Annotated in this window: 62 protein-coding genes, 1 tRNA gene and 1 pseudogene (1 of these 64 cut by a window edge); 27 read left to right on the top strand and 37 right to left on the bottom strand. The window is 70.9% G+C overall.

Annotation, left to right across the window (positions count from 1 at the left end):
• Nucleotides 1–75 precede the first annotated feature (75 nt).
• Together Nocox_RS04030 and serC are read left to right on the top strand one after the other, a co-directional pair.
• Entirely contained in the window at nt 76–1,182 is a 1,107-nt protein-coding gene (locus Nocox_RS04030; RefSeq protein WP_020544848.1) for a citrate synthase 2, read from the top strand.
• 235 nt (nt 1,183–1,417) lie between these two features.
• Nucleotides 1,418–2,527 (top strand): phosphoserine transaminase, encoded by a 1,110-nt coding sequence (gene serC / locus Nocox_RS04025; RefSeq protein ID WP_020544847.1) that lies wholly within the window; start codon nt 1,418–1,420, stop codon nt 2,525–2,527.
• 28 nt (nt 2,528–2,555) lie between these two features.
• On the opposite strand, the gene Nocox_RS04020 is transcribed toward serC, so the two are convergent.
• The 8 genes from Nocox_RS04020 to Nocox_RS03985 all read right to left on the bottom strand — a co-directional run bounded on the left by Nocox_RS04020 (nt 2,556) and on the right by Nocox_RS03985 (nt 9,767).
• Nucleotides 2,556–3,182 (bottom strand): rhomboid family intramembrane serine protease, encoded by a 627-nt coding sequence (locus tag Nocox_RS04020; RefSeq protein WP_020544846.1) that lies wholly within the window; start codon nt 3,180–3,182, stop codon nt 2,556–2,558.
• Between the two features lie 115 nt (nt 3,183–3,297).
• Nucleotides 3,298–4,062 carry a crotonase/enoyl-CoA hydratase family protein gene (locus Nocox_RS04015; protein WP_026214680.1) on the bottom strand — a complete coding sequence of 255 codons (765 nt, stop codon included), beginning with the start codon at nt 4,060–4,062 and terminating at the stop codon, nt 3,298–3,300.
• 16 nt (nt 4,063–4,078) lie between these two features.
• Entirely contained in the window at nt 4,079–4,852 is a 774-nt protein-coding gene (locus Nocox_RS04010) for an SDR family NAD(P)-dependent oxidoreductase (protein ID WP_020544844.1), read from the bottom strand.
• 48 nt (nt 4,853–4,900) lie between these two features.
• Nucleotides 4,901–5,239 carry an STAS domain-containing protein gene (locus tag Nocox_RS04005; RefSeq protein WP_051112646.1) on the bottom strand — a complete coding sequence of 113 codons (339 nt, stop codon included), beginning with the start codon at nt 5,237–5,239 and terminating at the stop codon, nt 4,901–4,903.
• A gap of 103 nt (nt 5,240–5,342) precedes the next feature.
• Nucleotides 5,343–6,077: an energy-coupling factor ABC transporter ATP-binding protein gene (locus Nocox_RS04000; RefSeq protein WP_020544842.1), complete on the bottom strand. Its 735-nt coding sequence runs from the start codon at nt 6,075–6,077 to the stop codon at nt 5,343–5,345.
• Nucleotides 6,074–6,841: a cobalt ECF transporter T component CbiQ gene (gene cbiQ, locus Nocox_RS03995; protein WP_020544841.1), complete on the bottom strand. Its 768-nt coding sequence runs from the start codon at nt 6,839–6,841 to the stop codon at nt 6,074–6,076. Before cbiQ ends, Nocox_RS04000 begins: the two co-directional genes overlap by 4 nt.
• A gap of 4 nt (nt 6,842–6,845) precedes the next feature.
• Complete coding sequence (locus Nocox_RS03990; RefSeq protein WP_026214678.1) at nt 6,846–7,862, bottom strand: energy-coupling factor ABC transporter permease; 1,017 nt, start codon at nt 7,860–7,862, stop codon at nt 6,846–6,848.
• 93 nt (nt 7,863–7,955) lie between these two features.
• On the bottom strand, nt 7,956–9,767 hold the full coding sequence (locus tag Nocox_RS03985; RefSeq protein ID WP_051112645.1) for a glycosyltransferase family 2 protein: 1,812 nt from the start codon (nt 9,765–9,767) through the stop codon (nt 7,956–7,958).
• A 375-nt stretch (nt 9,768–10,142) separates the two neighbouring features.
• Between Nocox_RS03985 and Nocox_RS03980 the strand changes: the two genes are divergently transcribed.
• The 3 genes from Nocox_RS03980 to Nocox_RS43625 are packed head-to-tail and all read left to right on the top strand — an operon-like array spanning nt 10,143 to nt 10,985.
• Nucleotides 10,143–10,427 (top strand): hypothetical protein, encoded by a 285-nt coding sequence (locus Nocox_RS03980; RefSeq protein ID WP_157383208.1) that lies wholly within the window; start codon nt 10,143–10,145, stop codon nt 10,425–10,427.
• Nucleotides 10,428–10,445: 18 nt separating this feature from the next.
• On the top strand, nt 10,446–10,829 hold the full coding sequence (locus Nocox_RS44095; RefSeq protein ID WP_026214677.1) for a ClpX C4-type zinc finger protein: 384 nt from the start codon (nt 10,446–10,448) through the stop codon (nt 10,827–10,829).
• Nucleotides 10,830–10,859: 30 nt separating this feature from the next.
• Nucleotides 10,860–10,985: a hypothetical protein gene (locus Nocox_RS43625; protein WP_020544836.1), complete on the top strand. Its 126-nt coding sequence runs from the start codon at nt 10,860–10,862 to the stop codon at nt 10,983–10,985.
• A gap of 62 nt (nt 10,986–11,047) precedes the next feature.
• Here Nocox_RS43625 and Nocox_RS03970 read toward each other — a convergent pair whose 3' ends face one another.
• Nucleotides 11,048–11,584: a CGNR zinc finger domain-containing protein gene (locus Nocox_RS03970; RefSeq protein ID WP_246649739.1), complete on the bottom strand. Its 537-nt coding sequence runs from the start codon at nt 11,582–11,584 to the stop codon at nt 11,048–11,050.
• A 108-nt stretch (nt 11,585–11,692) separates the two neighbouring features.
• Here Nocox_RS03970 and Nocox_RS03965 point away from each other — a divergent pair, with 108 nt between their 5' ends.
• Complete coding sequence (locus Nocox_RS03965; protein ID WP_020544834.1) at nt 11,693–12,457, top strand: class I SAM-dependent methyltransferase; 765 nt, start codon at nt 11,693–11,695, stop codon at nt 12,455–12,457.
• Between the two features lie 44 nt (nt 12,458–12,501).
• Here Nocox_RS03965 and Nocox_RS03960 read toward each other — a convergent pair whose 3' ends face one another.
• Nucleotides 12,502–13,743, bottom strand: a complete 1,242-nt coding sequence (locus tag Nocox_RS03960) for a cation:proton antiporter (RefSeq protein ID WP_033409957.1) — start codon at nt 13,741–13,743, stop codon at nt 12,502–12,504.
• A gap of 128 nt (nt 13,744–13,871) precedes the next feature.
• On the opposite strand from Nocox_RS03960, the gene Nocox_RS03955 reads away from it, so the two are divergent.
• Nucleotides 13,872–15,245 carry a sensor histidine kinase gene (locus tag Nocox_RS03955; protein WP_026214676.1) on the top strand — a complete coding sequence of 458 codons (1,374 nt, stop codon included), beginning with the start codon at nt 13,872–13,874 and terminating at the stop codon, nt 15,243–15,245.
• A 28-nt stretch (nt 15,246–15,273) separates the two neighbouring features.
• Here Nocox_RS03955 and Nocox_RS03950 read toward each other — a convergent pair whose 3' ends face one another.
• Nucleotides 15,274–16,521, bottom strand: coding sequence for a glycoside hydrolase family 16 protein (locus Nocox_RS03950; RefSeq protein ID WP_020544831.1), 1,248 nt, complete (start codon nt 16,519–16,521; stop codon nt 15,274–15,276).
• Between the two features lie 230 nt (nt 16,522–16,751).
• Here Nocox_RS03950 and Nocox_RS03945 point away from each other — a divergent pair, with 230 nt between their 5' ends.
• The gene (locus Nocox_RS03945) at nt 16,752–17,144 is read left to right on the top strand and encodes a hypothetical protein (RefSeq protein WP_020544830.1); all 393 of its coding nucleotides are present in this window, start codon (nt 16,752–16,754) and stop codon (nt 17,142–17,144) included.
• A gap of 24 nt (nt 17,145–17,168) precedes the next feature.
• Nucleotides 17,169–18,122: a WXG100-like domain-containing protein gene (locus Nocox_RS03940; RefSeq protein WP_020544829.1), complete on the top strand. Its 954-nt coding sequence runs from the start codon at nt 17,169–17,171 to the stop codon at nt 18,120–18,122.
• Nucleotides 18,123–18,159: 37 nt separating this feature from the next.
• Here Nocox_RS03940 and Nocox_RS03935 read toward each other — a convergent pair whose 3' ends face one another.
• Nucleotides 18,160–18,516 carry a YbaB/EbfC family nucleoid-associated protein gene (locus Nocox_RS03935; protein WP_020544828.1) on the bottom strand — a complete coding sequence of 119 codons (357 nt, stop codon included), beginning with the start codon at nt 18,514–18,516 and terminating at the stop codon, nt 18,160–18,162.
• A gap of 113 nt (nt 18,517–18,629) precedes the next feature.
• Nucleotides 18,630–19,592: an NADP-dependent oxidoreductase gene (locus Nocox_RS03930; RefSeq protein WP_033409951.1), complete on the bottom strand. Its 963-nt coding sequence runs from the start codon at nt 19,590–19,592 to the stop codon at nt 18,630–18,632.
• Between the two features lie 90 nt (nt 19,593–19,682).
• Between Nocox_RS03930 and Nocox_RS03925 the strand changes: the two genes are divergently transcribed.
• The gene (locus Nocox_RS03925) at nt 19,683–20,075 is read left to right on the top strand and encodes a winged helix-turn-helix transcriptional regulator (RefSeq protein WP_020544826.1); all 393 of its coding nucleotides are present in this window, start codon (nt 19,683–19,685) and stop codon (nt 20,073–20,075) included.
• 13 nt (nt 20,076–20,088) lie between these two features.
• A complete protein-coding gene (locus Nocox_RS03920; RefSeq protein WP_020544825.1) occupies nt 20,089–20,556 on the top strand; it encodes a flavodoxin family protein in 468 nt (155 codons plus the stop codon).
• A gap of 51 nt (nt 20,557–20,607) precedes the next feature.
• Here the strand turns inward: Nocox_RS03920 and Nocox_RS03915 are convergent, their stop codons facing one another.
• The 4 genes from Nocox_RS03915 to Nocox_RS03900 all read right to left on the bottom strand — a co-directional run bounded on the left by Nocox_RS03915 (nt 20,608) and on the right by Nocox_RS03900 (nt 23,762).
• Nucleotides 20,608–21,471 carry an NAD(P)/FAD-dependent oxidoreductase gene (locus Nocox_RS03915; protein ID WP_051112644.1) on the bottom strand — a complete coding sequence of 288 codons (864 nt, stop codon included), beginning with the start codon at nt 21,469–21,471 and terminating at the stop codon, nt 20,608–20,610.
• A gap of 113 nt (nt 21,472–21,584) precedes the next feature.
• Entirely contained in the window at nt 21,585–21,932 is a 348-nt protein-coding gene (locus Nocox_RS03910; protein WP_026214674.1) for a VOC family protein, read from the bottom strand.
• Nucleotides 21,933–21,949: 17 nt separating this feature from the next.
• Nucleotides 21,950–23,164, bottom strand: a complete 1,215-nt coding sequence (locus tag Nocox_RS03905; RefSeq protein WP_020544822.1) for a sensor histidine kinase — start codon at nt 23,162–23,164, stop codon at nt 21,950–21,952.
• A 16-nt stretch (nt 23,165–23,180) separates the two neighbouring features.
• Nucleotides 23,181–23,762 carry a hypothetical protein gene (locus Nocox_RS03900; protein WP_020544821.1) on the bottom strand — a complete coding sequence of 194 codons (582 nt, stop codon included), beginning with the start codon at nt 23,760–23,762 and terminating at the stop codon, nt 23,181–23,183.
• A gap of 239 nt (nt 23,763–24,001) precedes the next feature.
• On the opposite strand from Nocox_RS03900, the gene Nocox_RS03895 reads away from it, so the two are divergent.
• Both Nocox_RS03895 and Nocox_RS03890 read left to right on the top strand, forming a co-directional pair.
• Nucleotides 24,002–24,400: a hypothetical protein gene (locus Nocox_RS03895; RefSeq protein ID WP_020544820.1), complete on the top strand. Its 399-nt coding sequence runs from the start codon at nt 24,002–24,004 to the stop codon at nt 24,398–24,400.
• 145 nt (nt 24,401–24,545) lie between these two features.
• Nucleotides 24,546–25,241, top strand: a complete 696-nt coding sequence (locus Nocox_RS03890; protein WP_033409925.1) for a response regulator — start codon at nt 24,546–24,548, stop codon at nt 25,239–25,241.
• 37 nt (nt 25,242–25,278) lie between these two features.
• On the opposite strand, the gene Nocox_RS03885 is transcribed toward Nocox_RS03890, so the two are convergent.
• Nucleotides 25,279–25,680 carry a hypothetical protein gene (locus Nocox_RS03885; protein WP_020544818.1) on the bottom strand — a complete coding sequence of 134 codons (402 nt, stop codon included), beginning with the start codon at nt 25,678–25,680 and terminating at the stop codon, nt 25,279–25,281.
• A gap of 98 nt (nt 25,681–25,778) precedes the next feature.
• Between Nocox_RS03885 and Nocox_RS03880 the strand changes: the two genes are divergently transcribed.
• Nucleotides 25,779–26,507, top strand: coding sequence for an SDR family oxidoreductase (locus tag Nocox_RS03880; protein WP_020544817.1), 729 nt, complete (start codon nt 25,779–25,781; stop codon nt 26,505–26,507).
• Between the two features lie 180 nt (nt 26,508–26,687).
• On the opposite strand, the gene Nocox_RS03875 is transcribed toward Nocox_RS03880, so the two are convergent.
• From Nocox_RS03875 to Nocox_RS03865, 3 genes are all read right to left on the bottom strand, one after another.
• Entirely contained in the window at nt 26,688–27,842 is a 1,155-nt protein-coding gene (locus tag Nocox_RS03875; RefSeq protein WP_063711655.1) for a serine hydrolase domain-containing protein, read from the bottom strand.
• Nucleotides 27,843–28,139: 297 nt separating this feature from the next.
• Complete coding sequence (locus tag Nocox_RS03870; protein ID WP_020544815.1) at nt 28,140–28,730, bottom strand: hypothetical protein; 591 nt, start codon at nt 28,728–28,730, stop codon at nt 28,140–28,142.
• A 161-nt stretch (nt 28,731–28,891) separates the two neighbouring features.
• Entirely contained in the window at nt 28,892–29,248 is a 357-nt protein-coding gene (locus Nocox_RS03865) for a hypothetical protein (RefSeq protein WP_020544814.1), read from the bottom strand.
• 96 nt (nt 29,249–29,344) lie between these two features.
• On the opposite strand from Nocox_RS03865, the gene Nocox_RS03860 reads away from it, so the two are divergent.
• From Nocox_RS03860 to Nocox_RS03850, 3 genes are all read left to right on the top strand, one after another.
• Nucleotides 29,345–29,947 (top strand): hypothetical protein, encoded by a 603-nt coding sequence (locus tag Nocox_RS03860; protein WP_020544813.1) that lies wholly within the window; start codon nt 29,345–29,347, stop codon nt 29,945–29,947.
• Between the two features lie 113 nt (nt 29,948–30,060).
• Nucleotides 30,061–30,987, top strand: a complete 927-nt coding sequence (locus Nocox_RS03855; RefSeq protein ID WP_026214672.1) for an ankyrin repeat domain-containing protein — start codon at nt 30,061–30,063, stop codon at nt 30,985–30,987.
• 252 nt (nt 30,988–31,239) lie between these two features.
• Nucleotides 31,240–32,859, top strand: a complete 1,620-nt coding sequence (locus Nocox_RS03850; RefSeq protein WP_020544811.1) for a serine/threonine-protein kinase — start codon at nt 31,240–31,242, stop codon at nt 32,857–32,859.
• Between the two features lie 40 nt (nt 32,860–32,899).
• Here Nocox_RS03850 and Nocox_RS03845 read toward each other — a convergent pair whose 3' ends face one another.
• The 6 genes and pseudogenes from Nocox_RS03845 to Nocox_RS03820 form a co-directional block, all read right to left on the bottom strand.
• Nucleotides 32,900–34,561, bottom strand: a complete 1,662-nt coding sequence (locus Nocox_RS03845; RefSeq protein ID WP_219495547.1) for an IS1182 family transposase — start codon at nt 34,559–34,561, stop codon at nt 32,900–32,902.
• Between the two features lie 177 nt (nt 34,562–34,738).
• Nucleotides 34,739–34,867, bottom strand: a pseudogene (locus Nocox_RS03840) (zinc ribbon domain-containing protein); the annotation flags it as partial.
• A 53-nt stretch (nt 34,868–34,920) separates the two neighbouring features.
• A tRNA-Thr gene (locus tag Nocox_RS03835) sits at nt 34,921–34,993 on the bottom strand.
• Nucleotides 34,994–35,013: 20 nt separating this feature from the next.
• Nucleotides 35,014–35,991, bottom strand: a complete 978-nt coding sequence (rlmB, locus tag Nocox_RS03830) for a 23S rRNA (guanosine(2251)-2'-O)-methyltransferase RlmB (protein WP_026214635.1) — start codon at nt 35,989–35,991, stop codon at nt 35,014–35,016.
• Between the two features lie 72 nt (nt 35,992–36,063).
• Nucleotides 36,064–37,455 carry a cysteine--tRNA ligase gene (gene cysS, locus Nocox_RS03825; protein WP_020544652.1) on the bottom strand — a complete coding sequence of 464 codons (1,392 nt, stop codon included), beginning with the start codon at nt 37,453–37,455 and terminating at the stop codon, nt 36,064–36,066.
• A 43-nt stretch (nt 37,456–37,498) separates the two neighbouring features.
• Nucleotides 37,499–37,885, bottom strand: a complete 387-nt coding sequence (locus Nocox_RS03820) for a PPOX class F420-dependent oxidoreductase (protein WP_020544653.1) — start codon at nt 37,883–37,885, stop codon at nt 37,499–37,501.
• A gap of 53 nt (nt 37,886–37,938) precedes the next feature.
• On the opposite strand from Nocox_RS03820, the gene Nocox_RS43620 reads away from it, so the two are divergent.
• Complete coding sequence (locus tag Nocox_RS43620; RefSeq protein WP_020544654.1) at nt 37,939–39,504, top strand: DUF2637 domain-containing protein; 1,566 nt, start codon at nt 37,939–37,941, stop codon at nt 39,502–39,504.
• Nucleotides 39,505–39,675: 171 nt separating this feature from the next.
• On the opposite strand, the gene Nocox_RS03810 is transcribed toward Nocox_RS43620, so the two are convergent.
• From Nocox_RS03810 to Nocox_RS03795, 4 genes are all read right to left on the bottom strand, one after another.
• The gene (locus Nocox_RS03810) at nt 39,676–39,903 is read right to left on the bottom strand and encodes a GlsB/YeaQ/YmgE family stress response membrane protein (RefSeq protein ID WP_371251302.1); all 228 of its coding nucleotides are present in this window, start codon (nt 39,901–39,903) and stop codon (nt 39,676–39,678) included.
• Nucleotides 39,904–40,040: 137 nt separating this feature from the next.
• Nucleotides 40,041–40,337, bottom strand: a complete 297-nt coding sequence (locus tag Nocox_RS03805) for a GlsB/YeaQ/YmgE family stress response membrane protein (RefSeq protein WP_020544656.1) — start codon at nt 40,335–40,337, stop codon at nt 40,041–40,043.
• A 187-nt stretch (nt 40,338–40,524) separates the two neighbouring features.
• Nucleotides 40,525–40,998: a 2-C-methyl-D-erythritol 2,4-cyclodiphosphate synthase gene (ispF, locus tag Nocox_RS03800; protein WP_020544657.1), complete on the bottom strand. Its 474-nt coding sequence runs from the start codon at nt 40,996–40,998 to the stop codon at nt 40,525–40,527.
• Between the two features lie 17 nt (nt 40,999–41,015).
• The gene (locus Nocox_RS03795; RefSeq protein WP_020544658.1) at nt 41,016–41,498 is read right to left on the bottom strand and encodes a CarD family transcriptional regulator; all 483 of its coding nucleotides are present in this window, start codon (nt 41,496–41,498) and stop codon (nt 41,016–41,018) included.
• Between the two features lie 274 nt (nt 41,499–41,772).
• Between Nocox_RS03795 and Nocox_RS03790 the strand changes: the two genes are divergently transcribed.
• Entirely contained in the window at nt 41,773–42,354 is a 582-nt protein-coding gene (locus Nocox_RS03790) for a copper chaperone PCu(A)C domain-containing protein (protein WP_157383189.1), read from the top strand.
• A gap of 54 nt (nt 42,355–42,408) precedes the next feature.
• Here the strand turns inward: Nocox_RS03790 and Nocox_RS03785 are convergent, their stop codons facing one another.
• Both Nocox_RS03785 and Nocox_RS03780 read right to left on the bottom strand, forming a co-directional pair.
• Nucleotides 42,409–43,101 carry a response regulator transcription factor gene (locus Nocox_RS03785; RefSeq protein WP_020544660.1) on the bottom strand — a complete coding sequence of 231 codons (693 nt, stop codon included), beginning with the start codon at nt 43,099–43,101 and terminating at the stop codon, nt 42,409–42,411.
• 63 nt (nt 43,102–43,164) lie between these two features.
• The gene (locus Nocox_RS03780; protein WP_020544661.1) at nt 43,165–44,340 is read right to left on the bottom strand and encodes a sensor histidine kinase; all 1,176 of its coding nucleotides are present in this window, start codon (nt 44,338–44,340) and stop codon (nt 43,165–43,167) included.
• A gap of 133 nt (nt 44,341–44,473) precedes the next feature.
• On the opposite strand from Nocox_RS03780, the gene phoU reads away from it, so the two are divergent.
• Nucleotides 44,474–45,118 (top strand): phosphate signaling complex protein PhoU, encoded by a 645-nt coding sequence (gene phoU, locus Nocox_RS03775; RefSeq protein WP_020544662.1) that lies wholly within the window; start codon nt 44,474–44,476, stop codon nt 45,116–45,118.
• 37 nt (nt 45,119–45,155) lie between these two features.
• Here phoU and Nocox_RS03770 read toward each other — a convergent pair whose 3' ends face one another.
• Genes Nocox_RS03770 through mshA form a run of 3 tightly spaced genes read right to left on the bottom strand, consistent with a single transcriptional unit; the run spans nt 45,156 to nt 47,689 of the window.
• Entirely contained in the window at nt 45,156–45,899 is a 744-nt protein-coding gene (locus Nocox_RS03770; RefSeq protein WP_026214637.1) for a phosphoglyceromutase, read from the bottom strand.
• Between the two features lie 36 nt (nt 45,900–45,935).
• On the bottom strand, nt 45,936–46,439 hold the full coding sequence (locus Nocox_RS03765; RefSeq protein WP_020544664.1) for a type III secretion system chaperone family protein: 504 nt from the start codon (nt 46,437–46,439) through the stop codon (nt 45,936–45,938).
• Nucleotides 46,440–46,450: 11 nt separating this feature from the next.
• Nucleotides 46,451–47,689, bottom strand: coding sequence for a D-inositol-3-phosphate glycosyltransferase (gene mshA / locus Nocox_RS03760; protein ID WP_020544665.1), 1,239 nt, complete (start codon nt 47,687–47,689; stop codon nt 46,451–46,453).
• 150 nt (nt 47,690–47,839) lie between these two features.
• Between mshA and Nocox_RS03755 the strand changes: the two genes are divergently transcribed.
• The 3 genes from Nocox_RS03755 to Nocox_RS03745 all read left to right on the top strand — a co-directional run bounded on the left by Nocox_RS03755 (nt 47,840) and on the right by Nocox_RS03745 (nt 51,760).
• Entirely contained in the window at nt 47,840–48,580 is a 741-nt protein-coding gene (locus Nocox_RS03755) for an SDR family NAD(P)-dependent oxidoreductase (RefSeq protein ID WP_020544666.1), read from the top strand.
• Nucleotides 48,581–48,590: 10 nt separating this feature from the next.
• Nucleotides 48,591–49,382: a methylase gene (locus Nocox_RS03750; protein WP_020544667.1), complete on the top strand. Its 792-nt coding sequence runs from the start codon at nt 48,591–48,593 to the stop codon at nt 49,380–49,382.
• Between the two features lie 113 nt (nt 49,383–49,495).
• The gene (locus tag Nocox_RS03745) at nt 49,496–51,760 is read left to right on the top strand and encodes an AbfB domain-containing protein (RefSeq protein ID WP_157383190.1); all 2,265 of its coding nucleotides are present in this window, start codon (nt 49,496–49,498) and stop codon (nt 51,758–51,760) included.
• Here Nocox_RS03745 and Nocox_RS03740 read toward each other — a convergent pair.
• Nucleotides 51,757–52,272, bottom strand: coding sequence for an O-acetyl-ADP-ribose deacetylase (locus Nocox_RS03740; RefSeq protein WP_020544669.1), 516 nt, complete (start codon nt 52,270–52,272; stop codon nt 51,757–51,759). The genes Nocox_RS03745 and Nocox_RS03740 overlap by 4 nt on opposite strands.
• Before the next feature lie 88 nt (nt 52,273–52,360).
• On the opposite strand from Nocox_RS03740, the gene Nocox_RS03735 reads away from it, so the two are divergent.
• The 4 genes in view from Nocox_RS03735 to Nocox_RS03720 are tightly spaced (at most 60 nt apart) and all read left to right on the top strand, a layout consistent with a single transcriptional unit that may run on beyond the window.
• Nucleotides 52,361–52,717 (top strand): BlaI/MecI/CopY family transcriptional regulator, encoded by a 357-nt coding sequence (locus Nocox_RS03735; protein ID WP_020544670.1) that lies wholly within the window; start codon nt 52,361–52,363, stop codon nt 52,715–52,717.
• Nucleotides 52,714–53,619, top strand: coding sequence for a M56 family metallopeptidase (locus Nocox_RS03730; RefSeq protein ID WP_020544671.1), 906 nt, complete (start codon nt 52,714–52,716; stop codon nt 53,617–53,619). Before Nocox_RS03735 ends, Nocox_RS03730 begins: the two co-directional genes overlap by 4 nt.
• A 60-nt stretch (nt 53,620–53,679) precedes the next feature.
• Nucleotides 53,680–54,171, top strand: a complete 492-nt coding sequence (locus Nocox_RS03725; RefSeq protein ID WP_020544672.1) for a helix-turn-helix domain-containing protein — start codon at nt 53,680–53,682, stop codon at nt 54,169–54,171.
• A 3-nt stretch (nt 54,172–54,174) separates the two neighbouring features.
• A protein-coding gene (locus tag Nocox_RS03720) for a hypothetical protein (protein ID WP_020544673.1) crosses the window boundary here: on the top strand, nt 54,175–54,206 show its beginning. The gene runs 400 nt beyond the window's last position; only the first 32 of its 432 coding nucleotides appear in the window; its start codon is at nt 54,175–54,177; its stop codon lies off the right edge, out of view.

Here is a 54,206-nt window from a genome sequence, read left to right as displayed (position 1 = left end):
TTAAATTGACCCGCCGGTATCTCGACATCAAGGCTTTGCATTGCCGGAACATGGCAGAAAGGGAGGCGGCCGAGTATGTCCGACTTCAAACCCGGGCTCGAAGGCGTCGTAGCTTTCGAGACCGAGATCGCGGAACCGGACAAAGAAGGGGGCGCCCTTCGATACCGGGGCGTCGACATCGAAGAGCTGGTCGGCCGTGTCCCCTTCGGGCACGTTTGGGGCCTGCTGGTCGACAACACGTTCCAGCCGGGCCTGCCCCCGGCGGAGCCGTTCCCCATCCCTGTCCACTCCGGTGACATCCGCGTAGACGTACAGAGCGCGCTCGCCATGCTGGCTCCGGCCTATGGCTTCAAGCCGCTCCTCGACATCAGCGACGACGAGGCCCGCGACCAGCTCGCCCGCGCGTCGGTCATGGCGCTGTCGTTCGTGGCGCAGTCCGCCCGTGGTCTCGGCCTGCCGATGGTCCCCGAGAGCAAGGTCGACGAGGCGGCCAGCATCGTCGAGCGTTTCATGATCCGCTGGCGCGGTGAGCCTGATCCCAGGCACGTCAAGGCCATCGACGCCTACTGGACCTCCGCCGCCGAGCACGGCATGAACGCCTCCACGTTCACCGCCCGCGTCATCGCCTCCACCGGCGCCGACGTGGCCGCCGCGCTCTCCGGCGCCGTGGGCGCCATGTCGGGCCCCCTGCACGGCGGCGCCCCCGCCCGCGTGCTGCACATGATCGAGGGCGTCGAGCAGCTCGGCGACGCCAAGAAGTACGTGCAGAGCGAGCTCGACAAGGGCAACAGGCTCATGGGCTTCGGCCACCGCGTCTACCGCGCGGAGGACCCCCGGGCCCGCGTGCTGCGCCGCACCGCCAAGGAGCTCGACGCCCCTCGGTACGAGGTCGCCGCGGCGCTGGAGCAGGCCGCGCTGGAGGAGCTGCACGCCCGCAAGCCCGACCGGGTGCTCGCGACGAACGTCGAGTACTGGGCGGCCGTGGTGCTCGACTTCGCCGAGGTCCCCTCCCACATGTTCACCGCGATGTTCACCTGCGCCCGCACGGCCGGCTGGGCCGCGCACATCCTGGAGCAGAAGCGCACGGGCAGGCTGGTCCGCCCCAGCGCCAACTACGTCGGCCCGTCCTCGCGCCCGCTGAGCGACGTGCCGGGCGCCGGCGAGGTCGTCGGCAAGCTCTGAGACGGGCGACCCTCTGAGACGGGCGACCCTCTGAGACAGGCGACCCCCTGAGACAGGCGACCCCCTGAGACGGACGGCCGCCGCGTGGCTCGCACCCGCGCGGCGGCCGTCCCATGCCCGCCTGCCCCCGCCCACCGGCATGGCCGCTGACCTGGGCACATAGTGGCAAAACACGTCAATCTCAGATGTCGGACCCCGTGCGAGCCACCCGGCGCCGGTCGGTAGGCTCCATCATGTGGCTGACATCGTGATTCCCGCTGACATCAAGCCCGCCGACGGCCGCTTCGGCTGCGGGCCCTCGAAGGTTCGCCCCGAGCAACTGGCCGCTCTCGCCGCCTCCGGGGCGGAGTTCATGGGCACCTCGCACCGCCAGAAGCCGGTCAAGAGCCTGGTCGGCCGCGTGCGCTCCGGTCTCGCCGACCTGTTCTCGCTGCCCGAGGGCTACCAGGTGGTGCTGGGCAACGGCGGCACCACCGCGTTCTGGGACATCGCCGCCTTCGGTCTGGTGCGCGAGAAGTCGCAGCACCTGTCGTTCGGCGAGTTCTCCTCGAAGTTCGCCGCCGTCGCCAAGAAGGCGCCGTGGCTGGCCGAGCCGAGCGTCATCAAGTCCGACGTCGGCACCCACCCGAAGGCGGTGGCCGAGGACGGCGTCGACGTCTACGCGCTCACCCACAACGAGACCTCGACCGGCGTCGCCATGCCGATCGAGCGGGTCGGCGGCGACGACGCCCTGGTGCTCGTGGACGCCACCTCCGGCGCGGGCGGCCTGCCGGTCGACATCGCCGAGACCGACGTCTACTACTTCGCGCCGCAGAAGAGCTTCGCCTCCGACGGCGGCCTGTGGATCGCGCTCATGTCGCCGCGCGCCCTGGCCCGCGTCGAGGAGATCGCCGCGACCGGCCGCTACGTGCCCGAATTCTTCAGCCTGCCGATCGCGATCGACAACTCCGGCAAGGACCAGACCTACAACACCCCGGCCGTGGCCACGCTGTTCCTGCTGGCCGACCAGCTCGACTGGATGAACGGCAACGGCGGCCTGGCCTGGACCACCGCCCGCACCGCCGACTCCAGCTCGCGCCTCTACACCTGGGCCGAGAAGTCGTCCTATGCCACGCCGTTCGCCAAGCCCGAGTTCCGCTCGCAGGTGGTCGGCACGATCGACTTCAGCGACGACGTGGACGCCGCCGCCGTGGCCAAGGTGCTGCGCGCCAACGGCATCGTCGACACCGAGCCCTACCGCAAGCTGGGCCGCAACCAGCTGCGCATCGCGATGTTCCCGGCCATCGACCCGGCCGACGTCGAGGCGCTCACGACCTGCGTCGACTACGTGGTCGAGCGCCTCTAGCGCCCGGCGGAAATCCCCGCCTGCGCGTTCAGTAGGCGGGGATCTCCTTCTTGTCCCTGCGGCGCAGCAGCCAGCCGGCCAGCACGCCGGCGAGCAGCCCGCACAGGTGCCCCTGCCAGGAGATGCCCGGCTGGTTGGGCAGCAGCCCGGCCAGGATCCCCCAGTAGGCGATGCCGACGCCCACCGCGATGGCGAGGTCGAGCAGGCGCCGGTCGAACAGCCCCCGGGCGATGATGTAGCCGAAGTAGCCGAAGACCAGCCCGCTCGCGCCCACCGTGATCACCATCGGGCTCATGAGCCAGGTGCCGAACCCGCCGACCACGATGATGATCAGGCTGGCCCAGAGGAACTTGCGCACGTCGCGCAGCCCGGCCAGGAAGCCCAGCACGAGCAGCGGCAGCGAGTTGGCCATGAGATGGCCGAAGCCGCCGTGCAGGAACGGCGCGAAGAGGATGCCGACCAGCCCGTCGCTCTCCCAGCCGACGATGCCGAAGTTGCGGTCCAGCGCGCCGTTGAGGAAGACGTCGACGACCTCGACGATCCACATGACCGCGAGCATGGCGGCCACGATGAGGAACGCGCTCAGCGCGCCCGAGAGCAGCGACCCCGCGCCACGCTTGACGGAGTCGAACCTCGAACCCGAATAGTCGCCCATGCGCTCTCCCGCTAGCTCGTTCCCTCTTCTTTACCGTAAGCGGAGAGAGCGGTGCGTGCGCCAAAAGTCCCTCCCGTCCCTCAACGGGGACGGGAGGGCCGGCGCCTGGGCGGCGTTACTCGCCCTTCCACTGGGGCGCGCGCTTCTCCGCGAACGCGGCGGCGCCCTCCATGGCGTCCTTCGAGCCGAACACCGGGTTGATGATCGCCCCCTGCTTCCTGAACATCTCCTCCAGCGACCAGTCCTGCGACTCGATGACGACCTTCTTGGTCGCGGCGAGGGCCAGCGGCGCGTTGGCGGCGACCTTGCGGGCCAGCTCCAGCGCGGCCTCAAGGGCCTTGCCGGGCTCGGCGATCCGGTTGACCAGGCCCAGCTCGTACAGGCGCGAGGCCGGGTAGTGGTCGCCGGTCAGCGCCATCTCCATGGCCACGTGGTACGGGATCCGCCGCGGCAGCCGCATGATCCCGCCCGCGCCCGCCACGAGGCCGCGCTTGGGCTCCGGCAGGCCGAAGGTGGACTCCGAGGAGGCCACGATGAGGTCGCAGGACAGGGCCAGCTCGAAACCGCCGGCGAGCGCGTAGCCCTCGACGGCCGCCACCAGCGGCTTCTTCGGCGGCGCCTCGGTGAGGCCGCCGAAGCCGCGTCCCTCCACCACCGGGAGGTCGCCGGTCAGGAAGCCCTTCAGGTCCATGCCGGCGCAGAACGTGCCGCCCGCGCCGGTCAGGACGTACGCGGAGATCTCAGGGCGGGCGTCGAGGCCGTCCAGGGCCTCCGCGATCCCGCGCGCGACCGCGCCGTTGACCGCGTTGCGGGCCTTGGGGCGGTTGATCGTGAGGATCGCGACGTTGCCGGACTCCTCGACGAGCACTTCGTCAGACACGAGACAGACTCCCGGACTACTTGGGCTGGAAGCGGATGCCGCCGTCGAAGCGGATGACCTCGCCGTTCATGTAGTCGTTCTCGACCAGCGAGCGCACGAGGTGCGCGAACTCGTCGGCGCGGCCCATCCGCTTGGGGAAGACGACCGGCGCGACGAGCTTGGCCTTGAACTCCTCGGAGTTGGGCGAGAAGCCGTAGATGGGGGTGTCGATGATGCCGGGGCAGATCGTGTTCACCCGGACGCCGATGGCGGCCAGGTCGCGCGCCGCGGGCAGGGTCATGCCCACGATGCCGCCCTTGGAGGCCGAGTAGGCGAGCTGCCCGGTCTGGCCCTCCAGGGCCGCGACGGAGGCGGTGTTGACGACGACGCCGCGCTGCCCGTCGGCGTCGGCCGGCTCCGTCTTGGCGATGGCGGCCGCCGCGAGGCGCATGAGGTTGAACGTGCCGATCAGGTTGACCTCGATGACCTTGCGGTAGGTGGCCGGGTTGTGCGGGCTGCCGTCGCGGTTGACGGTCCGCTCGGCCCAGCCGATGCCGGCGCTGTTGACCACCACGCGGAGGGGCTTGCCGGTGGCGACGGCGGCGTCCACGGCCGCCTGCACCTGGTCCTCGTCCGACACGTCGGTCTTGACGAAGACGCCGCCGATCTCGTCGGCCACCGACTTGCCGCGCTCTTCGTTGAGGTCGGCCACGACCACGGTGGCGCCGGCGCGGGCCAGCTCGCGGGCGCTCGCCTCGCCGAGGCCGCTGGCGCCGCCGGAGATGATTGCTGAGGATCCGTTCACGTCCATAACCGGGACCCTAACCCGAGAACCGAATGAAGTTCTACTTGGGGGTGGTTAAATCTCGCCCACGGCACTGTCCACGTCGGAGTAGACCTTGATCCGGCGGTCGAGCCCGGTGGTGCGCAGGATGCGCGCGACCGGGGCCTGCGGGGCCGCGAGGGACACCCCTCCGCCCTCTCCGGTGGCCAGCCGCCAGGCCTCGATCAGCACCGACAGCCCGCTGGAGTCCATGAACGACAGCTGCTGCAGGTCGAGCACGAGCTTCGCGCCGTCCTGCTTGATGGCGTCGCGTACTTCGTCCCGGAGGAACGGTGCGGTGAACAGGTCGAGCTCCCCCTCAACGGCCACCACCACGGCGTCTCCCAGGGCATGTCGCGCAAGCCGCAGCTTCATTAGGCCCCTCCTCGATGAGCCACTGTACTTCGACATGCCCCTTTACCGGGCATGCACAGACCACGAACAGCCGGATAAAACGGGCGAGTTAGGACAGCCCTGGTCACACGACGGGGATCGTGAATCCGTACGGGAGCTCCAGGCGGTGCCGGGCCAGCAGGTCCGCGTCGGCGAGGAGCTCGCGGGTGGGCCCGTCGGCGGCGATCACGCCCCCGGAGAGGATGAGGGAGCGCTCGCACAGCTCCAGCGCGTACGGCAGGTCGTGGGTGACCATGAGCACGGTCACGTCGAGCGAGCGCAGGACCTCGGCCAGCTCCCGTCGCGCGGCCGGGTCGAGGTTGGAGGAGGGCTCGTCGAGCACCAGGATCTCGGGCTCCATGGCGAGCACGGTCGCGACGGCCACCCGCCGCCGCTGGCCGAACGACAGGTGGTGCGGCGGCCGGTCGATCGCCTCCAGCATGCCCACCCGCTCCAGGGCCGACACCACGACCCGGTCCAGCTCCGCGCCCCGCAGCCCGGCGTTGGCCGGGCCGAAGGCCACGTCGTCGCGGACGGTGGGCATGAAGAGCTGGTCGTCGGGGTCCTGGAAGACCAGGCCGACGCGCTGCCTGACCTCCTTGAGCGTGTCCTTGCGCACCGGGGTGCCCGCCACGGTGACAGTGCCGTGGCCGGCCGTGAGAATGCCGTTGAGATGCATGACGAGCGTCGTCTTGCCCGCGCCGTTGGGGCCGAGGAGGGCCACCCGCTCGCCGCGCGCGATCGACAGGTCCACCCCGAACAGCGCCTGCGTGCCGTCGGGATAGGCGTAGGCGAGCTGCCTGACCTCCAGGGAGTTCACCCGAGCCCCGCCAGGGACAGACCCAGCACGGCGAGGGCTCCGGCGGGCAGGGCGAGGGCGGTGGCCCATTGGGCGGTTGATGCCGTCATGTCTGCCATTATCGGCATCCGTCCGGTGTAGCCGCGGCTCAGCATGGCCAGGTGCACCCGCTCGCCCCGCTCGTACGAGCGGATGAACAGCGCCCCCGCCGAGCGGGCGATCACCGGGATGTGCCGGGCGTTCCTCGCCTCGAACCCCCGCGACTCCCGCGCCACCCGCATCCGGCGCATCTCGCCGAGGATCACGTCCATGTAGCGCAGCATGAACATGGCGATCTGCACGAGCAGCTCCGGCAGCCGCAGCCGCTGCGCGCCCAGCAGGATCACCCGGGGCTCCGTGGTCGCGGCCAGCAGGATGGAGGCCACCACGCCGAGGGTGGCCTTGGCGAGGATGTTCCAGGCCGCCCAGAGCCCTTCCACGCTCAGCGAGAGGCCGAGCACGCTCACCCGCTCCCCCAGCCCGATGACCGGGATGAGCACCGCGAACAGCACGAACGGCACCTCGATCACCATCCGCCGCGCGATGTGCCCGGCCGGCACCCTGGCGGCCGCCGCGACCACGCCGAGCAGCACGGCGTAGGCGGCGAACGCCCAGAACCGCTCGCGCGGCGTGGCCACCACCACGATCGCGAAGGCGAGGACCGCGAGCAGCTTGCACTGCGGCGGCAGCCGGTGCACGGCGGAGTCGCCCGGCAGGTGGAGCTGGTGGTGATGACCCGCGCTCACCTCGTCACACCCTGACGTGGCCGCGGCTCCTGGCCGCGAAGGCCACCGCTCCCGCGATGAGCAGCACCAGCCCGACGCCGATGATCCCGGCGACGCCGACCGGGATCCCGCCGACGTCGCCGTAGTCGGCCAGCGCCCACCCGCCGAAGGCGTGCTCGCCGGCCTGCTCGCCGAAGCCCTGCGTCTCGGCCACGGCCTCCAGCCCGTCGGGGTCGGGCGAGGCGACGAACGACACGAGCCCGGCCAGCACCAGCGTCACGCCGACGCCGCCGAGCAGGAACGGCTTGAGCCGGCCCCCGGCCGGGGCCGCCGCCGCGGGCTCGGGCGCGCCGACGGTCGTGCTCTCGCCCTCCGCGCCGCGCAGCACGAGCGGCTTGGCCAGGCCGCGGGCGCCGTACACGAGGTCGGGCCGGACGGCCAGGACCGCGCCCACGGTGACCGCCGTGATGACGCCCTCGCCGATGCCGATGAGCAGGTGCACGCCGCCCATCGCCGCGGCGACCGCGCCGACCGAGATCGGCGCGGTGCCGCCGATCCAGAACAGCAGCGTGAACGCCAGCGCCGAGGCCGGTACGGACACCAGCGCCGCCAGGAAGGCCGCCGCCGTCACGCCGCCCCTGCCCCGCGCGAAGCCGGTGACCACGCGGAGGACCGCCCACCCGACGAGTACGGTGACCAGACCCATGATCGTGACGTTGACGCCCAGCGCGGTCAGCCCGCCGTCGGCGAAGAACACGGCCTGCACGAGGAGGACCACGGCCATGCACAACACGCCGGTGTAGGGCCCGACGAGTATCGCGGCGAGCGCTCCGCCCAGCAGGTGCCCGCTGGTGCCGGCCGCGACGGGGAAGTTGAGCATCTGGACGGCGAAGATGAAGGCCGCGACCAGCCCGGCCATGGGCGCGGTGCGGTCGTCGAGCTCCCGCCGCGCTCCGCGCAGGCACACCGCGACCCCGGCCGCCGCCACCACTCCGGCGGAAACCGACGTCGCCGCATTGAAGAACCCATCAGGTACGTGCACGACCTTGCCTCCCATAAAGGGGATGACCCGCCAAAGAGGGACGAACAATCCCCTACTTTAGGACATGGTGTTGCACCTGCACATAGGTGGCAATTACTTGAGGATCCTCCTGGCGAGGTTCCGAGCCGACATCCGCCTGACCACCGCGCTCAGCCGTCCCTTGCCCGACGTCGCGTACGGCCGCACGCTCCGCAGCAGGGCGGCCCCCGGCCACCGGCGCGGCGCCGCGACCGCCTCGGCGTCGGCCTCGATCCTGAACCGGGCGGGCGGCCCGCCGAGATCGAGCTCCAGGTAGGCGTCCCAGGTGCCGGGCGCGAGCCGCCCGATCGCGGGCCGGGCCGTGAACACGCCGCCGGGCAGCGCCGTCACCGGCTCGGCCCGTTCGCGTCCGCTGCGCCGCTCGCGCCAGACGAGCTGCCGGATCGCCGCGGCGGACGGGGCGGCGCCGGCCACGCTCACCTCGCCGTGCACCTGCAGCCGGTGCCCGAGCGACCATCGGGTGCTCAGCAGCCGCACCGCGCCGGGCACGTCGACCACGTGCCCGCCGACGTCGATGCTCAGGTTGCCGTTGTCGCGGGTGAAGTAGGGGAGCACCGCCATCTCGCCCACCAGCCGCGGCTCCGGGCGGGTGACGCCCTTGTCGCGCTCGGCGCCGAGCCGGCCGTGGCGCACCACGCCCTCCAGCTCGACCGCGACCCGGAGGTCCCAGACGCCGGAGTCGAGCGACGCCACGTCGATCGGGGCGACGAACTCGCCGCCCTTGCGCCGGGCGGGGACGACCAGCTCGGCGTGCGGGTCGTAGCGCGAGCGCAGGACCACGGCGACCCCGTCGTCCCTGCTGATGCCGTCGAGGCGGGCCGCGCCGGTCACCACCAGGCGGTCGCCGTCCCAGTGCAGCCCGGTCAGCCGGCGGCGCACGGTGGCGCTCTCGATGCGGGCCAGCCGCACCAGCCGGTCGATGTCGTCGAGCGCGCCCGCCCGCTGCCGGTCGATGCTGTTGAGCCGCTCGTGCACGCCGGGGGTGTACCACTCCTCGCACAGGGCGGCGACCTCGCGGGCGATGTCCTTGCGCCGGATGTCGTCGCTCTCCAGGAAGACCGAGCCGAGCTGGGCGAAGGCGTCGAGCCTGAAGTGCCGGCGCAGCAGGTGGTCGCGCAGCGGGCCGGGCGGGATGTGCCGGGCCATGAGCCGGATCGGCTGCCGGATCATGGCGAGCCAGGCGAGCGGGTCGCGGCTGCCGGGCTGCTGCATGATGCTGCTGCCGTCCGGCCGGGACACCAGGTGGTAGCAGTCGTAGTCGGCGACCACGGAGATGACCCGGGCGTGGCAGTAGGCGTGGACGGTGAAGATGATGTCCTCGCCGACGAGCATGCCCTCGCCGAAACGGATGCGGTGGCGCTCCAGCAGGTCCCTGCGGAACAGCTTGAAGCAGCTCAGGCTGTTGTAGACGGTGCTGTCGCCGAGGTCGGCGCGGTCGGCGTTGTGCTGGAACATCGACTGCGGCGCGCGGCGGCCGTGCCCGACGATCTTGCCGAGGACGATGTCGGAGCCGTTGCGGTCGCCCATGGCCACCATGCGCTCCAGCGCCTCGGGGCCGAGGTAGTCGTCGGCGTCGCAGAAGAACACGTAGCGGCCGGTGGCGTGCTCGAGGCCGACGTTGCGCGGGCGGCCGGCGCCGTCGCCGCCCTTGATGTGCACCACGCGCACGATGTCCCGGTGGTAGGCGGCGTAGAGGTCGAGCAGGGCGGCGCTGCCGTCGGTGGAGCCGTCGTCCACGACGACGATCTCCTTCTTCACCCGCTGCACCAGCACGGATGTGAGGCATCTGTCCAGGTAGTCGCGGCAGTTGTGTGCGGGGATGACGACACTGACGTCAACCGCGTCGTCGTTCCCAGTCGCCGGCATCGCTCCACCACTCCCGTGCTCACCGTCAGTCGCGTTGTGGTCTCAGTATGTGACCAGGAAGCGGCCTCCGGGGGGCCGATCGCCTGTCTTCGTCTCCGGCTTTTTGCAGACAACGGATAATGGCCGCATTCCACCAATAAGCACCGGCAGGGCCGCTAATTGCCGCATTATCGCGCGACCGAACGAGACTCAGGAAAGAGGTTTTCCCTCCCGGTGGTAGAAACCTCTCCGGCGGGTGCACTGAGGTACTCCCATACGGTCCGTGTGATCCGCTCAGGGGACATGCGCGTCTACAGTTAGGCAACCGTGACCAGGAGGTGGCAGGAAATGGGATCGGCCCTGCATGTCGCTGAGTTCATCGTCTCCTCGGCTCGGTTGACCGAGTTGCACGAGTGCTCGGCGCTGCTCCGCCGGACAAGGGCCCGCGCCGAGCAGATCGTCCGCGAGGCCGGCGCGCTGCTGGCCGAGGCCGAGCTGGGCGGTGACGCCGAGCGCGTCGTCACCCTGCGCGCCGAGCTGGAGCAGGCGCGGCAGGCGTACTGCAAGGTGCTGAACGCCTACGCGACGATCTGCGGGCGCATCGCCGAGGAGCGTCAGGCCATCCTGGAGGCGCAGTTCGCGCGGAACACGCGGCACCAAGGCTTGTCAGGGGTCGCCTGACGGGCGTATCGTCAGGCCATGCCTGACTGGAAGGACAAACTCCGCTGCTCCTTCTGCCACAAGAGAAGCGCGGAAGTGAGCAAACTCATCGCGGGGCCCGGTGTCCACATTTGCAACGAATGCATACACCTGTGCAACGCAATCCTGGAAAGCGAAAGCGCCGACCCTTCCCCGGAGCCCCGCCTTCCCGCCTGGGAATCCATGTCCGATCAGCAAATACTCGACCATCTTCCGAAAATCGCCGCGGTGCAGGCTCAGGTGGACGACAATCTGCACGACTGGGTGGCGCAGCTCCGCGACAGAAACGTGAGCTGGGAACGCATCGGCGCCGCGCTCGGCATGACGCGGCAGTCGGCGTGGGAACGGTTCAGATCCGAGAGCCCGGCCGGTAATCCCGTGTGACCCCTGAGGCGTCTCATCGTCAGGAGGCTCATGATGCGCGTCCTCGGCGGCCTCGCCGCGCCGGACCTCGACGAGCTCCGTCTGGAGCTGGTGCTGGTCCTCGCGCTGCACGAAGAGGCGGAACGGCTCGGCGCTCCGGCGCCCGAAGCAGGTTAGGAACGGGCTCCAGCTCCCCGTCCGCACACGGGGAGCTGGAGCAGGGGGCGCGCCCTCCGGCGTCACTCCCCCGCGCGGCCCCGGGCACGGAAGGCGGCCGTCTTGACGCGGTTCTGGCAGGCGGTGGAGCAGAACCTGCGGGTGCCGTTGCGGGAGACGTCCACGTAGACGCGGTCGCAGTGCGGCGCCGTGCACACCCCCAGCCGGTCGGCGAACTCGCCGCCGAGCACGATGGCGAGGCCCGTCGCGCAGCCCGCCCCCCACTCGCCGCCCATGGTGCCGCCCTGGCCGTGGAAGTGCAGGTGCCAGGGCTCGCCGTCGTGCCGCTGGAGCATCGGGCGGGCGTGATACTCCTCCAGCAGCCCGTTGACCGTGATCGCGGCGGTGTCGAGGTCGCCGGCCGCGACGGCGGTGAAGACCTCGCGCAGGCGGGCGGCGACCGCGGCCAGCTCTCCGCCCTCGGCGGCGCTCACCGCCCGATGCGTCCGGTAGACGGACCGCAGCGCGTCGGTGGCCGCCGCGGCGACGTCCGCGGGCCCCGTACAGGGGCGTCCGCGCTGCTCACCGGGGGTCAGGGCGTTCACCAACGCCACCGTCACCCGGACCACCCCATCGGTGTGACTGTTGAAGTCCAATTGACCGGTTACACCTTCGTGTTCTAAGTTGTGACTGCCGAAAGCATAAACGACAGTCACAAGGAGACGTCTGTGCTCACCCACGATGCCGCACGGGAGTGGATCGCGCGCTGGGACCGCCAGCAGGAGGGCTACCTGCCCGACCGCGAGGAGCGCTTCACCGCCCTGATCGACGCGCTCGAAGCCCTGGGCCGGCCCGATCCACTGGTCATCGACCTGGGGTGCGGGCCGGGGTCGCTGTCGGCGCGGATCGTCGAGCGGCTGCCCGGGGCCAGGGTCGTGTCGGTGGACGCCGACCCGCTGCTGCTCGGGCTCGGCCGGGCGGCCTACCCGGGGCTCACGTTCGTGCCCGCCGACCTGCGCACGCCCGGCTGGAGCGACCTGCTCGGCCTCGACCGGCCCGCCGACGCGGCGGTGAGCACGACGGCGCTGCACTGGATCTCCGGCCCCGACCTGCTCAGGGTCTACACCGAGCTGGCCGGGGTGCTCCGCCCCGGCGGGCTGCTGCTCAACGGCGACCACCTCGACAGCGACGACGTCACGCCCGAGCTCGCCCGGCTGGAGCGCGCGGTGCACGAGCGCGAGGCCGAGCGGGTGTTCGGCGCGGAGCGGCCGGAGGACTGGCGCGCCTGGTGGGACGCCGTCAGCGCGGACCCGGAGCTCGCGGAGCTCGCGGAGCTCGACCGCGAGCGCACCACGGCCGGGGCGGACCACCACGGCTCGGAGTCCCACCTGCTGTCGGAGCACGTCGAGGCGCTGCGGGCGGCCGGGTTCCGCGAGGTGGGCACGCTGTGGCAGCGCGGCAACAACCGGCTGCTGTGCGCGGTGCGCGGATGACCTCCGTGGGGCTACCTGGATTACGAAGGGTGGGGGCACGGGATCTACGCCGCACGCTCGCGGAGGGCGTCCAGGCGGTTCATGGCCGGGGTGGCGGTGATGCCGTGCAGGACGACCGAGACCACCACGGTGAAGGCGGTCACCGCCCACAGCTCCTCCGCGGGCACGCCGAAGTCGGCGTGGCCCAGCGCGTACGACAGGTAGAACAGCGACCCGATCCCCCGGATGCCGAAGAACGAGATCACCCCCCGCTCCCGCGGCCCGGCCCGGCCGCGGAGCTGGGAGAGCCAGCCGGCGAGCGGACGGATCACCAGGAGCAGCAGCAGGCCGACGGCGGCGCCGCCCCAGGTGAGCGGGGCCAGGCCGCCGGCCGCGACGAAGCCGCCGAGCAGGAGCAGCAGCCAGGCGGTGAAGAGCCGTTCGAGCTGCTCGACGAAGCCGTGCAGGACGCTGTTGTAGCCGTGGCCGTGCTCGACCCTGCGGATGGCGCAGGCGGCGACGAACACGGCGATGAAGCCGTAGCCGCCGACGAGCTCGGTCACCCCGTACGCGAGGAGGGTGGCGGCCAGCGCCACGAAGCCGTCGCGGCGTTCGGCCAGCCGCAGCTCCTCCGCCGGGGAGTGGAAGGTCAGCCGGCCGATCAGGCGGCCGATGAGCAGGCCGCACAGCAGGCCGGCGACGACCCGGTAGAGCACGTCGGTCAGCGCCCACTCCCCCAGCCAGCCCGTGCCGCCGGCGGTGGCGAGGGCGATGGCGGCGTACACGAAGGGGAAGGCGAGGCCGTCGTTCAGCCCGGCCTCGGAGGTGAGGGCGAAGCGGACCTCGTCGTCGGCGTTCTCGGCGTCGACCGGCTCGCCCACGCTGACGTCGGAGGCGAGCACCGGGTCGGTCGGCGCGAGCACCGCCCCGAGCAGCAGCGCGGCGGCGAGCGGCCAGCCGAGGAGGCCCGTCGCGGCGGCGGCGACCCCGGCGACGGTCAGCGGCATCGCCCAGCCGAGCAGCCGCCACGTGGTGGACCAGCTCCGTAACCCGACGGCCCGGTTGAGCGCCAGCCCGGCGCCCATGAGCGAGATCAGCACGCAGATCTCGGTGACGTGCTCGACGGCGGTGCGGTGGACGACGGGGTCGGGGTCGGGGAGCCCGATCGGCAGCAGGTAGAGCGCCATGCCGGCGAGCAGGTACACCAGGGGAAGCGAGAGCGCCCGGCGGGACAGCAGGCCGGGCAGGACGGCGGCGAGCAGTGCGGCGGCGCCGGCGAGGGCCAGGACAAGATCAGGGGAGGACATCAGCCGGGCCACTTCCCTGCCCGGCCGCCGGCAGTCGTGCCACCGCCGCGACCTTTTTATCCAACCTTGGTCGGCTGATCCTCCGCCGAAGACGAAGGCTGTGATGTCCTGGCCAGCGGGGGAGGGGTGTGAAGACAGGTTTGGGGCATTCGCTCCGCGGCCGGCTGGCACTGTACGCGGCCATCGTGATGCTGCTGCTGAACGTGGTGGTCAGCGCGTTCGTGCTGTGGGGCGTCCGGAGCCAGGCCGCGACCATTCATGGGCACGAGACGTCGAGCAGGGCGCTGTTCGTGCTGCTCCTGGTCAAGCGTGACCAGCTCAGCGAGAGCCTGCCGGCCAACGGCCTCGACGGCATCCAGGTGCTCGACCCGGCGGGCCGCCCGGTCGCCTCGACCCCGAACCTGGCCGGGCAGCCCCGGCAGACCGACCTCGTCCCCCGCCAGAACATGGCCAACGACGTCGCGGAGGAGGTCTGCGACCTGCCGGCGTTCCCCGGCTCCTGCAAGACGGTGGCCGGGCTGGTCGCCTACCAGCCGGACGGCGACTACCGCATCCTCGCCTTCTCCCCCTCCGTCCCCTGGTACGTCAGCCCGCGGACGATCATCTTCCAGGCGTGCATCACGGCGCTGTTGGTCGCGCTGTCCTACTTCGGGGTCTCGCACATCGTGGCCAAGGCGCTCGCCCCGGTCAGCCGCATCACGAGGAGGCTGGCCGACATCACGGCGAGCGGCGGTGGCGGGCTGCGCCTGCCCGTCACGCAGCACGACGACGAGATCAGGGACCTCGCCGTGACCGGCAACCACATGCTGGAGCGGCTGGAGGAGGCGATGCGCCAGCAGGACCTCGCGATGGAGCGCCAGCGCAGGTTCGCCACCGACGCCTCCCACGACCTGCGCAGCCCGATCACCGCCATGCGCACGCAGGTCGAGGACGCCCTGCTCCATCCCGAGGACGCCGACTGGCCGGCGACCGGCCGGGAGGTCCTGACCAGCCTCGACCGGCTCCAGGCCATCGTCGGCGACCTGCTCACCCTCACCAAGCTGGACTCCGGCGCGCCGTCCTCCCGGGAGCCGGTGGACCTCGGCGCGCTGGCCGCCACCGAGGCCGCCCGCCCGCGAGCCAAGCGGGTGATCACCAGCCTGCAGCCGGACGTCGTCGTCAGCGGCGACCAGCTCCAGCTCGTCCGCCTGCTCACCAACCTGCTGGACAACGCCGAGCGGCACGCCGAGCAGCAGATCCTCGTCACCGTGCGGCGGCAGGACGGGCAGGCGGTGCTGGAGGTGCTGGACGACGGCGCGGGCATCGCGCCCGAGCACCGGGAGATGGTCTTCCAGCGCTTCACCCGCCTCGACGCCTCCCGCAGCAGGGACGCGGGAGGCACCGGGCTCGGTCTGCCGATCGCCCGCGAGATCGCTCACGCGCACGGCGGCTCGCTGGCGATCGAGGACTCCGACGTGGGCGCCCGCTTCGTCCTGCGGCTGCCGGTCCTCGACGGGTGCTGACCCGTGACCTGCGTGAGAACGCGCTCTCTCAGGAACGGGACCATTTCTGGTTCGCGCCGCCGCCGCAGTCCCAGATCTGCAGGCGGGTGCCGTTGGCCGAGCTCACGTCGGTCGCGTCGAGGCATTTCCCGGACTGCGGGTTGACGATCTGGCCGTTGCCCGAGTTGTACGCCCACTTCTGGGCGCCGGTGCCGTTGCAGTCGTAGAGCTGCACCTTCGCGCCGTTGGCCGTGGAGCCGCTCGTGACGTCCATGCACTTGCCGAGCGCCCGCACGGAGCCGTCGGCGTTCCACGACCAGTTCTGGGCGCCCGTGCCGTTGCAGTCCCAGAGCTGCACGGGGGTGCCGTTGGCGGTGGCGGCCCCGGCCACGTCGACGCACTTGCCGCCGTAGCCGGTGATCCGGCCGCCGGTGCCCGTGTCGGCCGGCGGGGCGTAGACGCGGACGTAGTCGACGGTCATGGTCTGCGGGAACGTGGTGCTCGCGTCGGGGTAGCCGGGCCAGTTGCCGCCGACCGCGACGTTCAGGAGCATGAAGAACGGGTGGTCGTAGACCCAGCGGTTGCCACCGAGGTCGGCGGGGGTGCGCCGCTGGTACTCGACGCCGTCGACGTACCAGACGATCAGGTTGGGCGACCAGTCGACGGCGAAGGTGTGGAAGGCGTCGGCGAACGCGCCGCCGATGGTGTACGACGCGCCGATGCCGCCCCCGCCCGAGTAGCCGGGGCCGTGGATGGTGCCGTGGACGGTGTTCGGCTCGCGGCCGATGTTCTCCATGATGTCGATCTCGCCGCTGTTGGGCCAGCCGACCGAGCCGATGTCGTTGCCCAGCATCCAGAAGGCCGGCCAGATGCCCTGGCCCCTGGGGAGCTTCATGCGGGCCTCGAAGCGGCCATACGCGCGGGTGAAGGTGGCGGCGGTGAGCAGCCGGGCCGAGGTGTACTGGCAGGTGCCGTAGTGGCACTGGTAGTTGGCCGGGTTCTCGCGGCGGGCGGTGATCACCAGGTTCCCCGCGCCGTCGAGGGCGGCGTTGCGGGTGCTGTCGGTGTAGTACTGGTGCTCGTTGTTGCCCCAGCCGCCGCCGCCGATGTCGAAGCGCCACTTCGCGGCGTCCACGGCGCTGCCGGCGGCTCCGTCGAACTCGTCGGACCAGACCAGCGGGCCGGGGGCGGGGGCGGCGCTCGCGGTGCCGGCCAGCGGCACGAGCAGGGCGAGCACCGAGACGAGTGCGGCGCCGACGGCGAGCAGGGTGCGGGATGTTCGGGGGGTGCGGACCATTCGGGTTACCTCATCGGATCCACGAGTTGTGATTTTACGGAAACCTTCGAGCAACGTCACCGCCCCTGTCAAGAGAGCGCTCTCTCATTTCTTCGACCCCTCGGACGACGGCCTTCGCCGTGACGTCGGCAGATCCACTTCGCTTCGAAGTAGCAACCGTTAGGACATCGCCCCGAAATAAACCGTTCAGAGACTGACGGTTCAGTGCACACGTGTCAGGAGGGGCAGTTGTGGACATCGATCACAAGAGCATGGAGGCCGCCGGCAAGGCGATCCACGACGAGGGCGGCGAGTTCGCCACCGCGATCCGCCAGGACCGGACGAACGTGGAGGCCCTCAGGGTCTACCTCGGCGGGGACGAGGCGGCGATGATCTTCCGCAGGGGCAAGGACGGCCACCCCGGCTTCGACTCCGCCTACCAGGACCTGAGCGACGCCCTGAACAACCTCAGCAAGTCGTACGAGGCCATCGGCGCGGCCGTCACGGCCATGAGCAAGAACGTCAAGGCCGCCGACTGGGCCAACATGGTCGACAAGAACGCCTTCGTGCACGACCTGGTGGAGTTCGCCAAGCAGAAGCCGAAGGACATCGCCGTGCCCACCACACCGGTCGAGCTGGCCTGACGGCCGGCGAGCGAGGGGACGGGCATGGTCCTGGGACTCGGAGCGAAAGTCGCGCTGACCGGCATGGCCGGCGCAGGGGCCGCGGGCGTTCTGGCGCCCGAGATCCTGTTCGGCATCTCCTACCTGGACGGAGATCCGCAGAAGATCCGCGAGCTGGCCGACACTCTGGACGACATCGCGGACAAGATCGACAAGAACTACCGGGAGGTGAACGCGTCCGCCGAGAAGGTCTGGAAGACGAGCAAGGACCCGGCGGTCGACGAGTTCAAGGAGTTCTGGACCAAGCAGTACGGCCCGGCCGTGGCCGCCGTCTCGATCAAGCACCGGAACGCGGCCAACGCCTGCCGCGCCTACGCCGACACGATCGAGAAGGTCAACCACGCCCTGCACGTGCTGTGCTGGATCCTGACGGTGGACATGATGTTCACCATCGGCTACCAGGTGGTCACCTGGAAGATCCTCCAGGCGATCATGCGGCGGAAGGCGCTGGCGCTCAAGGTCTCCGCGAACCGGTTCGTCGTCATGCTCCTGCCGTTGTTCGCGTACATGCTGGCCGACAGCGCGGCGTACGCGACGGGCGAGGTCGTCCTGCCCCTGGGGCTCAACCACCTGGGCGGCGTCAAGAAGGACCTGTCCGGCGACGACGTCAGATCCGCCGGCTACAACCTCAACGCCTTCCGCGAGCACTTCGTCGCGAACATGGCCTTCGACACGGTGGCCGAGGGCGGCACGGCGCTGATGTCGAAGGTGCCCGGCCTGCGGAACATCGGCACCCACATCAAGCTGCCGAACGGCACGGAGCTGAACACCGGCAGCTTCCTGCCCCGGATGGCGTCCTCGGTGACGTACTCGATGACGATGGACGCGCAGCACGGGGACAACCCGCTGCCCGGCGCGGAGAACGGCCTGACCAAGGAGGAGATGTACCAGAAGTTCCTGATCCACGGCACGCGCAGCCTCGTCCCGCGCCCGAAGTGATCACGTGACGAGCGCGGGCGCGGTCCGGGTGCGGCGGCTAGCGGCGGCGCCGCCGGGGGTCGTTCTCGCCGGGACGCTGGTCGCCGTCGAGGTAGGGCCGCGCCACCTCCGTGAGCCGTCGTGCCGCGTCGTCGGTCGCGCGCCGCGACAGCTCCATGATCAGGCCGGCCAGCTCCTGCGACCCCAGGCGCATCGCCCGGGGGTCGAGGTGCAGGCCGATGAGCTGTCCCGAGGACGAGACGCGCACCCTGATCTTGCCGTCCTGGCTCTCCGCCTGCCCCACCACGTCACCGACCTTCCCGATGACCTCGGAGAACTCCTGAGAACTCGCCTGGAGTTCCGCCATGAGGCGGTCGAGCTCCAGGTCGCCGCTGCGAAGATCACGCTCAACCATGCGCCAGTTTTTTCACAAAGCTCACATAAGGCGCAATACATAACAAAAGACACAGCAGGTCAGCGCCCCTATCGGCGGGCGGACCGGGAGGATCGGGCGGATCGGCCGGCGGGTCAGGGGACGCGGAGCACGATCTTGCCCCGGGTGCGTCCCCGCTCGCCGCGCCGGTGCGCCTCGGCGGCCTCCGCGAGCGGGAAGACGTCCTCGATCTCGACGCTCAGCTCACCCTTGTCGATCAGCTCGGCGATCCTGGCCAGCGCCGCGCCGTCCGGCTCGACCAGGATCCCGGTGGCGCGCACGCCGTGCTCGCGGGCCCGCTCGACCAGCTCCGGCGCCACGCCCGACGGCACCGCGATCAGCAGCCCGCCCGTCCGCAGCACCTGCAGCGAACGGGTGCTCGTCCCGTCATGGGAGTCGCCGACGAGGTCGAGCACCACGTCCACGTCGCGGACGACGTCCTCGAACCTGGTCGCGGTGTAGTCGATGACCTCGTCCGCGCCCAGCGAGCGCAGCCAGTCGTGCTTGGCGGCGCTCGCGGTGGCGATCACGTACGCGCCCGCGTGCCGGGCGAGCTGCACCGCCAGATGGCCGACGCCGCCCGCCGCCGCGTGGATCAGCACCCGCTGCCCGCTGCCGAGCGCGGCGGTGTCGACCAGGGACTGCCAGGCGGTGAGCGCGGCCAGCGGGGTCCCGGCGGCGGCCTCGTGGCCGAAGGCGCGCGGCTTGCGGGCGAAGTGGCGAGCGGGCGCGGTGACGTACTCGGCGTACGCCCCCGCCTGGCGCGGGAACCACGGCATGCCGAACACCTCGTCCCCCGGCTCGAAGATGGTCACGCCGAACCCGGTCTCCTCGACCACGCCGGAGACGTCCCAGCCCAGGATGAACGGCGGCTCCCCCAGTACCCCGGCCATGCCGGAGCCCTGGCGGGTCTTCCAGTCCACCGGGTTCACGCCGGCGGCGTGGACCCGTACCAGGATCTCGGTGGGCAGCGGGGCCGGGCGCGGCACCTCGGCGAGGCGCAGCACCTCCGGGCCGCCGAAGGAGTCCTGGATGATCGCGCGCATGGTGGATGACATGCAGCCGACGCTACCCATCAGAGGGTAGTGAATTTCAAGGGACACTACTATCCTTCGGGAAGCAATCACCCATGAAGGAAGGACCAGGCCATGGCGCAGACCTGCCGCTCGGGCCTGCACGACCGGCACGACGTCTACGCCGCGCAGTGCCCGTGCCGGGACGTCCTCGACCTGCTGGCCAACAAGTGGTCCGCCCTCGCCGTCGGCGCGCTGGAGGAGGGGCCGCGGCGCTTCGGCGCGTTGCAGCGCCGGCTGGAGGGCGTGAGCCCCAAGGTGCTCACCCAGACCCTGCGCCGCCTGGAGGAGAACGGCTTCGTCGACCGCACGATCTACCCGGCGGTCCCGCTGCACGTCGAATACGCGCTCACCGACCTCGGGCGCGGCGTCGCCGGGCCTCTCGGCCTGCTGCGCTCCTGGGTGGAGGAGCACCTCGACGAGATCCACGCCGCGCGCGCCGACGCGGGCCGCCCGCCGGAGGCGTGAGAGGATCGTCGCCGTGTCACGAGACGTCCGCCGCCTGCTGATCGTGCACCACACCGCCTCGCCCACGCTCCACGAGCTCTTCGCCGCCGTGCGCGAGGGCGCCACGACCGACGAGGTCGAGGGCGTCGAGGTGGTCGCCCGGGCGGCGCTGCGGGCCACCGCCGTCGACCTGTTCGAGGCCGACGGGGTCGTCCTGGGCACGCCCGCCAACATCGGCTACATGAGCGGCGCGCTCAAGCACTTCTTCGACACCGTCTACTACCCGTGCCTGGAGGAGACGCGGCGGCTGCCGTACGGGCTGTACGTCCACGGCAACAACGACACGACCGGGGCCGTCCGCGCGGTGGAGTCGATCGCCGCCGGGCTCGGCTGGGAGCGGGTCCGGGAGCCGGTCACGGTGACAGGGCCCCCGGGCAAGGACGACCTCGCGGCCTGCTGGGAACTCGGCGCCACCCTCGCCGCGACGATCAGCCCCGCGTGAGGCGCGCGTCCGCGGCCCCTTGGCCGTCCGTCATCGGGTGGCCGCCAGGTCTCATCGGGTGGCCGCCAGGTCGGCGAGCCCGGCCCGCACGTCGGGGAACGAGCCGTCGCCGAACAGGACCCGCGCCGCCAGCGCCCGCCCCGCCCGCCCGCGCAGCAGCCCCACCGCCGCCTCCGCCGCCACGGGCGACCGGACGCCGGCGAACGCCCGCCGCAGCAGCAGCCGCCCCCGGAACCGGGCCCGCAGCGCGCCCCCGTCGTACCGGCGCAGCACGTCCTCGTCGCCGGTCCGCAGGTAGCCGGCGACCACCGCCGCCGCCAGCTCCGACAGGCGCAGGCACGGGTCCAGCCCGCAGTGGAACGCCGGGCCGCTCGTCCCCGGCGCGATCGGATGCACGAGCTCGGCGCCGACCAGGAACCGCCGGTTGACGTCGAGGCCCAGGTCACGAGCCACGTGCGAGCGCGCGCCGTCCGCCCCGACGACGAACCTGGCCGCCACCGGCTCCGCCCCCTCCAGGGTCACGACGCCCGCCCGCGCCCCGACGTACCGGACGCCGAGCAGGACCTCGGCCCCCGCGGCCTGCGCCGCGTGGCGCGCGTGCCGGTAGACGCCCGGCATGTCGGCCACGCGATACTCGTCCCGGTCGCTGGTGAGCCGGACCGGCGAGCGCCGCGACGGCGGGTACAGCAGCACGTCCCGGATGCCGGGCCCGAGCAGGTGCTCGGGCAGGTCGAAGTCGTCGAGGGTACGGCGGACGAAGATCCCCGTCGTCCGGATCCCCGTCGTCCGGGTCCCCGGGCCGGGCGGCCTGCGCCGGTCGATCACCAGCACGTCCAGGCCGCGCCGGGCGAGCAGCCGGGCGGTGTGCAGACCGGCCAGCCCCGCACCCACCACCAGTACGTCCACTCTTCGCATACCTCGCAAGGTAGGCACACTCCCGCGCCGCGACACCGCTCTGCACGGGATCCGCCCGGCACCCTCACCTCACCTCCCGGGCGCCTGCACGACTTCGCCCCATCCCGCCCGCGTCAGGCCGGCGCGACGAAGCAGAACTCGTTCCCCTCCGGATCGGCCATGACCTGGAACGCCCCCTGATCGTCCGTGACCCGCTCGCCGATCGGCGAGGCGCCGAGCCGTACCGCGGCGGCGACGGCGGGCCCGATCTCCTCGACCGCGATGTCCAGGTGCAGCCGGTTCTTCACCGTCTTGCCCTCGGCGACCGGCTGGAACGCCAGCCGTACGCCGCCGGGCGGCTCCACCTGCGACCACCCCCGCGCCCGGTGCACCGGCTCGCCCCCGAGAAGCGCCGCCCAGAACCCCACCAGGCTCTCCGGATCCCGGCAGTCCACCACGATCTGGTTCACACGTCCACGCATGACGGCCAGCGTAGCGATCAACGGTCGCGGGCCGACGCCGGCAGCGTGGCCGAAACCTGGTATCCCCCGTCCGCGAGCGGTCCGGCCCGCAGCCGCCCGCCGACGGCGCGCACCCGCTCGTCCAGCCCGGCCAGGCCGTGTCCCCCCGAGAGCGGCGTCGCGTCCTCCGGGGGCCGGCCCCATCCGTCGTCGGTGACCGACACGACGAGCTCCTCGTCCTTCCACTCCAGCCGGACGACCGTACGGGCACCGGCGCCGCCGTGTTTCAGCGCGTTGGTGAGCCCCTCGCTCACCACCCGGTACGCGGCCACACCGACACTGGTGTCGAGCGGCCGGGCCGTACCGTGATGATCGACCCGCACGGGAAGGCCGGCGGCGGCGACCCGCGCGACGACCGGCCCCAGGTCCTCGATGCCCGGATGCGGCTCCAGCTCCTTGGCGCCCTCACCGGGGCGCAGCCCGGCGTCGGCGAGCACCCCGAGGAGCCGGCGCAGCTCGTCCATCGCCTGCCTGCCGGTGGTCTCGATGTTCGTGAGCGACCGCTCCACCTGCGGAAGCCCGGCCGGCAGGACCTGCCGCGCCCCCGCGGCCTGCAACACGATCACCGTCACCGCGTGGGCCACGATGTCGTGCAGCTCACGCGCGATGCGGGCCCGTTCCTCGGCGACCGCCACCCGTGCCGCCGCCCGGCGCCGCGCCTCCGACGCGCGCAGCTCGCGCCCGCCCCGGTGGACGATCCTGGCGACCCCCCAGAGGGCCAGCTCCAGCACCAGGTACAGGATGACGTTGACCAGCAGCACGTCCACGCGCTCACCCGGCGGCGAGTCCGAGACCTCGTCGGCGACGGTGAGCGCGGACGCCACGCTGACACCCAGCAGCGCGGCCAGCGACCGGGGCAGGCTCATCCGGACCGCGACCGTGTAGAACGCGACGAGCAGCCCGAGCAGCGGCCGCCAGGGCAGGAACACCTGCGCCACGAGACTGTGGACCAGGACGACCACGAACACCGTCCCCGGCCGGTGCCGGCGCCAGGCGAGCGCGGCGTACCCCGCCACGGCGTACCCGACGACGAGAGGCCACGGCACCGGCCCCTCACCGACGAGCCGGTCGGCCGCCTCCACGGTCCACTGCGTACGGAGATCGACGGCACAGAGCACGGCCGCGAGCAGCCCGTCGCGCGCGGCCACCGGCGCACGGGCCGCCCGTGCCGCCAGGGCGCGGAGCCGTCCCATCACCAGCCGCCTCGCCCTAGCGGTCCACGCGGAAGAAGCCCCCGCGCCCGCACTCCGTGATGTTGGAGAACGGGCAGTTGGCGACCTCCTCCGGGGTGCGCCCGAGCCGGACCTGCACCAGCGAGCGCAGCTGCGCGGCCTCGATCGCGTCGAGACGGTCCAGCAGCTCCGCCGGGTCGATGTCGCGTAACGGCCGCCGGGCCAGCTTCAGATCGATGAGCGCCGACCAGATCTCCCCGGTCCGCTCCAGCGCCCGCCGCACCGCGGCCTGGTCGAGCCGTGGGCGCGCCGCGCCGTACCGGGACGGCTGCGCCAGCGGCAACAGTGCCACCCGCGTACCAGGCGTCTCCTCCAGCGACCTCACCAGCACCTGCAGCGGGCGGATCCGCTCGATCACGTCCTGCCGGCCCGCGCCCACCGGCGCGATCAGCACCTCGAGCTGCGGCGCGTCGCCGAACTCGCGGCCGGCCGGGAGGTCGAACACCGCCTGCTCGGCGGTGAGGAGCACGCCGAGCGCCAGGTGACATCCTGAGCTCCGCCGGTCGAGCGAACGGTCCTGCAGCGACACCGCGATCTCCGAGCCGTCCGGGAATTCCATGGCGCCGTCCTCTCACCATCAGGCCGATCAACCGCATTGTCTCCGGAGAATCCCGGCGAATCATCCTTCCCCGGGCGAGCAGCTCCCTCCGATTCCGCGCTCACGCGCACGGCCCGCCTCCGACCGGCGTATGACGGCCGAAATCCGACCGGAGTCAGACGACCGCAGGCGGGCGCGAGGACGAGTATGCGGAACTGACGAACCGATGCGGCGCGAAGCCGCGAGAAGGAGAGTTCAGCATGGGACCGAACGACGCCGAGCTCATCCAGGTCTACACGCGCGGCCTGGGCAAGACGATCGCCGACGTGACCTTCGACTCCAGCACCGACTTCGAGGTCGTGGTGGAGACCGAGGCCGGCACCGCCCTTTTCGGCTTGGGGGGCGCCTTCACCGTCGACATCGTCGTGCGCGACCTGACGGCCAACGACAACATCCCGTACACGCCCGGTCCGATCAAGGACACCCTGGGTAAACCGACCTGGCCCGCGGAGGGCAACTCCTTCGTCTTCAGGGTGCGGTCGGCGGATCTCGCCACCAGGAAGGGGCACCTCTGCGAGGTCCACGCCTACCTGCTCGTGGGCATCAGCAACTTCGACTCCAGCTTCGGCCGGAGCCGTACCTTCCTCATCCAGCCGTGACGGAACCCGCCCGTACGCCCCCCGGGGCGTACGGGCCGGCTGGAGCCCGCACCCCGCCCGGCCGGCGGCGCCCCTCTCGACGAGCGGCCTTCGTCCGAGGACAATCCTTACGAAGGGCGCCGAGTGCCAGGGGCGGGGAGGCGCGGTGGCGGTTCGCGTGCTCATCTGTGATGACCTGCCCCTCATCCGCGAGGGTCTCGCTCTGCTGCTCGGCGTGGACGACATCGTCGTCCTCGGCCAGACCGGCGACGGCGTCGAGGCCGTCGAACAGGCTCGGGCCCTCCAGCCGGACGTGGTGCTGATGGACGTCCGGATGCCGCACCTCGACGGCGTGGAGGCGACCCGCAAGATCACCGCCGACGGCTTCGCGAAGGACCCGGACCGGCCGATCAAGGTGCTCATCCTGACCATGTTCCACACGGACGACGCCGTGTACGCGGCGCTGCGGGCCGGAGCGTCGGGATTCATGCTCAAGGACGCCAAGCCCGAGGATCTCCTCGCGGCGGTGCGGGCGGTGGCGGCCGGCGACGCGTGGATCGCGCCGGGCGTGGCCAAGCGCCTGCTCAAGGACTTCGCCGCCCGTCACGACCCGCAGCGGCCGACGCCCGCCGAGCTCGCCGGGCTCACCGTCCGCGAGCGGGAGGTGCACGTGCTCGTCGCCCACGGGCTGTCCAACGCGGAGATCGCGCGCCACCTGAGCGTCAGCGAGGCCACCGTCAAGACGCATCTCGGCCGCGTTCTCATCAAGCTCGGCCTGCGCGACCGGGCTCAGGCCATCGCGGTCGCCTATCACTGCGGCCTGGTTCTCCCCGGGAGCAGTCCGCCACCCGTTCAGCACTGACGCCGTGAGGTGGCGCCATGCCACCCATCGACCGCGCTCAGCCGCCGGGACAGTCGCTGTCTCCGCCGCTGTACTCGGCACAGTAGCCGGACGGCAGCGGCTCCGGGGGACGGAGCAGCTCCGCCCGACGCGCCTCGCTGTACAGACCCGCCAGGACGAGAAGCACGCACGCGGCCGCGACGAGGCCGAAGATCCACGCGCGCACGACTCTGCGAGTGACCACGCAGATGCCGGTCGCGAGGACGGGCACGACAGTGAAGATCACCGCCGCCGCGGTCAGCCACGCGTTCGTGCCCTCACCCTCGAACCCGGCATACCCCGTGAGGGCGGCGGCAATGGCCTGCCAGAGGCACAGCGGAACCCCGAAGAACCAGATCACCGCCAGCAGGCCGAGGACCATGCCGCTGACGTTGCCCGATTCCGCCTCCGCCGCCTCCACAAGAAGAGACTAGGTCCATCCCCACCCCGGCAGCACGAGGAGAACGCGAGCCCAATACTCTCAGCCCGGCGGCGACGAACGCGCAAAGGAGCGAACCCATGAGATTCGACGACCATCGCGTGGTCATCACCGCCGCCGGCCGCGACTTCGGGCGAACCCTGGCCATCCGGCTCGCAGACCTCGGCGCCGAGGTCTTCCTGTCCGCCCGCAGCCTCGCCGCCGCCGAACGCGTCCGCGACGAGATCCGCGCCCGAGGCCATCGGCACGTCCACGCCCATGCCTGCGACCTGACGGATCCCGCCTCGATCCGCGACTTCGCGACCGGCGTCGCCCAGCGGACCGACCGCGTCGACATCCTGATCAACAACGGCGCGCGCTACCTCCACGGCCCGGACCTCCTGTCGGCCTCCGACAGCGATGTCGTCGACACCATCGCCTCCGGCGCGACGGGCACGGTCCTGACCGTGAAGAGCTTCCTCCCTCTCCTGCTCAACTCGGACAAGCCGGATGTGGTGACGATGGTCTCGGCCTGCGGAACGGCCGGACATCACCGCTCGGACGCGCACGACGCCTTCTACGCGGCCAAGAGCGCCCAGGCAGGCTTCACCGAGATTCTCTCCAAGCGCCTGCGGCCCCAGGGAGTCCGGGTGATATCGCTCTACCCGCCCGACTTCGACAACCCCGACCCCCTCTCCGAGGACTGGGAGTCCACCCCGCGGAAGGCCAAGGACGCCCTCACCGCGCAGTCGATCCTGGAGTGCGTCCTCTTCGCGGTCGCCCAGCCCCGTGACTGCTTCATCAAGGCCTTCCACTTCGAACAGGTCTGAACGCTCGCACACAGGAGCAAGCCGGCGCGCCGGCGCGCCGGGGACGTGCGGCTCGCTCATCACCCGTGAGGCTCCCCTGCGAGAGGCCGCCCCGCACCCGGACATCGTCGAGTACATGGAGCGCATCTCCGCCACCTTCGAGCCCGCTTGCTCCCCCACCAGGTCGCTGCGCCCTCCGGGTCAGGGAGTCCCGCAGTACTCGGCGTTCACCGCCCTGGTGATGATGCTGCCCTGGTCCAGCCAGTCGCTGTTGAGGACGAAGGACATCGTGTGCCGGCCGCCACGGGTGCCGGACATCCAGGTCTGCCAGCCCTGGATCTCCCCGGCATGGCCGTACGTGGTCACGCCGCAGGACGCGGTGGCGATCACCACGCCGAGGCCGTACCTGAAGGTGTCGCTGCCGGGAAAGGAGCCGGGAGTGGGCGTGAGCATCATCCGCAGCAGCCGGGCGGGCAGCAGCCGACCGGCCAGCAACGCCGCGTCGAACCGGTTGAGGTCACCGACCGTGGAGATGATGTCGCCTTCCCCCGCCGCGAAGGACGGGTTGTACGTCGTCACGTCCTGGATCCCCGGTTGCGCCGGATCGGTCCGGGTGTACCCGCTCATGTGCGGCCCGCGGATGAGCGGCGAGCAGCCCGGGAAGTAGGTGTCCCGCAGGCCGAGAGGGCGGAGAAGAGTGCGGGTGATCTCCTCGGCGTAGGAGCGGCCAGTGATCTTCTCGATCACCATGGCGAGCAGCGAGTAGTCGGTGTTGGAGTACGCCCACGACGTGCCGGGCGGAAAGGACAACGGGTGCTGGGTGGCGAAGCGGACCAGCTCGGCCGGGGTGAAGCAGTGCGCGGGATCGCTCACCACGATCTGCTCCAGCCGGGGGTCGGCGGTGTAGTCGTACAGGCCGCTGGTGTGGTTGAGCAGCATGCGGATGGTGATGGTGTCGCCGCCGGGCTCCGGGACGACACCGGGGAGGACCTCCCCGACGGTGTCGTCCAGGTGGAGGCGTCCGGTGGCGACCAGGCGCAGGATCGCGGTGGCCACGAACGTCTTGGTGACGCTGCCCGCCCTGAACCGCATGTCGGCCCTCGGCGGCCGGCGCGTCGTGATGTCCGCGACGCCGCTGGAGAGGTTCCGGACGACGCCGTACGCCCGGGACTGCGCGAGCGCGCCGGGAGAACCCTGGCGAACCGCCTCGTCGAGGACGCGCTGAAGGGCGGCGCGGTCCGACCGCGGGACGACACCGGGCTCGGCCGCGGCCCGCACCCCGGAGCTCGGTGCGGCGACGAGCCCGAGAACGAGAATGGACAGAACGGCGGTACGCGGCTGCCTGGCACGGCGCATGGCTGATCCGTTTCGGACGTGAAGGACGAGCTGTAGTCACTCACAGTGTATGAACCCATCCTTAGAGTGACGATGAGGGCGCGCCGGGAGCCATCGGCATGCCGCGCGGAGCGCTGATCACCACCGGATTCGTCCGCAGCGCTCCGGCCTCCAGATCGGTGACGTACCGACGCGGTAGCGGTGGACGAGCAGGCTCATCGAACCCACAACAACCAGAACCCGCGAACCCACCCCCCCACGCCCGCCTTCGGGTTCCGGCCTGGTGGGCGCTTGGCCCCGAGACGGACGAACCAGCTGTCAATCGTCGATCCAGATGTACCAAGGCCCGTCGAAGTGGCGGTAGAAGCCCGGCGCGTCGATGTCCGGCTCGCCATCCGCACTCCAGGCGAAGCCATGACTTCCGAAGAAGCCGGCATCCTCAATCATGAAGCCGAACGCCCGGCGAGACCCTTCTAGATACTTGACGGGATAAAGCCCTATCCACTGCCGTTTCCCCGGCGGAGTCCCCTCCGACACCGTCCTCGCAAAGTGGTCGAGGCTGCCACGCGACAACTCGAAACGCATCCTGACCGGCGCCCCCACGTGGACCAGCGAGCCGACCAACACCACGACCAGGGGCGGCACAGCCCAGAAGCGCCAGTCGCGACGCAGTGCCGCCGGCCTCCCTCTCCTCACAAGGACAACGCCGAGCGCGACCAGCCAGCTGACGCCGAACAACAGCCAGCCGACGCCAAGGGCCATGAGCCACATGACATGCCACCCAGGAATGCTCGTCGCATAAACGACCCCGACCCCCAGCAATAAGGCGACCGCCCCCCATGTCCTGCCGCCGACATTCACGGAAGCGGGCCGGCGAGGCGCATCAGGAAGCTCGCTCGTCATGTCCACCGCGTGATCCTCACTTTCACTGGTGACGATTCCGCCGAGCTGGGACGGGCCCGGAGAGACCGCCCGCCGCCCATCGTGCGAGCGTCCCCAGCGCCGACCGGCCGTCGCACCGTAGGGCGAGCGAGCCGCCCGGGCCCAAGGCCGGCCCCGCTCATGGTGGGTCAGCCGTTGGTCAACCGCAGGTCGCCGGCCCAACTCTCCGCGACCACACTCCCCGAATCGAACACGAACTCCACTCCCACCCGCTCGGTGCCGTCCACTCCGCCGCCGAACCGCTCGACAGCGCGGACAAGCCGTTCTCCGATGTGCCGTACGAAGGGAACGTCATCCGGTGCGGAGACCACATCGACGCGGCTGCCCAGTTCGTCCATCACGTAGCCCTGCCCTGGTTCGTCTGGCTCGATCACCAACGACCAGTCGGCAGCGACTCCGATGCCAATGATCACAGACTCCAAGCGAAGCCACACATCGATGACTTCAGGGGCGTCGGATCCATGCACGAACTGGGCGACGACCACTCCAGCCAGACGATCGTCCGCCAGAGCTGACTGCCGGTCAGCCCTCCTCGCACCTACAGCAACCGCACCACGAGCAATGCCTGGATACTGACGGCCATGGTCATCGTCAACGCCGTCCTGGAGACCTACGACGCGGACGGCTTCACGGCCTGGCCGATCGCACAACCATCGAACGATCGTCTTCTCGCCCTCTCCGGCCTGCTGTCTCCCGCCGAGGTAGGAACGGCCATGGCCGTCATCTTCAACTACAACCACATTCCCGTCGCCCACGCCGCCAGCCTGACCGACGCACACCTGGACCAGCATCTCGCCGAAGCGGAAGGCCTGATCGCCCCGGGCGGTCTCCTCTTCCGCGACACCGCCACGGGCGTCAGCATCGCGCCCGGTTGCTGCTCCGGCTTGGAGAACTGGCGGGACTGGTGGGACGTGACTCGGGGACAAAAGCCCTGGCTCGGCCACGACCCCACACCGCACATCACACATGTGGATAACGTCATCCAACTCCGGCAGCACGATGGAAACACTGCATCCATCGAGATCACCCGCGGCGAACTCTCCCGCCTGCTCACCACCGTCCAACAGCACCTCACGGAATTCCTCAACCTCGCACGGCAATGGGCGACTGCCACCACCCCATCCATGGCCGACAGGCTCATCTCGGCTCTCGACCAATACTTGCTGATCACCATGACGGAGTAGGCGAACGCCTGGCTAGCACCACCCCTCTGATGCCTACCGAGATATCAGGCCGAACTTGTCGGCCTCGTAAGCCATGATCAGTCACTCGCCCACTCAGTGAGTCAAGGAGTGCCATGGCTGTCACCGACGAAGCCGGATGGTCCGGCATCGGCTGGTCCGGCAGAGGCCGGAACGACTGGACGGATCTCGGCCTGATTCGTGCCCGGCTCGATGCGGGCGCTGATCCCAACTCCGGCGTGCGGCTTCATGGAAGGCCGCTGCACGCCGCTGCCGAACGCGGCTCGCCTGAAGTGATCACCGAACTGGCCAGACGCGTCGACGACATCGATGCGGAGCACGAGGGCCGGACCGCGCTGTGGGCGGCCGTGTTCGCGAACCGTCCCGACAACGCGCGGGCCCTTGCCGCCGCTGGAGCCGACCCGTGGCGTCCCATGATGAACGGCTGGTCCCCCGGCCGCCTCAGCCTGGCCGGCCCCACCCCTGATCTCTTCCCCGTACCTTCACCGGAGATCGGTCTGTCCGCAGCCGAGGCCGCCGCCGCGACGGAAGCCAGACGTTTGATCACCGTGGCCGAGGCAACACGGCGACTCGAAGCCACTCCCGCCAACGAGGACGACCTCGAACTGATCGAGGACGATCCATGGCGGGACGTCGACCACAGCCTGACCATCATCGGCATCACGGACGTGCCCGGAGGCTGCGTCATCACCCAACCGTGGGGCTACGGCGCCTCCACTCCCGGCGTCATCCAGCGCCTCTCGCCGGACACCGTGTGCTACGCCATGTACGCCAACCCCAAGAGCGGCAACCAGGGACGGGTCGCCCGAGACGGCGCCCTCGAAGCCTGGGACACACATCCCGGCGGCGGCCGCGTATCCCCCGACGACCCCGCCGACGAGATCCTCGCCACCTACCTCTACCACTTCCGCGCCGTGGCCTACTGCTGTGCCGGCGCGGGCTTGCGCCTGACCGACGCCCGTCCGGTTCTCGGCCCGCCCGACACGTGGATGCGACTGCCCGAGCGCGACTACTGGGCCTGACGCATGGACTACCAGCCCCAAGAGGCCAGGCAGAAGGGCTGCCCGGCTTTGGTCTTCACCACGAGGTACGGCACACCCATCGAACCGCGGACCCTTAACCGGGCCTTCGACGTACAAACGACCCGTCCGACTCACCATGTAAGGCGCGGTCTTACCCGAATCGGGAACGCCCTACCGCATAGGGAGTGATGCGCAACACTGGTGTCCCGTCAGGGTGAACGCCGGGTCGGGTCACAGGTGCCGGAGGTTCGAGTGGAACGCGGGACGTTGATCGCAGGCAAGTACGAGCTGCGTGAAAGGCTCGGCCGAGGCGGGATGGGCGAGGTGTGGGCCGGCCGCGACCGCAACCTCCACCGTGACGTGGCCGTCAAGCTGCTCATCCGCGACGACGACGCTTCGCCGGACCTGCTCCACCGATTCGAACGCGAAGCCGTGGCAGTCGCACAGATCAACCACCCTCACGTGGTCTCGCTCTACGACCGGGGCGTCCATGACGGTCTGCAGTTCCTCATCATGGAGAAGATCGACGGCGTCACTCTCAGCCATCACATTCATGAACAAGCCCCCATGTCGACGACGCGCGCGCTGGAGATCACCCAGGAGATCTGTGCAGCCCTCGTCGCCGCGCACCGGGCCAACGTCGTCCACTACGACATCAAACCGTCCAACGTCATGATCGGTGCCGACGGCCACATCAAAGTGGTCGACTTCGGCATCGCCGGTTTCACGCATGCCCACACCTTCACCGTCGTCCCCACCGCCATGCTCTCCCCTGTCGGCACCGCCCTGTACGGCGCACCGGAGCAATTCCTCGACCAGCGCGGTGACGAACGCTCCGATCTCTACGCCCTCGGCAGTGTCCTGTTCGCCATGCTCACGGGCAATCCGCCCTTCGGAGGAGGCAGCCCGCTGTCCGTCATCCGCCGCAAACTCGACACCGAGGCACCGCCACTGAGCGACCTGCGGCCGGATGTCCCGGAGCCCGTCGCCCGACTGCTCGTTGACATGCTGCAACGCGACCCAGACCGCCGCCCACAAGCAGCGTCAACTGTCTACGACCGACTGAAACAGTTGCGATCCGGCGACACCAAGCCTGCCGCGGGAACTGGCGAGCCCAGCACTGAGCGTTCGCCGCAGTTTGCACGGACGCGCGCACTCACTCATCAAACGCCTGACACCGACGACGCCTTCGAGATCGCCTGGACCGGGCATGAGCCCATCGCCACCTACGTGACACACGATCGTCGGTCTCTGAGGCGCCACTGGCTGTTCTTCTCCCTCCTCGCTCTGCCGCCGCTCTACTTCTTCACAGGGAATGCGGTTGTCGCAGTTCTCGACAACGGCCGCCTCACGAACAACGACACCTCCGTCCTCTGGCAGCTCGTCGGTGCCTTCGGGGCCTACACCGTTCTTCTCCTCGCCACCTACGGACGCAAGCTCTGCGCGGCTACGTCGGACTGGAGGCGGCATCGGCGCGCGATTGAAGAGCGGCACCCTTGGTCGCTTCGCGTGGACGCCACCGGAATCACCACCACAGACCCGCGCCATACCACGCCCGTCGGTGGCCCCACCGGTCGCCGAACTTACGGATGGAGCCTCGTAACGGCTGTCACGTTGGAGCAGGCCGCGGAATTCCGCTGGGGCCCCAGTTACTCCGCGCTGCACATCCAGCCCAGGGTGACGGGGAGTCAGGGCACACGCGTCAACTCCATCAGCCCCGCAGGTATGGTCCACCCCCGCTCCCCCCAAGGGAAAGCAGGCCGCTGGCCACTCTGTGTGATGGGCCCCATGACCGAGCACGAACATCAGTCCCTCATCGGCTCCATCGCCCGCCACGCGGGGGCGCGCTGGAATCCGGACCCAGGCGTTTGACGCGCTCTCCGGCCTGAAGGACCCCGTTGGGGATCTCTCATTACGCGCATCTGCCGAGCAATCGGGATAAATGGGTTCTTCGTGTTGGATCAGGTTGAATGCCGTGTTCCCAGGCGTGGATGCGGATCAGGTTGACGGCTGCTGCGGCCAGGCAGTGGCCCAGGTGGGTGCGTTGCAGGCCGTGGTAGCGGCTGCGGCGCAGGCCGGTGCGGGAGGTCAGCTGGTGGATGGTGGCCTCGATGCCGGCGCGCGGCCGATAGCGGTGCCGCCAGGCGGGGGTGTCCTGCTCGTGGCGGCGTTGCTGGAGGGCGGCCCGCTGGCGGGGGTGGCGCAGGGTCAGCGTCCGTCCCCACTGCGGGTTGTCGGCCGTGGTGCAACGCTGCCGCAGCGGGCAGGCGCGGCAGCCGGCGGCGGCGAAACGTACCTGGATAACGGGGACGCCCCTGGCCGAGTGGGCCGGGACCCAGGAGATGCTGGTTTGCCCGCCGGGGCAGACGGCGGTGCGCGCCTGGTCGTCGATGCGGAAGTCCTCGTGGGTGAAGCGGCCGTCAGCCGCGGCCGCGGTGATGGGGCGGGCCGGGCCGATGAGGACGACGCCGCGGGTGCCGGCGGCCTCGACCAGGTTCGCCGCGGTGACGTAGCCGCTGTCGAGCAGGTGCTCGGCGGGCAGCAGACCGCGTCGCTCAAGACGCTGGTGGATGCCCGGCAGCGCGGCGCTGTCATCACCGTCGGCGGCGGTGCCGGTGGCCACGTCCGTGATCAGGCGGGGCGCGTCCGCCTCGCAGGTCTCGGTCACGTGCAGGGTGTAGCCGACCCAGCCCTGCCCGCGCTTGACCCCGTAGCGGGCCTGCGGGTCGTGCGGGCTGGCCATGCGCTGGGCCCCGGGCGGCAACTGTGCGCCTTCGCGGGCCTGCACGCCGTGCTCGTCGCGCAGGTACTGCTCATCCCAGCAGCGGCGCAGCGCCGCCAGGGCGGGGATCAGAGGCAGCCATGCCGGCGCCTTCGCATCCTCGATCTTCTCCAGCAGGAAGAAGCCGTCTTCGCCCACCTGCCGCAGCCATTGCTCGCGATCGGCACCAGGCAGGTCCCCGTGCCAGGAGTCGATCCGCTCCCCATAGCGGCGCAGCCACCGCTCCTCCTGCCCTGCCAGCACCTCCTCAAGCCAGGACGGGTGCGCAGCGGCCAGGGCCTCCAGCGCCGTGCGCAGCACCTCGCCGACGAACTCCATCCGGTTGAGCAGCCGCACATCGGCCAAGACCTTGGTGGAATCCGTCCGCTGCCGCCCGCGCGGGCGCAGCAGCCCGCGAGCGGCGGCTGCCTCCAGCACCGCCTCGAAGATCTTCTCCTCCAGGCCGTGCTCGGCCAGCCGTGCGCGGAAGTCGCTGAGCACGCTGTGGTCGAACCCCGGGTCTGTCAGCTCCAGCCCCAAAAGGTATTTCCAGTCCATCCGGGCTCGCACCGCCTCGGCCGCCTGCCTGTCGGAGAGGTTGTCGGCGTACTGCAACACCGACACCGCCGCCAGCGCGCCCGGCGAGATGGCCGGGCGCCCATCGGCTGGAAACGCCTCGGCGAACAACTCGTCGGAGAACACCTCGCCCAGCGCATCACGCAGCCACACCGCCAGGGTGCCCTTGGGGAAGGCCGCCGCGACCACCCGGGCCGTCAGCTCGGGCACCTGTCGCCCACGTCGCTTCTCCAGCATCGATCTCGTCTCCCTCGCCCACGCGCCGCCTTTCACCATCAGTGTCGATTTGATAGCTCAATGAACACAATGGTCGTAATGAGAGATCCCCAACGGGGTCCTGAAGGTCGGAGATTCAGCCCGTGCCGCACGTGCGGCACCTCTGTGGCTTCCTGTTTCGCTGGGTCCGGCCCTCCGCTAGGCGGCGGGTCTTACGGTCCCTCCGCAGGCGTTTAGCCTCTCCGCCCGTCCGGCGGCGAGGATGTTGATCGCGGCGTTGACGTCCCGGTCGTGGACCGCTCCGCACGGGCAGGTCCACGACCCGACAAACCAAGAAGCCCCTGACGGCGAATCGCCTGTTCAGGGGCTTCTGGTTACAGAGCCGACGAGGGGAATCGAACCCCTGACCTTCTGTTTACAAGACAGACGCTCTGCCGATTGAGCTACGTCGGCGCGGCCTATCAGTGTAGACGCTAGAGGCGCCTGTGACGAGCGACCTCGTACAACGCCACTCCGGCCGCCACGCCCGCGTTCAGGGACTCGGCGGCGGCGGCCATCGGGATACGGGCCAGGACGTCGCACTGTTCGCGGACCAGGCGGGACAGGCCCTTGCCTTCGGAGCCGACGACGATGACGGCCGGTTCGGCCAGGAGGTCGACGTCGGCGATGTCGGTGTCGCCGGTGCCGTCCAGGCCGATGACGAACAGGCCGGCGTCGCGGTATTCGCGGAGGGCGGCGGTCAGGTTGGAGGCGCGGGCGACGCGCAGGTTGGCGAGGGTGCCGGCCGAGGTCTTCCAGGCTCCGGCCGTGACGCCGGCGGAGCGGCGGGACGGGATGAGCAGGCCGTGGGCGCCGAACGCGGTCGCGGAGCGGGCGATGGCGCCGAGGTTGCGGGGGTCGGTGACCGAGTCGAGGGCGACGATCAGCGGGGCCTCGGCGGCGTCGTGCGCGAGGTCGACCAGGTCGGACGGGTGCGCGTAGTCGTACGCCGGGATCTGGAGGGCGATGCCCTGGTGGACGGCGCCCTCGGTGAGGCGGTCGAGCTTGTCGCGGGTGACCTCGAGCAGCGCGATGCCGTGCTCCGCCGCGATCTTGATGGAGTCGCGGACGCGGTCGTCGTTGTCCATGCGCTGGGCGATGTACAGGGCGGTGCAGGGGACGCCCGCCTGCAGGGCCTCAAGGACGGGGTTGCGGCCGCCGATGTACTCAGGGGTGTCCTCGGAGCGGCGCTGGCGGCTCGCGCCGGCGGCCGAACGGCGGGCGCCGGTGCCGCCGCCGCGCTCCTCGCGGGCCACGCGCTCGGAGCGGGCCTTGTCCTTGTACCAGTGACGCATCTCGGCAGGCGGGGTCGCGCCCTTGCCCTGGAGACCGCGGCGCACCTGGCCCCCGGTGCCCTTGGTCGGGCCCTTCTTCTTCGCGGGCCTGCCCGAAGCCCTACCGCCTGCTGCCATGGGAACAAGGGTACTCGGGCCGCCGGGCGCCTCACTCCACTCGGGCGGAGTGAGGCGCGGAGTGAGGCTTCGTCAGCGGGACAGTTCCCAGCGGGCGCCGTGCGGCGTGTCCTCGACCGTGATGCCCGCGGCCGCCAGCTGGTCGCGGATCGCGTCAGCCGCCGCGTAGTCCTTGCGGGCGCGGGCCGCCTTGCGCTGCTCCAGGGCCACCGCCACCAGGGCGTCCACGACGGGCGACAGGTCCGAGCCAATGCCGCGCCACTGCTCGGAGCGCGGGTCGAGGCCGAGGACGTCGAGCATGTTCTGGGTCTCGGCGAGCAGCCGGGCCACCGCCTCCTTGTCGCCACGCGACAGGGCCACGTTGCCCTCGCGCACCACCTCGTGGACGACCGCCAGCGCCTGGGGCGTGCCCAGGTCGTCGTCGAGAGCGTCCACGAACGCCTGCGGCAGCGGCGCGTCGGCGTCCACGTCGTGGATGACCTCGGCGGCGCGGGTCACGAAGCCCTCGATGCGCTGGTAGGCGGCCGCCGCCTCCCGCAGCGCCTCCTCCGAGTATTCGATGGAGGAGCGGTAGTGCGGCGCCGCGAGGTAGTAGCGGAGCTCGACCGGGCGTACTTTCTGCACCATCTCGGGGATCAGCAGCGAGTTGCCGAGCGACTTGCTCATCTTCTCGGCGCCGATCTTCACCAGGCCGTTGTGCATCCAGTTGCGGGCGAACCCGTCGCCGGCCGCCTGGGACTGGGCGATCTCGTTCTCGTGGTGCGGGAAGATCAGGTCGATGCCGCCCCCGTGGATGTCGAACGTCGGCCCGAGGTATTTCGTGGCCATCGCCGAGCATTCGAGGTGCCAGCCGGGACGCCCGGGGCCCCACGGCGTGGGCCAGGTGGGCTCGCCGGGCTTCTCGCCCTTCCACAGGGCGAAGTCGCGCGGGTCGCGCTTGCAGCTCTCGTCGTCGGTGTCGCCCGCGCCCCGCATGTTCTCCAGCTTCTGGTTGGAGAGTGAGCCGTAGTGGTCGGCCCAGGAGCGTACGTCGAAGTAGACGTCTCCGCCGGAGGCGTAGGCGTGCCCGCGGTCGATCAGCCGCTCCATGAGGGTGATCATCTCGGGCACGTGCCCCGTCGCCCGCGGCTCGACCGTCGGCGGCAGGCAGCCCAGCGTGTCGTACGCCCACGTGAAGGCCCGCTGGTTGCGCTCGGCCACCACGAACCAGGGCACGCCCTCCTCGGCCGACACCCTGATGATCTTGTCGTCGATGTCGGTGACGTTGCGGCAGAACGTCACGTCATAGCCGGAACGGGCCAGCCAGCGCCGGAGCACGTCGAAGTTGACGCCCGAGCGGATGTGCCCGATATGCGGCGGAGCCTGCACGGTGGCCCCACACAGGTAAATCGACGCCCGGCCGGCTTCGACCGGAACGAATTCACGGATGGCGCGCGTGCTGGTGTCGTAGATGTGCAGGCTCACGAAGGCAAGGCTAACGCCTCATGGCCGTCATCAGGCCGATAAATCAGCCTCGCAACACGACCCTGTCCGGCCGGATCCGGACAACAAGCCGCTCAGTGCCCGGCTTGTCCTCCCACGGCTGTCCCCGGTACTTCTGCGAAAGCTCCTGAATAAGGGCGCCCTCGGGGTCCGGCGTCATGGTCACCGAGCCCCGGACCTCGAGATACCGGTACGGGTCGTCCGGGTCGATGACCAGCAGGCTCGCCCGCGGATCGCGCTCGAAGTTACGCGGCTTCACGCGGCCCTTCACGGTCGAGAAGAGCACGTCGTCGCCGTCCAGGCGTACCCACACCACTGTGGACTGAGGGCCGCCGTCGGGGTTGAGGCTGGTGACGGTGGCGTAATTGGGCGCGTCCAGGAGCTTGCGTGCTTCCTTGGGCAACTCGGTCATGTCTCTCCTTGATCGGTCTCGGAATCACATTGTTCTGTAGGCTCGAAACCGCCATGGACGTGACTCCCCCCTCTTTGCTCCGCCGCCTGGGCATCGCCCTCGCCGGGCTCGCCGTCGCCGCCCTCGCCGGGGCCGCGTGCGCGCTCTCGTTCGACGACCTGCGCGCGCTCGCCGTCGTCGGCGAGGCCAGGACCGACCTCGCCTTCCTCTACCCGGCCGCCTTCGACGCGCTGCTCGTGGTCGCGCTGGTGTGCGTGCTGCTGCTGCGCTCGGCCCGTGCGCTGGTGCGCGTGCAGGCGGCGACCGTGATGGTCCTGCTCATCACCGCGGCGGCGGCGGTCAACGTGGCCACCGCGACGCGCTTCGCGTTCGACGCGCGGCAGGTGGCCGTGGGGGTGGCCCTGGCTCCGTGGGTCATGCTCGCCGTGGCCCTGTGGCTGTGGCTGTTGCTGATCAAGCACGTCCAGTCGGGTGGACGGATGGCCGGCGGGCGGGTCGCGGGCAGTGAGGACGACGGCGCGGCGGAGACGGACATCGTGCCGTTCCGCCGGGGGCGCGGCGCGGCGGAGGCGGGTCCGCCGCCGCTGGTGGCCACGGGCACGGCGGGCTCGGTGACGTCGACGGCCGCGGCGGCTGCGGTGCTCGAGCCCACGCCGGTCGTCGGACCCACCCCGGCACCCGAGACGCCGCCGGTCTCGCCGTACGAGGCGGCGGCGTCCACTAGGGAGGACGGGGAAGCGGGCATCCCCACCCAGGAGATCCCGGTCCCCGGGCGCCGCCCTGGCGAAGGGCGCCACGACGTCGTACGGGCTGAGCCGGCGCAGGCGCCCGACGGACCCTCGGGGGCGGGGCAGGATGAGCACGGGTCGTTGGACGTCCCGGTGTCGGCGCAGGTCGCCGAATGGCACGCCGCCCAGGACCCGCCCCAGGCACAGCGCCCCGACCAACCCGATCGGTCCCCTGAGTCCTCCGAGCAGTCCGATGTGTCCAATGAGTCCGGTGACTCCGGTGAGTCCCAGCAGGCCGAGGGGCCTCGGGAGGGTCGCGAGCGGGCTCCGGGGCGGCGGTCAGCGGAGCTTCAGGAGCCGGCGAAAGCCCAGGAGCCAACGCCCCAGGAGCCGGAGTCCCAGGAGCAAGAGCGCCGGGAGCTGGAACGCCGGGAACTGCAAGCTCAGGAGCCGGAGTCGGGGCCCGGGCTCGCGGACGCGGTCACGGCTGAGCAGGCCCAGGAGCCAACGCAGCCGCACCACCGCGAGGCCGCTCATCACAGCCGGGTCACCGCCGACGAAGACGCACCCGGCCGCGCCGAAGAGCCCGCTGCCCCTCGGCCGCAGGAGCCTCCCACCCGCCCCGTCCGCTGGGGTGACCGTTACAAGCCCACGGACGTCCTGGTCCACCCCCGACCCGATCCCAGGAACGCCGACACCCAGCCCCAGCCCATCATCCGGGACGAACCGCCAAGGTCCAAGGCTCAGCCCAAGTCTCAGTCCCCGTCGGACGCCCCTGAAGGCGAGTTAGAGGACACCGCCCCCCACCCCGTGATCCACGAGGACACCCCGGCCCCGTCCGGCCGTCTACGGAGCACTCCGCGCCCTCCAGAGCCGGAGCCTGAGGACTGAGAGCCCCCGCAAAGGCAGCAGGGCACCAGGGCAGTAGGAAGGCCCGCCTCGCGCAGCGATCGTCGTCCGAGGGATCGAGCGATCGCGCGAGGCGGGCCGATGTATGTCTGGCGTCCGCCCGGCGTGGCGCGCCAGTGCGGTTTCGCCGGTTGCCGGCTTGCTGTCTGCCGGCTAGACGCGATGGCCGCGCTTGAGGCCGGCGACCAGGCCGACGCCCACGATGGCGAGGACGACCTGCATCACCAGCTCGATCCAGTCGATGCCGGGGGTCGTCTCCACGCCCAGCACCTGCGCGAGCAGCGTGCCCACGAGGGCGGCCACGATGCCGACGACGACGGTGAGGATCCACCCGATGGCCTGCCTACCGGGAAGCAGCAGGCGACCGATTGCGCCAATCACGGCACCAATCACAATGGCGCCAAGGATGGACTGGATTGTCATGGTTCGAAACCTCCCCGTGAGGTGACCCATTCACTCTCACGGGAATGTCGCTACCCGATCTCCGGCGATTATGCGCCCCTTTTGGTTTGCGCAGGTCACGCCGTCGGGGTGCCGCGAGGACGCCCTCCGCGACCGCCTCTCACGCCCAGCCGGACGACGAGCAGCACGCCGATGACGGCCAGAGCGAGCTGGAGAAGGTGCTCGATCCAGTCGATCCCTCTCGTGTCGGCCACGCCGATCGCGTGCGCGATCAGGGTGCCGATCAGCGCCGCGACGATGCCGACGATGAGGGTCAGCCCGATGGACATGTTCTGCCTGCCGGGCACCAGCAGTCTGGCCAGCGCACCGACGATGGCGCCGATGATCACGGCGGAGACAATCGCGCCGATCATGTGGAGCTCCCCCCGAAGACGTTCACATGTCTCGGGAGGACATACCCCTAAACCGGACAAACAACCCGAAAGACCAGGAAGGCGGCGGTCCGTACCGCGCCAGTGACGAACCGCCGCCTCCGATTGGGGCGGGCTGGCTGACGACCCGCCGGGACACCCTCACGTATCCCACATGAGAGACGCCCGGCTAGCCGGGGAGGTTCACCACCAGCGCGGTCGCGATGGCGGCGATGCCCTCACCACGGCCGGTCAGCCCGAGCCCGTCGGTGGTGGTGGCGGCGATGCTCACGGGCGCGCCCACGGCGTTGGTGAGCACGAGCTCGGCCTCGACGCGGCGTGGCGCGAGCTTCGGCCGGTTGCCGATCACCTGGACGGCGATGTTGCCGATCTCGTAGCCCGCGGCGCGCACCTGCCGGGCGGTCTCCTCCAGCAGGGCGACGCCCGTGGCGCCCGCCCAGCGCGGGTCGGCGGTGCCGAACAGCCGGCCCAGGTCGCCGAGGGAGGCCGCGGACAGCAGCGCATCGCAGGCGGCGTGGGCGGCGGCGTCGCCGTCGGAGTGGCCCTCAAGGCCGAGCTCCCCCGGCCAGCGCAGCCCGGCGAGGCTCAGCTCGCGCCCGGAGTCCTTCGAAGCGAACGGGTGGACGTCGACACCGACGCCCACCCGTGGAAGATTCGTGTTCAGCTGTTGAGAACCTCGTCGAGAAGGGCCTCGGCCTTGTCCTCATTGGTCTTCTCGGCGAGCGCCAACTCACTGACCAGGATCTGGCGCGCCTTGGCGAGCATGCGCTTCTCGCCCGCGGACAGACCACGCTCGCGGTCCCTCCGCCACAGGTCCCGAACGACTTCGGCGACCTTGTTCACGTCTCCGGACGCGAGCTTCTCCAGATTGGCCTTGTAACGACGAGACCAGTTGGTCGGCTCTTCCGTGTGCGGCATACGCAGGACATCGAAAACCCGCTCAAGGCCTTCCTGGCCGACAACATCGCGCACACCGACGAGTTCTGCGTTTTCGGCTGGCACCTGGACGGTAAGGTCGCCCTTGTCGACCTTGAGCACCAGGTAGGTCTTTTCCTCACCCTTGATGGATCGCGTCGTGATTGCTTCGATCCGAGCAGCCCCATGGTGGGGGTAGACGACAGTGTCGCCGACCTGGAAAGTCATGTGACAAGTACCCCTTCCGCTGTACTCCAGGGTACCACGCATCCACAGCCTCCCGGAACAGTGAAATCCTCATAACTGCAGGTCAAAGCCGCATATTGGGGGTTGACAAGCGTGCAACTCTATGTCTGACATTTCCGGACATAGCGAATGACCTGCGGGGGCGCGGATATGACCATGGATTCGGATCGATATGGTTGGCGCTGCACTCACGCGCCGTTGATACACGCGCGAGAGCCCCCGACACGCATGCGCAAGACCCAAGGAGTACCCGCTCGTGACCAGCCGTCGCTGGATTGTCGCCGCCGCAGCGTTCTTGGCTGCCCCCGTGCTCGCCGGCTGCGGCGCGGGATTCGACGCCACCACCGCCAAGCCGTACGCCCCTAACGAAGCTCAGGTTCTCATCGAGAACGGCGCTTACGGCTCGCGTGGCATCCACATCCCGCAGGCGTTCATCCTCGGCCCCGACTCCGGAGCCCAGCTCCCGTGGCGCGGCTCCGCCCCGATCTATCTCAACATCCTCAACACCGCCGGCACCCCCGACACGCTGCAGGCCGTCACGGCCGGCGGCATGGGCACGGTCAAGGTCGCGAGCCCGATCCAGATCCCCAGCAACCAACTCGTCAACACCGGCAAGCCCAGCCCTCAGCTCATGCTCGAGTCGATCCCCAAGAGCCTCAGGGGCGGCGAGACCGTCAAGCTGGACCTCCAGTTCGCCAACGCCGGCACCGTGTCCCTCAACGTGCCTGTGGTGACGCGCAGCCGCGAGTTCGCCGACTACCCCCCGGCCCCCGGCGCGACCCCGGCCCCCACGCCCACGCCCTCCGCCTCGGCCACCGCCGAGGAGGAGGCGCACTAGACATCGGAAACCCCTTGTCCCGGCCCGTGACACGTGCCGGGACAAGGGGCTTCGTCAGCCGTCCACCACGTCGAACTTGTAGCCCAGGCCGCGCACGGTCAGGATGCACCGCGGGTTGGACGGATCGGCCTCGATCTTCGCCCGCAGGCGCTTGACGTGCACGTCGAGCGTCTTGGTGTCGCCCACGTAGTCGGCGCCCCAGACGCGGTCGATGAGCTGGCCGCGGGTCAGCACCCGTCCGGCGTTGCGCAGCAGCACCTCCAGCAGCTCGAACTCCTTCAGCGGCAACTGCACCTGCTCGCCGCGCACCGCGACCACGTGACGGTCGACGTCCATGCGCACCGGCCCGACGGCCAGCACGGCGCTCTCCAGCTCCTCCACGACGTCGCCCTGGCGGCGCAGCACCGCCCGGATGCGGGCGACCAGCTCGCGCGAGGAGAACGGCTTGGTCACGTAGTCGTCGGCGCCGAGCTCCAGGCCGACGACCTTGTCGATCTCGCTGTCCTTGGCGGTCAGCATGATCACCGGCACCTTGGAGCGCTGCCGCAGCGAACGGCACACCTCCGTGCCCGGCAGGCCGGGCAGCATGAGGTCGAGCAGCACCAGGTCGGCGCCGTTGCGGTCGAACGTGTCGAGCGCCTCGGGCCCGGTGGCCGCGACCGACACCTCGAACCCCTCCTTGCGCAGCATGTAGGACAGGGCGTCGGAGAACGACTCCTCGTCCTCGACGACGAGCACCCGGGTCACGACTCCTCCTTCGCCGGCCGGGCGGCCGGAAGGATGCTGTGTCCGATGGTTCGTGGGCTCCGCTCAGTCACGGGCTGCCTCCAGAGGGATTGCGGGTGGTACGGCCACCGCCGTGCCGCCGAAGGCCGGCAGGCGGAGGGTGAAGGTGGAGCCGGAGCCTTCCTTGCTCCAGACGGACACCTCGCCGGCGTGCGCGACGGCGACGTGCTTGACGATGGCGAGGCCGAGACCGGTGCCGCCGGTCGCGCGGGACCTCGCCGCGTCCACCCGGAAGAAGCGCTCGAAGATGCGCTCCAGCGCCTCCTCCGGGATGCCGATGCCCTGGTCGCTGACGCTGATCTCGACCGAGTCACCGGCCGGCCGGGCGCTGACGACGACCCGGGTGTGCTCGGGGCTGTAGGCGACGGCGTTGTCGATGAGGTTGCGCAGGGCGGTGACGAGCAGTTCGTCGTCGCCCCAGATCCGCAGGCCCTCGGTGCCGCCGGTGACGAGCGCGATGTCCTTCGCCGCGGCCTTGGTGTTGCAGTGGTCGATGGCGTCCTGGACGGCCTCGTCGATCGTGACCTGGCCGGGGGTTGGGATGGGTTCGGCGCCCTGGATCCTGCTCAGCGTGATGAGGTCCTGGACGAGGTAGTTGAGCCGGGCCGCCTCGTGCTGCATGCGGTTGGCGAAACGGGTGACGGCCTCAGGGTCGTCGGCGGCGTCCTGGATGGTCTCGGCCAGCAGGCTGAGCGCGCCGACGGGGGTCTTCAGCTCGTGGCTGACGTTGGCGACGAAGTCGCGGCGCACGGCCTCGACGCGGCGCCGCTCGGTCTGGTCCTCCGCCAGGACGAGCACCTGGCCGTAGGAGCCGAGGGGCGCGACGCGGACGGCGAAGTTCGTGGTCTCCTGGCCGAACTTGTGCCCGGCGACGTCGATCTCGCTCTCGCGGATCTCGCCGTCGCGGCGTACCTGGCGGGCCAGGGCGAGCAGCTCGGCGGCCATCAGCCTGTCCCCTCTGACCAGCCCGAACGCCCGCGCGGCCGAACTGGCCCGCAGCACCCGGTCGTGCGCGTCGAGCACCACGGCGGAGGACGGCAGCACCGCGAGCACCGAGGCCACGCCCTGCGGCAGCGCCGTCCCCGACGCCGCTCCCTCGTCGGCGGCGGTGCGGCTCGGGGCCTCGATCTGGTTGCGGTAGAACAGGACCGCCAGGGCTCCCACGACGAACCCGGCCAGGGCCGCGAAGCTCATGGCCATCTCACTCATGTCTCCGATGGTAGGCGGCCGAATTCGGGGTACAGACCCTCCCATCAGGGGATGAACGTCCCTTTCGTGGAAAGTTCATCTCGTGGTCGGAGTTCGTTCATCATGCGCCTCGTACGGTGACGACATGCGCGACGCCTACCATGAAGAACTCGAAGGACTGACCGACAAACTGGTCGAGATGACCAGGCTGGTCCGGTCCGCCATCTCCCGTGCCACGACGGCCCTCCTCGACTCGGACCTGGCGATCGCCGAGAGCGTCATCTCGCGCGACGAGGAGGTCAACGCGATCTTCGCCGAGATCGAGACCACCATCTTCGACCTGATGGCCAGGCAGCAGCCGGTGGCGGTGGACCTGCGGCTGGTCATCACCGCGCTGCGCATGGGCACCGACCTGGAGCGGATGGGCGACCTCGCGGTCCACGTCGCCAAGGTGGCCCGGCTGCGCCACCCCGACTCGGCGATCCCGCCGCAGATGCGTTCCACGATCGTGGAGATGGGCCAGATCGCCGAGGCGCTCATCACCAAGGCCGGGAGCTGCGTCGCCTCCCGGGACGTGGAGTCGGCGCTGGAGCTGCCGCAGGACGACGACGCGATGGACCGGCTGCACCGCCGGCTGTTCAGGATGCTGCTCAACAAGGACTGGCAGCACGGCGTGGAGGCGGCCATTGACATCACGCTCATCGGCCGCTACTACGAGCGCTACGCCGACCACGCCGTACGGGTCGCGCAGGACGTCGTCTACCTCGTCACCGGCGCCCGCCCGAGCTGAGCGGGGGCCGCCGGCGGGAGAACGGGGCGGGTGAGCCTCAGCGGCCCTGGTTGGCCACGGCCTCGATGGCGGCCTTGGCGGCCTCCGGGTCGAGGTATTCGCCGCCCCTGACGAGCGGGCGGAAGTCGGCGTCCAGCTCGTAGCGCAGCGGGATGCCGGTGGGGATGTTGAGGCCCGCGATGGCCTCGTCGCTGACGCCGTCGAGGTGCTTGACCAGGGCCCGCAGCGAGTTGCCGTGGGCGGCCACCAGCACCGTGCGGCCGGCCGAGAGGTCGGGGACGATCTCGTCGTACCAGTAGGGCAGCATGCGCTCCACGACGTCCTTCAGGCACTCCGTGCGGGGCATGAGCTCCGGCGGGAGCAGCGCGTAGCGGCGGTCGCCTGCCTGGGAGAACTCGTCGTCGTCGGCGATCGGGGGCGGCGGCACGTCGTAGGAGCGGCGCCAGAGCATGAACTGCTCGTCGCCGAACTCCTCGCGCGTCTGCGCCTTGTTCTTGCCCTGGAGGGCGCCGTAGTGGCGCTCGTTGAGCCGCCAGCTCCGCTTGACCGGCAGCCAGGCCAGATCGGCCTCGGCCAGCGCGAGCTGGGCCGTCTGGATGGCCCGGCTGAGCAGGCTGGTGTGGACGATGTCCGGGGTCACCCCGGCCTCCACGAGGAGCTTGCCGCCCCGGCGGGCCTCTTCCTCGCCCTTGGCGGACAGGCTCACGTCCACCCAGCCGGTGAACAGGCCCTTTGCGTTCCAGTCACTCTCGCCATGCCGTAGCAGCACCAAAGTCGCCATGGCCCAATCCTAGGGGTGGCCGGTCCGCGCGGGCCTTCAGCGGTCGGGATCGGCGAAGCGGGCGAACGCCTGGAGGTTCGCCAGCGACTCGCCGCGCTTGGCGCGCCAGGCCCACTCGCGCCGGATCGAGGAGGCGAAGCCCAGCTCCAGCGCCCGGTCGAACCAGTCGTCGGCGTAGGTGAGCACGCAGCCGAGCAGCCGGTCCACCTCGTCGGCGTCCACGGCGGCCAGCGGGACGCGGCCCACCAGGTAGACGTCGCCGACGGGGTCGAGGGAGAAGTGCACGCCGTACATGGAGCCGTTCTTCTCCAGCAGCCAGCGCTGGAACTCCTCGTGGTTCTCGTCCGGCCTGCGGCAGAAGAACGCCTCGACGTGCAGCACCCGCTCGCCGACGATGAGCCAGGTCATGGTGGCGAGCTTGTGCTGCCCGGGGAGCTTGACGAGGAACGCCCCCGGGCGCGGCTCGTCGTAGGTGACGTCCGCGGCCTTGAGCGCTGCTTCGACGACTTCTCGTACGGCGTCTCGCGTGGCATCCTGCATGGTTACGCAGGCTACAGATTGATCGCCACGGGCGTCTTGTGCAGGTGGGCGAGGGCGGCCGAGTAGACCTCCACGAGCCGGGACGCCGTGGCCTGCCAGCCGAAGGCGGCGGCGTGCGCGCGGGCGCCTTCGGCGAGCCGGTCGCGCCAGGCGGGCTCGGTGAGGAAGCGGTTCAGTGCCCGCGCCCACTCGGCCGGGTCGTGGGTGTCGAGGAGCAGGCCGGAGACGCCGTCCCTGACGGCGGTGCGCAGCCCGCCGACGGCCGCGGCGGCGACCGGCGTGCCGCACGCCTGCGACTCCAGCGCGACGAGGCCGAACGACTCGCTGTAGGACGGCACGACCGTGACCGTGGCCGCCCGGTACCAGTCGGCGAGCTCGTGCTGCGGCACCGCGGGCACGAGCCGGACGACGTCGAGGATTCCCCGCTCGACGGCCAGTTCGGCGAGGATCGACGGGCGGGCGAGGCCGTTGCCCGACGGGCCGCCGACGCAGGCGACCACGAGCCGCCCGCGCAGCGACGGGTCCTCGATGAGCAGCCGGGAGGCGGCCCGCAGCAGCACGTCCGGCGCCTTGAGCGGCTGGATGCGGCCGACGAACAGCAGCACGTGCGCGCCCAGCGGCAGGCCCAGGCGGTGCCGGGCGGCGGCCTGCGAGCCGGGCCTGAAGACGTTGAGGTTGACGCCGGGGTTGACGACGGCGACGCGCTGCTCGGCGGCGCCGTACAGGTCGATGAGCTCGCGGGCCTCGTCGCCGGTGTTGGCGACCAGGCGGTCGGCGATCTGCACGACCTGCTCCTCGCCGACCACGCGGGCCTGCGGCTCGGGCTTGTCGCCGGCGGCGAGCAGGAGGTTCTTGACCTTGGCCATGGTGTGCATGGTGTGGACGAGGGGGACGCCCCAGCGTTCCTTGGCCAGCCAGCCGACCTGGCCGGAGAGCCAGTAGTGGGAGTGGATGACGTCGTAGCGGCCGGGGTCGTACATGGCCTCGATGCGCAGCACCTCGGACAGGAACGCGCAGAGCTGGGCGGGCAGGTCGGCGCGGTCCATCTCCTCGTACGGGCCGGCGGTGACGTGCCTGACGAGGACGCCGGGGGCGAGCTCGGCCACGGGGGGCAGGTCGCGGGCGGTGGCGCGGGTGAAGATCTCCACCTCCACGCCGTGCTCGGCGAGCCGCTTGGCGGACTCGACGATGTACACGTTCATGCCGCCGGCGTCGCCCGTCCCGGGCTGGTCCAGCGGTGACGTGTGCATGCTGATGGTCGCGACCCGGCTGACCCGTCGTCGCCTCACTCGACATCACCTCCTAGCTGCTAACCATCCGCATTTTTACGACATTCCCGACAAGCGGCCACACCGGGGGCACGTCGGACGCGACGGCCGCGCGCTGGCAGGATGTGGGACATGCGGAAGACGGCTGTGGTGACCGGGGCGAGCAGCGGCATCGGCGAGGCGACGGCGCGCCGGCTCGCCGCCGAGGGATACGACGTGGTGGCCGGGGCGCGCCGGCGCGACCGGCTCGACAAGCTGGCCGCCGAGGTGCCCGGCATCCGGGCGGTGCCGCTCGACGTGACCTCCCAGGAGTCGGTGGACGCGCTCGCGGCCTCGCTGGAGCGCTGCGACGTGCTGGTCAACAACGCGGGCGGCGCGCTCGGACTGGAGCCGGTGGCCGAAGGGCGGCTCGCCGACTGGCAGCAGATGTACGACGTCAACGTGCTCGGCTCCCTGCGCATGACCCAGGCACTCACCCCCAAGCTGATCGACTCGGGCGACGGCGTGCTGGTGATGCTGACCTCGACCGCCGGCCTGGTGTCGTACGAGGGCGGCGGCGGCTACTGCGCGGCCAAGCACGCCCAGAGCTCGATGGCCGAGACCCTGCGCCTGGAGCTGGTCGGGCAGCCCGTCCGCGTGGTGGAGATCGCGCCGGGCATGGTGCGGAGCGAGGGCTTCGCGGTCACCAGGTTCCGCGGCGACCAGGAGGCCGCCGACCGCGTCTACGAAGGCGTCCCCGACCCGCTGAGCAGCGACGACGTCGCCGACGCCATCGCCTGGTGCGTCACCAGGCCGGCCCACGTCAACATCGACCGCCTGGTCATCAGGCCGCGCGCCCAGGCGGCGCAGCACAAGGTGCACCGCGTCCGATGATCAGGGTCCGGTGAGCAAGCCCGTCGGGGCCGTCACCAGGGGCACGACCGGCCACAACCGGCTGCGCCGCGGCGACCGCTGGATCGTCGCGGTGCACGGGCGGCGGCTGCGGGCGGCCGAGCGGCCCCTGGTGGTGGACCTGGGCTACGGGGCCTCGCACACGACGACGCTGGAGCTGTTCACGCGGCTGCGCCGGGTGGCGCCCGGGGTCGAGGTGGTGGGCATCGAGATCGACCCGGCGCGGGTGGCGCTGGCGAAGCCGTACGAGCGGGAGGGGCTGAGCTTCCGGCTCGGCGGCTTCGAGCTGCCCGTGGACCGGCCGCCCGCGCTGGTCCGGGCGTTCAACGTGCTGCGCCAGTATTCCGAGGCGGACGCCTGGCGCTACTGGGAGGTGCTGTGCGGCAAGCTGGCCCCGGACGGCGCGCTGGTCGAGGGCACCTGCTCGGAGAACGGGCGGCGGGCGGTGTGGGCGGGCCTGTCGCCCGAGGGGCCGCGCACGCTGACGTTCTCGGCCAGGTTCGACGCCTTCGAGCGGCCCTCCGACCTCGCCGACCGGCTGCCGAAGACGCTCATCCACCGGAACGTGCCGGGTGAGCGGATCCATGCGTTCCTGCGCGACTTCGACCACGCCTGGGCGGTGAGCGCCCCCTACGGGGCGCACGGGGCGCGGCAGCGCTGGCTGGCCGCCGTCCGCCTCCTGGCGGGCTCCTGGCCGGTGTGCGACCGGCCGCCGCTGGGCGGGTGGCGGCGGTGGCGGCTGGGCGAGCTGACCCTGCCGTGGGCCGCGATCGATCCTCGCTGATCTGTTTCTCACCTTGGAGCGGCGTTATATGGTCACGTCGCGATCGGAGTCGTTCACGCCGGTCACGACCTGTCGGGGGAACGCAGGGACGTCCTCGTCAAGGGAGCCGCGAGATGCGTGGATTCTCGGGCTGGGCCCGCCGGATGACGGCGGTGCTGGTCCTGTCCGGAGCCGTCGTCGCCTTGCCCGTCCAGGAGGCGCTGGCCGCGCCCCCGCTCACCACCCCGTGGACCGCCGAGGTCACCCCGGACAACGCGCTGCCGGAGTACCCGCGGCCCCAGCTCGTACGGACCGCGTGGCAGAACCTCAACGGGCTCTGGCAGTTCGCCGGCACGAGCTCGATCGACACGCCGCCCGTCGGGCAGGACCTGGCCGGGCAGGTGCTGGTGCCGTACCCGATCGAGTCGGGGCTCTCGCGCGTCCAGCGGCACGAGGACCGCATGTGGTACCGCAGGACCTTCACCGTGCCCGCCGCGTGGTCCGGCCGCCGGGTGCGGCTCAACTTCGGCGCGGTGAGCTGGGAGGCCAGGGTCTGGGTGAACGGCGTCGCGGTCGGGACGCACACCGGCGCCTACGACCCGTTCTCCTTCGACGTCACGGACGCGCTGCGCGCCGGGAGCAACGAGGTCATCGTCGGCGTGCACGCCCCCGTGGACGCGGCGGGAGCGCCCGTCGGCAAGCAGCGCCGCTCCCCCGGCGGCATCTTCTACACCGCGCACTCCGGCATCTGGCAGACGGTGTGGATGGAGCCGGTCAACGCCGCGAGCGTCACCCGGCTGGACACCGTGCCCGACGTGGCCGCCGGGCAGCTCGACCTGGTGGTGCACGCGACGGGGGCGTCCGGGCAGCAGGTACGGGCCGAGGTCATGACCGGCGGGAGCGTGGTCGGCAGCGCGACCGGGGCGATCGGGGCGCACCTGCGGGTCCCGGTGCCGGGCGCGCGGCTGTGGACGCCGGACGACCCCTTCCTGTACGACCTGCGGGTGACGCTGACCGGGACCGGCGGCGGCGACGTCGTGACCGGATATTTCGGCATGCGTTCCGTGGGCAAGGCCGTCGTCGGCGGCGTGCTCAGGCCCACGCTGAACGGCCGGTTCGTCCTCCAGCTCGGCACCCTCGACCAGGGCTACTGGCCGGACGGCATCTCCACCGCCCCCACCGACGCCGCTCTCCGCTTCGACCTGGAGCAGCAGAAGGCGCTCGGCTACAACACCGTGCGCAAGCACATCAAGGTCGAGCCCGCCCGCTGGTACTACTGGGCCGACCGGCTCGGGCTGATGGTCTGGCAGGACATGCCCTCCATGCGCACCGGCGTCACCCCCTCGGCCGCCGACCGCGCGAACTTCGAGTCCGAGCTGCGCCGCGTCGTCGACCACCTGCGCGGGATCACCTCGATCGTGCAGTGGGTGCCGTTCAACGAGGGCTGGGGCGAGTACGACCCCGCCCGGATCGCCGACCTGGTCAAGAGCTGGGACCCGAGCCGCCTCGTCAACAACAACTCGGGCTCCAACTGCTGCGGCTTCGACGGCGGCAACGGCGACCTGGTGGACGACCACATCTACGTCGGCCCCGGCACCCCGCAGCGGCCGAGCGCGAGCCGGGTCGCGGTGCTGGGCGAGTTCGGCGGCCTGGGCCTGCTCAGCCCCGGGCACCAGTGGCCGGGCACGGGCTTCGCGTACGAGATGACGGCGAGCCCCACGGCGCTCACCGACCGGTACGTCTCCATCCACCGCCGGCTCAAGCCGCTCGTCAGGGACAACGGCCTGTCCGCCGCGATCTACACCCAGCCCGTGGACGTGGAGAACGAGGTCAACGGCCTGTGGACGTACGACCGCCGGGTGCTCAAGGTGGACGCCGCCCGCGTCCGCGCCGTCAACCGCGAGGTGATCGCCTCGGCCACCACGCCGGCCGCCGGGGAGCTGGTCTCGCTCCGCGTCACCACGCCCGGCCACACCGACCGCTTCCTGCGCCACCGGAACGGCCTGGCCAGGACCGACGTCGTCACCGCGGGCAGCGCCGACACGCTGAGGCTGGACGCCACGTTCCGGGTCCGGGCGGGCCTCGCCGACGCCTCCTGCCTGTCCTTCGAGTCGCGCAACTTCGCCGGGCACTACCTGCGGCACGCCGACTTCCGGCTGCGCAAGGACGCCCGCGACGGCACCGCGCTGTTCGACCAGGACGCCACCTTCTGCGCGCAGCCGCCGCGGGCGGGGGCGGCCGGGGTGACGCTGGAGTCGTCCAACATCGCGGGGCACGCCGTGCGGCACTACGCCGAGGCCGTGTACATCGCGGTGGCGGGCGGCGGGCACGCCTTCGACGCGGCGGCGAGCTACGACCAGGACGTGACCTGGGCCGTCGCTCCCCCGTGGGCTCCCTAGCCGAGCCGCGCCGCGAAGACCTCGTACGCCGCGGAGTCGAACAGCACGAACCTGACCTCCGTCACCGACGTCACCGAGCGCTCCGCCGCCCGCACCGCCGCCACGGCGATGCGGGCGGCGTCGTCCATCGGCCAGCCGTAGATGCCGGTCGAGACGGCGGGGAAGGCCACCGTGGCGGCCTCCAGCTCGTCGGCCACCCGCAGCGACTCGCGGTAGCAGGAGGCCAGCAGGTGCGAGCGGTCCTCGGCGGCCGAGTGGACGGGCCCCACCGTGTGGATCACCCAGCGGGCGGGCAGCAGGCCCGCGGTGGTGGCCACGGCCAGCCCGGTGGGCAGGCCGCGCCCGTACCGGCCGGCGCGCAGCTCACGGCAGGCCCGCAGGATGTCGGGGCCGCCGCGCCGGTGGATGGCGCCGTCCACGCCGCCGCCGCCCATGAGGGAGGAGTTGGCGGCGTTGACGACGGCGTCCACCGCCTGCGCGGTGATGTCGCCCTTGACCAGCGTGATGTCCATGCCCGCTCCTCTACCCGGTAACGATCCGGTCTGTGACTTCCGGCACCCGAATGCCAGCTCGACGCTTTGTAGAGCTAGGCTGAAAGGCGTGAAGGGTCTTGGCGAGCTTGAGCGCAGCATCATGGACATCCTGTGGGCGGAGGACGGCGCACTGACCGCCCGCGAGGTCGGCAGGCTCATCGCCGACCGTGACCTCGCGCCGACCACGGTGATGACCGTGCTCGACCGCCTCACCCGCAAAGGCTTCCTGCACCGCACCCGTGACGGCCGCGCCTGGAGATATCAGCCGGCGGAAAGCCGCGACGCCTACATCGCCGAGCTTATGCTGGAAGCCTTGGGCATGACGGGCGACCGGTCGGCCGCCCTGACCCGCTTCGCCCAGGCCGTCTCAGGCCCGGAGGCGGAGATCCTGCGCAGAGCCCTCACGGAGCTGGAGGAAGAGTGATCACGGCAGCGGCGCTGGCGGTGCTCGCTACGGCGTGCGCTGTCGGCTCCTGGCGTTTCACCAGAGCCGGCTGGACCTCGCGTGCGCCGCGGCTGGCCATTTTCCTCTGGCAGTCCCTGGGCGTGGCCTGGGGGCTGGCGACTACCGGCGCGATGCTGGCCTACGCGGTCCAGCCCTACGACCTCGGCGTGCTGCCGGGGCTCATCGCGTTCGCGCGGGGGGAGACCCCGGCCACCCCGTGGGACGCGCTGCACGTGCTCGCCATGATCGCGGGCGTCACCGCGCTGGCCGTGCTCGTCGCGGTGCTGCTCACCGCCGGGGTGCAGGCCCTGCGGGCGCGCCGGCGGCACCGCCTGCTGCTGGCGCTCATCGCCCACGACGACCCGGCGATCCCGGGCGTGCGGGTGCTCGACCATCCGGGCGCCGCCGCCTACTGCGTGCCGGGGCTGCGCTCGCAGGTCGTGGTCAGCGAGGGCGCGCGCCGGCTGCTGTCGCAGGACGAGCTCGCGGCCGTGCTGGCGCACGAGGCGGCGCACGTACGCGAGCGCCACGACCTGGTGCTGCTGCCCTTCGCCGCGCTGCGCAGGGCGCTGCCGTGGTCGAAGGTCGTGGCCGACGCGCAGGCGCAGGTCGAGCTGCTCATCGAGATGGCCGCCGACGACCGGGCCAGGCGCTACTGCTCGCCGCGCCGGCTGGCCACGGCGCTGCTCAGGTTCGGTTCGGCCGGGGCCATGCCGACGCCGCACGGCATGCTCGGCGTCCACGCCCACAACGTCATGGCGCGGGTGAACCGCCTGGTCAAGCCCGGTCCCGAGCTCGCGGCGACGGTGCGTTACGGTTATCTCACGCTCGCTGTGACATTGCTCACCGCCGCACCCACCCTGTGGGTCTACCAGCTCTGATGCTTGCTGGTGTTAGCCACCGCGTTTGCAATTGCAAGCAGCGGGGGGCAGACTATGGGTATGGCACTACCCAAGGTCGGTTCGATCGGTGAATACATCCGCGAGCAGCGGCAGCAGGCGAAGATCTCCCTGCGCCAGCTCGCGGCGGCTGCCGGGGTCTCCAACCCCTACCTCAGCCAGATCGAACGGGGGCTGCGCAAGCCGAGCGCCGAGATCCTCAACCAGATCGCCAAAGGTCTGCGGATCTCCTCGCAGGCGCTCTACGTGCAGGCCGGCCTGATCGAGGACCGGGAGCCGCCGAGCGATGTGATCACGGCGATCCGGGCCGACCCGCGTCTCACCGAGCGGCAACGCCAGGTTCTGATCGACATCTACGAGTCGTTTCGCAAGGAGAATCCGGACGAGGGCGAGCAGACCTCCCAGAACGCTCACCCTCGCCCCGACTCCGAGCAGGACGACGCGCCGCTGCCCGAGGAGTTTCTCGCCGCGCTTGAGCCCTACGCGGCGACCTCACGCAACGGCAACGTCACCCAGGAAACCAAGGAAGGTTAACCCATGACGCTCGCGACCGAGGTCAAGAAGCTCAC

The sequence above is a fragment of the Nonomuraea coxensis DSM 45129 genome (assembly GCF_019397265.1).
GTDB classification, from domain to species: Bacteria; Actinomycetota; Actinomycetes; order Streptosporangiales; family Streptosporangiaceae; genus Nonomuraea; species Nonomuraea coxensis.
This window is presented reverse-complemented; position numbering and strand designations above follow the sequence as displayed.

Coding starts and splice junctions, on each gene's coding strand:
- Nocox_RS04030 (WP_020544848.1), top strand. CDS start 76: ATGTCCGACTTCAAACCCGGGCTCGAAGGCGTCGTAGCTTTCGAGACC.
- Nocox_RS04020 (WP_020544846.1), bottom strand. CDS start 3,182: ATGGGCGACTATTCGGGTTCGAGGTTCGACTCCGTCAAGCGTGGCGCG.
- Nocox_RS04010 (WP_020544844.1), bottom strand. CDS start 4,852: ATGGACGTGAACGGATCCTCAGCAATCATCTCCGGCGGCGCCAGCGGC.
- Nocox_RS04005 (WP_051112646.1), bottom strand. CDS start 5,239: ATGAAGCTGCGGCTTGCGCGACATGCCCTGGGAGACGCCGTGGTGGTG.
- Nocox_RS03985 (WP_051112645.1), bottom strand. CDS start 9,767: ATGCCGGCGACTGGGAACGACGACGCGGTTGACGTCAGTGTCGTCATC.
- Nocox_RS44095 (WP_026214677.1), top strand. CDS start 10,446: ATGCCTGACTGGAAGGACAAACTCCGCTGCTCCTTCTGCCACAAGAGA.
- Nocox_RS43625 (WP_020544836.1), top strand. CDS start 10,860: ATGATGCGCGTCCTCGGCGGCCTCGCCGCGCCGGACCTCGACGAGCTC.
- Nocox_RS03960 (WP_033409957.1), bottom strand. CDS start 13,743: ATGTCCTCCCCTGATCTTGTCCTGGCCCTCGCCGGCGCCGCCGCACTG.
- Nocox_RS03950 (WP_020544831.1), bottom strand. CDS start 16,521: ATGGTCCGCACCCCCCGAACATCCCGCACCCTGCTCGCCGTCGGCGCC.
- Nocox_RS03940 (WP_020544829.1), top strand. CDS start 17,169: ATGGTCCTGGGACTCGGAGCGAAAGTCGCGCTGACCGGCATGGCCGGC.
- Nocox_RS03935 (WP_020544828.1), bottom strand. CDS start 18,516: ATGGTTGAGCGTGATCTTCGCAGCGGCGACCTGGAGCTCGACCGCCTC.
- Nocox_RS03930 (WP_033409951.1), bottom strand. CDS start 19,592: ATGTCATCCACCATGCGCGCGATCATCCAGGACTCCTTCGGCGGCCCG.
- Nocox_RS03925 (WP_020544826.1), top strand. CDS start 19,683: ATGGCGCAGACCTGCCGCTCGGGCCTGCACGACCGGCACGACGTCTAC.
- Nocox_RS03915 (WP_051112644.1), bottom strand. CDS start 21,471: ATGCGAAGAGTGGACGTACTGGTGGTGGGTGCGGGGCTGGCCGGTCTG.
- Nocox_RS03910 (WP_026214674.1), bottom strand. CDS start 21,932: ATGCGTGGACGTGTGAACCAGATCGTGGTGGACTGCCGGGATCCGGAG.
- Nocox_RS03905 (WP_020544822.1), bottom strand. CDS start 23,164: ATGGGACGGCTCCGCGCCCTGGCGGCACGGGCGGCCCGTGCGCCGGTG.
- Nocox_RS03900 (WP_020544821.1), bottom strand. CDS start 23,762: ATGGAATTCCCGGACGGCTCGGAGATCGCGGTGTCGCTGCAGGACCGT.
- Nocox_RS03895 (WP_020544820.1), top strand. CDS start 24,002: ATGGGACCGAACGACGCCGAGCTCATCCAGGTCTACACGCGCGGCCTG.
- Nocox_RS03880 (WP_020544817.1), top strand. CDS start 25,779: ATGAGATTCGACGACCATCGCGTGGTCATCACCGCCGCCGGCCGCGAC.
- Nocox_RS03875 (WP_063711655.1), bottom strand. CDS start 27,842: ATGCGCCGTGCCAGGCAGCCGCGTACCGCCGTTCTGTCCATTCTCGTT.
- Nocox_RS03860 (WP_020544813.1), top strand. CDS start 29,345: ATGGTCATCGTCAACGCCGTCCTGGAGACCTACGACGCGGACGGCTTC.
- Nocox_RS03855 (WP_026214672.1), top strand. CDS start 30,061: ATGGCTGTCACCGACGAAGCCGGATGGTCCGGCATCGGCTGGTCCGGC.
- Nocox_RS03845 (WP_219495547.1), bottom strand. CDS start 34,561: ATGCTGGAGAAGCGACGTGGGCGACAGGTGCCCGAGCTGACGGCCCGG.
- rlmB (WP_026214635.1), bottom strand. CDS start 35,991: ATGGCAGCAGGCGGTAGGGCTTCGGGCAGGCCCGCGAAGAAGAAGGGC.
- Nocox_RS03820 (WP_020544653.1), bottom strand. CDS start 37,885: ATGACCGAGTTGCCCAAGGAAGCACGCAAGCTCCTGGACGCGCCCAAT.
- Nocox_RS43620 (WP_020544654.1), top strand. CDS start 37,939: ATGGACGTGACTCCCCCCTCTTTGCTCCGCCGCCTGGGCATCGCCCTC.
- Nocox_RS03805 (WP_020544656.1), bottom strand. CDS start 40,337: ATGATCGGCGCGATTGTCTCCGCCGTGATCATCGGCGCCATCGTCGGT.
- Nocox_RS03795 (WP_020544658.1), bottom strand. CDS start 41,498: ATGACTTTCCAGGTCGGCGACACTGTCGTCTACCCCCACCATGGGGCT.
- Nocox_RS03780 (WP_020544661.1), bottom strand. CDS start 44,340: ATGGCCATGAGCTTCGCGGCCCTGGCCGGGTTCGTCGTGGGAGCCCTG.
- phoU (WP_020544662.1), top strand. CDS start 44,474: ATGCGCGACGCCTACCATGAAGAACTCGAAGGACTGACCGACAAACTG.
- Nocox_RS03770 (WP_026214637.1), bottom strand. CDS start 45,899: ATGGCGACTTTGGTGCTGCTACGGCATGGCGAGAGTGACTGGAACGCA.
- Nocox_RS03765 (WP_020544664.1), bottom strand. CDS start 46,439: ATGCAGGATGCCACGCGAGACGCCGTACGAGAAGTCGTCGAAGCAGCG.
- mshA (WP_020544665.1), bottom strand. CDS start 47,689: ATGCACACGTCACCGCTGGACCAGCCCGGGACGGGCGACGCCGGCGGC.
- Nocox_RS03755 (WP_020544666.1), top strand. CDS start 47,840: ATGCGGAAGACGGCTGTGGTGACCGGGGCGAGCAGCGGCATCGGCGAG.
- Nocox_RS03745 (WP_157383190.1), top strand. CDS start 49,496: ATGCGTGGATTCTCGGGCTGGGCCCGCCGGATGACGGCGGTGCTGGTC.
- Nocox_RS03740 (WP_020544669.1), bottom strand. CDS start 52,272: ATGGACATCACGCTGGTCAAGGGCGACATCACCGCGCAGGCGGTGGAC.
- Nocox_RS03725 (WP_020544672.1), top strand. CDS start 53,680: ATGGCACTACCCAAGGTCGGTTCGATCGGTGAATACATCCGCGAGCAG.